Origin of the sequence: Paenibacillus sp. FSL H8-0122, from assembly GCF_038005345.1 — a bacterium.
Taxonomy (GTDB): domain Bacteria; phylum Bacillota; class Bacilli; order Paenibacillales; family Paenibacillaceae; genus Paenibacillus_AQ.
The window spans coordinates 173015-230685 of sequence record NZ_JBBOTB010000001.1 but is presented as its reverse complement, the minus strand read 5'-3'; the positions used below and the strand labels follow the sequence as shown (position 1 = coordinate 230685).

The window sequence follows — 57671 nt, the reverse complement described above, 5'->3', positions numbered from 1 at the left end:
TTAAATATCGAAAGGAGGATATAGAGTTGAATGAATCGTTCAAAGCGCTCGCAGACCCGACCCGAAGGCAAATTCTCCGGCTGCTGCGTGAAAAGGACCGGACGGCCGGGGAAATCGCCGATTTTTTCAATATGACGAAGCCCAGCATCTCTCACCACCTCAATGCACTGAAGCACGCGGGGCTGGTGCAGGACGAACGTAACGGGCAATTCATCGTCTATTCGCTGGACTCCACGGTACTTGAAGAGGTGCTTGGCTGGTTCCTGGAATTGACGGGTACGGGCAAGAGCAGTACGGACAGAAAACCGGAGGTTCAGGCGGATGCTAACCCAAAGGGCTTGCGGGCCAAGGGGAAAAGTGGTCCGGGCACTATTAAACATACGGAGGATGAATCTTGATGAAGAATTTCACATGGAAATGGCAGGATACGCTGGTTGTCATTCTTGGGTTTCTCTCACTGGGCTATGCGCTGGTGAATTACGGCAGGCTGCCGGATCAGCTGCCCGCTCAATTCAGTATAACCGGCAAGGTCAATACTTACTGGAGCAAGGGTTCTGTTATTGCTTTGTTCTCTTTTATGGGATTGATTTTTCCTTTGGCGATGCAGTTTATACGTAATATTGACCCCAAGGGAGAGAATTACAATAAGTTCCCGGGCGCTTACAAAATGGTCCGTCTCACCGTTGCCGTCATCTGTGATGCCGCCCTTGTCCTGTCGGTCAGTTATGGGCTGGATGTGCAATTTCCTGCCGGAAAATGGGCTACTGTAAGCATAGGGCTGCTGCTGGCTGTAATCGGAAATTTCCTGCCGCAGATCAGGGATAATTATTTCACGGGAGTCCGCACGCCTTGGACGCTGCATAACCCTGCCGTATGGCGGAGAACCCACCGTTTCTCCGGAAGAATGTGGGTGACCGGTGGTCTGCTAATTGCGCTTGCGGCCTTCATGCCCGCTACGCTGTCGATCAGCATGATCATCACCGCTCTGGTAATCATGACTATTGTCCCTATTGTGTACTCATGGCTGATCTCACGGAGTGTAAAAGTCTGAGATTAGTCCGGGGATGGCTAGAAACTGTGGCTTGGGTAATGGGCGGCGGCGGCAGTCCTAGTACAGCGTCAATTAAATTTATGGATTGGGTCAGTAAAGCGATAACACCTATTATTGTGTTCGGTTTTTCGCATACATTGGGCCCGAGGACTGCACTCTTTTAGTCCTTCAGGCCTCATCATGCCCACCCACTATTTTTAATCTGATGCGCTACTAGTACAGTGTCAGGTTTAAAAGGGTGGATAAGCTTGTTAAACTCCACCCCGAAATCTAACGGACCGGAGAGACCTTATCCCCACGAAAACGCCACTTTTTGCAGCGTAACGGACTCAGGCGGCCTTATTGTCTCCCTACGAGACGTTTTGGAGCCGAAGTGTAAAGGATAAGGCCCATGGAGTCCGTCACTCGCCCAGTTGGCGCCTTTCTTCCCAAATTAAGAGCACCTCAGTCCGTTACGCTAAGCCAAACGCCCCTGAAGAACAATCCCCGCTTGGAAAAGATGTAATTTGAAGGGTAATTGCTTCTTCTCCACTATTTTAAATCTGATGAGGTACTAGGATGAAGCTGCAGTCATTATGCTGATATGTTCACCACCTCAGATCAAGCTCCGGTTCCAATATGAGGTGCGTCTTATCTGTCGTTGGAGCTAAGCAGCGCCTGGGACTGTAAATGTGTTAACTGAAAGTAGATCCCTGCACTCTGCGGAAGCAGGGTGAAGTTGCGGTCATTGTGCTGCGGTCCTCTGTCCTGCTCCTTGGCGGTCAGCAGGCTGTACTGCCGCAGCAGCTCTAGTCCCGCCGCCGCGCTGTCCGCCGCTATACGTCTGTCTCCCTCTGCCAAGCTGCGTTCCCCCATCTCAAGCATTCCTTTTAAAGCAGCAAGCCTTCTGGCAGCATTAAAGTGATCTGTCTGTTGACTGCGGCGGACCCAGTATAGCGCTTCTCCAGGATCACTGCCCCGCAGAGAACTTGCCGCAAGCTCCCCGTGCAGGGCAACGTCCCCCGGAGAGAATAACAGGCTTCGCAGGAGCAGATCAACCCCCTGCTTCTGTGGAAGCAGCCGCGATAATGCAACCGCAGTCTGCGGCTCTCTCGGGTTCCAGCTCAGTGATTGCTGCAGCAGCGTAATTCTTACGGCAGGATCACTCTCCCTGACCGCCTGCTTGAATAGGGCGGCCCCCTTCATGGCCTGGAAGGAAAGACTGCTGCATAGAAGGGTCAGCCCGCAGAGAACGGTTATGCCTGCGTATCTCCATAATCGGCGAAGCCGGTTCTTTCGCTGGCCAGCCGGCTTGCTGCGCCGCCAACGGGAGTCATGCAGAACTGTAGGGACAGCCGTCCTAGCGGTCCGGCTGTTTGCTTCGGCAATTGCCCAAGCGGGCAGCAGGAGCAGCAGCAACCAGACCAGTCCATAGCTCCAGTCGAAATCGGCTGCGCTATGCAGAATAATCACCAGCAGAGGCGGAAGCAGCCTTGGTGATGCCTTGAATACCAGCCCTCCTGCGGCCAAGAGCAACAGGAGGACCGCAGCCAGACCCGCCATCCCGAGGTTCAGCAGGATGTCGAGGTAACCGCTGTGCACCTGGCTGCCCACGTAGGGGCGGGACTGAGCGGCCAGGTACGTATGCCGCCAGGTCTCGCCCCCGCTCCCCAGCCAGGGCGCTTCTGCCGCGAGCTTCCAGGCGTCGCGGTAGAACAGCCCGCGCGCGGCGGCCGTCGGTGACGGCCCGGTGATCCGCGCGCGTACCAGCAGCAGGATGGCGCTGGCCGCCGCCGTCCAGCCCGCCGCCGCCAGCGCCAGCACGGCGGCGCGGTGTCCGCCCGCCGCACGGCAGCTGCGGCGGTGCAGCCACAGGCCGGCTAGCCACGCGCCGGCCCAAAGCCCGGCCAGCAGCAGCAGGCCGGGCAGGGGCTCTGCCGCCAGCCCGGAGCGGGCCAGCTGGCGGTAGAGCAGCGCCGCCGCGGCAACGGGGGCGGCGCCGGTGATTAGAAGCGGCACGAACAGTTGCCGCTTCAGGAGAAGGGCTGCGGCACCGGCGGCAGCCGCAGCCAGCCATGCGCCGCGCGACTCGCTGAGCAGCAGCGCGGCGGCGTACGGGAAGAGCGGCAGCAGGCGCGCCGCTCTTAGCCAGTGCGAAGCGGACCAGGTTCCGGTCCGCTTCGCACTGATGGCTGCATCTCCTGTACCTACCTCACCCTCTCCACTGACACACATAGGCTCAGCATTATTGCCCGCACCCGTGCCTTCTGCATCTGCCTCACCCGCTCTGCTAACACACATACGCTCAGCATTATTGTCCACACCCACACCTTCTGCACCTGCCTCACCCGCTCCGCTGACACTCGCACGCACCGCACTGCTGCCTGCACTTCCCTTATCTACTCCGCCTACAGCCACGCCTCCAAACGCACCGTTCTTCTCCCCATCCGCTGCTTTCCCAGAATCTTCAGACCTGAAGCTGTAAGCGGCAGCAAAAATCCGTTCCAGCAAATACACGGCCATCACCGCACCAAAGGCATTCGGATACTGAAGCAATCCGGCCAGCCTGGCACCAGTGGCACTGACTCCGGGCGACTGGGTATACGCCACTGCATAAGGAACCGGCAGACCTCCGCAGACTGCCAAGAGGGCCGACAAACTAATAGTGATTCCCATCAGATGCCACACTGCTGCAAGAAGAGTTCTTCCCCGGCGGGTTCGTGCCGCCAGCAAAGCGAATGTCACAAAGCTAGTGTAGAAGCCTGAGCGCAGCATTTCATTCAGCGTTCCTTGCGCGGATACGGGACTGCCCAGTGCATGGATAGCATACAAGAGACAGAGTAGCACACAAGCGCTGAGTAACCCCCAGACAGCCAGCCCCCTCCCTCCACCTATACTGCCAGCCAACTCCCGAATATGCTTTCTACGTTCAGGCTGCTCCTCTACTTGCGCCCCTCTACCAGCCGCCATATAGATAACTACCAATCCCAGCAAGACTCCGCACAAGCCAAACCACACCGTCAGGAACAAATACATCTCCCCGGTGAAAAAGAACCCTCTCAGCAGACACGCCGCCGTCCCCGCTGCTATTAATCCCAACCCGCAAATCAAAGTAACCAACCAATCATTTTGCCGTTCATTCCCGTTCACCCGCATCCTAAATCTCCTATTGCTCATGATGCTTAACAGTCTGCCCATATTTACCGGAAAACAGAAGTAGCAGTTAATCCACCCAAGTTAGCTCACATGCACAAATGAAGGGCACTTATGCTCCTCATTCCGCCGAAAGATGCTCACCTGCTCAAATGAAGAGCACTTGTGCTCCTCATTCCAACCAAACCAGCTCTCACGCTCAAATGAAGAGCACTTGTGCACCTCATCCCAACCAAACCAGCTCTCACGCTCAAATGAAGAGCACTTGTGCACCTCATCCCACCAAAAGTGGCCCTCCATCAGTTCAGGAGCATTATTGTCTCTCAAAAGCTATCTATAGCCATCATCCTGCCTACTCACCTTCGCATCAGCAACAATTGTGTTCAGTTTTTCGCATACATTTGCTTCATCCGCCCAACTCATTAGGCTCGATCCCCTGATCGCCCAATCCATCCAGCACCAAACCGCACACAAAAACAGCCGCCCCCATCAGGAAGCGGCCGGTCTGTCATACCCTAAACTATTCAACACATGAATTAAACTTCCGTACTGCCGGCGGGCAGCAGGTCGGAGCAGACGCGCTCCAGGTACGGCTTGGCACCGAGGAAATCGCGGAATGCGGTGTATTCACGCCATTTGGCAGCCCGGTCACCGCTGTCGCTGCGGACGGCACGGATCAGGATGTTCTTCGGGGTGTGCTCCATATCGATGAATTCCAGCAGCTGGCTGCGGTATCCCATCAGGTCCAGCAGCTTCGCCCGGATCGCATCGGTGGCGAGCGCCGAGAACCGCTCCTTCAGGATGCCGTGTGACAGCAGCGGATTCAGCACCTCGCTCTCTACCTGCGCGAACAGCTCATGCTGGCAGCAGGGCACCGAGAGGATCACCGATGCGCCCCAGCGCACCGCCTTCTCCAGTGCAGCATCGGTGGCGGTATCACAAGCATGCAGCGTGACCACCATGTCCACCTGATCCAGCTCATTATAGTCGGCGATATCGCCCACCAGGAACTTCAGCCGGTCATAACCCAGCCTGGCAGCCAGTGCATCGCAGTGCGCAATGACATCCGCCTTAAGGTCAAGGCCGACAATATTCAGCCCCCGCTGCTCGCGGACCGCGAGATAATGGTACAGGGCGAAGGTCAAATAAGACTTGCCGCAGCCAAAATCCACAATCGTCAGCGGCCGGCCTGCCGGCAGATCGCCCAGCACATCCTGAACCATCTCCAGGAACCGGTTGATCTGGCGGAACTTATCATATTTCTTGGCCAGCACCTTGCCCTCGCTGTTCATAATGCCAAGCTCGACCAGGAACGGCACCGGCTCCCCCTCATCCAGCACATACTGCTTCCGGCGGTTATGGGCCAGATCCGGCGCTTCCTGCTTGCTGGCTGATTTCGTCAGAATCGATACCTTGTATTTCTTGCTGATCAGCACCTGATAGTCGGCACCGGCCGTACACAGCAGACCTTGGCGGAAGGTGTCCCTCAGCAAAGAGAGCATCTCTTCAGCGGCATCCTCTGCCGGAATGTTGCGGTGCTCCACCTTAGGGCCGATATAATAGGCAAACTGATAATGCAGCTTTCCTTTTAGCTCAACAGGCTTAACCTGTACTTTATTGTAGGCGGCATCGCCCTTGCTGCGCAGCTGGCTTAGTGTAGCCGTAATCAGAGTGCGGCCGGTTATCACTTGCTCGATCAATTCCTTCAACGCTTCCAAATGGGTACATCTCACTTTCGGGTTTATAAAATAGAGCACGTTGTCTCCTGAATATCGTTACATTATAGCATTAACCGTGAGCTTGCTCCATTCTTCCCTACCCTGCTGCACTTCCTCCAGAGGAAGACTGCCCTGGGCTAACTGCTCCGGACTCAAGAGCAGCAGCCGTCCGTACAACTCCCTGCCTTCCTCGGCTACATTCTCCCCCTGCTCCCAGAGCCGGTAGAGACTGTTCTCCGCCTTGGCGTAGTGCCCCTGAGATTCGTGGTACGCCATCAAGAGGCGTTCAGTCTTGGCGGGAAGGCGGTACGGCTCCACTTCTTCCAGCAGCTCATTTATCTCTTCTGTCATGTTCAGCAGCTCCCGGTCCGCACCATGAAGATCGGCATAAATGAATAAATGCAGGGAACGCATCGCCCTGAACAGGGCCGCATCCCGGTCTCCTTTGGCCGCGTAAATCCCGCCTTCCTCCTTCAGCAGCCGGGCTACTCCTTGCAGCTTGTCGGCCTCAAGCACCCCTCCGAGACGAAACATATCAATAATATCCTCTACGGACAACGAATTGAACAGACGCGAATTCAGGCGAAAATGCCGCATCAGCAGCTCATCCACTTCCCACAGGGCTTCCGTTGTTTTTTTATCCTGCTTCAGGGTCATTACTTTGGCGACCATAGCTGTCATATCCTCAATCATCCGTACAATATAATCCCTCCGGAACATACCCGTGCTCCTTTCGTTACGCAGTTGCTTCTCTTCTGTATCCTCTGCTTGCTGTTGGACTCATCGTGAACTACCATCCACCTAAGAGGTGGCGGCTTCTTGGTCAATGAAGCTACTGCTCCAAGTTTACCCAAGCTCAAAGGCTAGTCCCTAGCCCAATCATTTCCATATCACATGGCTAGTTTGAGTAGGTTTTGAGCAGCGTTTACATCGCGATCATGATGCACGTTACATTCTGGACAAGTCCACTCCCGCAAGGCGAGGTTCTTCACCTCTGCGTTCTTATAACCGCAACAGGAGCAAAGCTGACTGCTTGCATAGTGCTTAGGGGCAATAATAAGCTCTCTGCCATACCATTGAGCCTTATATTCAAGCATCGAACGGAACATACGCCAAGATACCTCGCTAATCGCTTTTGCAAGTTTGTGATTCTGCATCATATTCTTTACACGTAAGTCTTCCATCACGATAACTTGGTTTTCGTTTATCATTTTGGCAGACGTTTTATGCAAGAAGTCTTTACGCTGATTCGCTATTTTTTCATGTAACTTGGCAGCTTTCAGCCTAGCCTTATGACGGTTATGGCTTCCCTTCTTCTTCCGCGATACATCCTTTTGCAGCTTCGCTAATCGCTTTTCAGACGTACGCAAGTATTTAGGATTGGATATGATTTCGCCATTTGAAGTCACAGCAAAGTCTTTCAGCCCAAGATCAACGCCAATCTTCGTATGCATTTTGGGCAACTGGACGATATCCGTTTCAACCAATACGGAAGCATAATACTTTCCCGTTGATGTTTTTGAAATCGTGCATGATTTGATCAGTCCCACGAATGGGCGGTGCAGCTTGATTTTAATACCCGTTTTTAGCTTTGGAATCTTAAGATATCCATCCTCTATAGCCACGGTTCCATTTTGGTTATTCGTTGTGAAGCGATGATTACTCGTCTTCTTGCTCTTGAATTTAGGAAATCCCGTTTTCTGGTCCCGAAAAAAATTCTGATAAGCCTTGTCTAAATTCAGTTGTGCATTCGCTAAGGCAAGGCTATCGACTTCTTTCAGCCAGTCGAATTCCTTTTTGTATTGTGCGGGTGTATTCCTCAGCATCGTTTCCGTTTGCTTGTAATGTTCAATTTTATCTGCAAGCATTCTGTTGTAGATGAAGCGAACGCATCCGAACACTTTAGCGAAGTAGTGTTGTTGCCCATGGCTTGGATAGATACGGTATTTGTAGGCTTTCAGCAATGGCGATCACCCTTTCACCCCTTGGGTTTCGATGTATTTTTGAATGACGTCTATTGGCGCTTCACCCGTGGTAAGCAAGCAATAGGAGCGTGACCAAAAGGCCTCTTTCCAAAGTGATGTTCGGAGGGTAGGAAACTCCTTCTTGATCAACCTAGATGATGCACTTTTATAAGCGTTGAGAAATTTAGAAATGTCGGTATTAGGATGAGCTTTCATTAGGATATGAACGTGATCCCTGTCATGATTCCATTCCTGCAAAGTCACATTGTAAGTAGGCTGAATGGATGCAAATATCTCTTTCAGACGTTCGGATATGGGATCTGTAATGACTTTCCTACGATACTTGATGACTAGAATAAGGTGAAAGTGAAGGGAGAACACTGAATGGTTATTTGAATCTAATTTCATTAACTTCACTGACCTTTCCAAGATACGACTGAATACTTTAATTATAGCATCTTAGGCGGTTAGAATCCATGTAGATTAGACCGTTTCCATTCATCCCCCACTTAAAGAAAATGGGAGAATTCTGTCAACTGAGGGTTAAACCATTCGTCTCTCCGGCGCCACTGTGCGGAGTTAAGTCTTGACCACACTATAATGATCAACTATAATTCAGTTACCCAATCTGTATTGCAGATTGAACTATTTAGCAGATTGGAATTGGATACAGACTGTATACATGTTAAAACGGACCCTACATAGGAGGTTTATTAATGACCAAGCCAACCGGCAACACGCAAGACTCCATCACAGCAGCCGTTTCAGGTCAACCGGATCTGCAGACAAGCAACCGGCTTTTGAACGTTACGCCGGAACAGGATAAGCTGCTGGAGAGCGCCTTACGGATTAAGATTATGCACACGCTGTCGGCAGAGCCGCTTACATCCAAGCAGGTTGCGGAGAAGCTGAACAAGACTCCGGGTAATATTCACTACCATATCGTCAAGCTCTATGAAGGCGGTCTGCTGGAGCTTGTCCGTACAGAAGCCGCAGGAGGCATCATTCAGAAATTTTACCGTTCCAAAGGTACGATGTTCCACTCGGAGGCGCTTCGCAGCCTTCACTTCCGCAAAGAAGACCAGACCCGTCATTTCAATACCAGACTTACTCTCTCTCCTCAGGAGCTTGCGGAATTCCACCAGGAGCTGCTGGAGCTGATTACCGCCTGGGAGTCCAAGGTAACGGAAGGTGACGAATACGGTGTGGAAGTGATGCTGGGTCGTCTGCAGTCTGCCGATGCAGCTGCACAGCCGGAAGGGGAGGCACAGTAATAGATGAGCACCGCTGGCCCTTCCGGACAACCGAAGCATCATCCGCTTGAGGGCTTCGCTGCCCCTTTCCGGCAATCCCGCGCCTTTCCTTACCTGTGGCTGGGACATTTAGTTTCTTTTTTGGGCAGCTCGGTAACCATGGTTATCCTGCCTGTCCTGGTCTATTCCTTGACCGGCTCCACCACCATTATGGGGATGGTCATGGCCGCCTACATGCTGCCTAATGTAATCATGCTGCCGGTCTCTGGACATATTGTCGACCGCTACGACCGTGTACGGATTATGATGCTGGCCGATATTGCCCGGTTCATCGTTATGATTACGACTGCTGTGCTGTCCTTGACCGGAGTGCTGAGCATTCCGTTGCTCTATGGACTCGTTGCCTGCTACGGCCTGCTGGACGGCTTATTCCAGCCCGCCTACGCTGCCGTCCGCGCTACCGTATTCACTCCGGATATCCGCGTAGCAGCGAATTCTTTAACTCAGATCACAACCCAATCCGTGCGGCTGATCGGTCCCGCGTTAGGGGGACTGCTGATTACCCACCTGTCCGCGGGCTTCGGCTTCGGAATTGATGCCTTCACCTATCTTATCTCCCTCATCTGCCTGGTCTATCTGCGCAGAGTGATGATGACCCGGCTGCAGTCTGCTGCCGCTGAGACTGAAATCCTGGCTAAGCCTGCTGCCGGGACCTCTCCCGCTCCGCACTGGAGGAAGGATTTCGCCGAAGGAATACATGTTCTGCGCAGCCAGCCCTGGCTCTGGATTACCATTCTCGCCTTCTGCTTCGTCAATATATGTTATACGGGCGTAATCAGCGTCCTTCTTCCCTGGCTGTTCAAGGTCCATCACGGCTGGCCTCCTTACCTCTATGGCCTGGCCGTTACGTTCTCCGGTGTCGGGGCCATAGCGGCCGGCCTGCTGTACGGCCTGCGGGCGAAATGGTATCACCGCGGCATCCTGGCTTACGGCGGCGCCATGATCAGCGGGGCTGCTCTGCTGCTGCTCCCGTTCGCAGGCACTCCGGCAGCAGCCATCACCTTATTTGCCGTGGAAGGCTTCGGATTAATGATCTTCGGGCTGATCTGGGAGATCAGCCTGCAGGAGCTTGTTCCGAAGGAAGCCTTCGGACGGGTTGCCAGTCTGGATATGTTCGGGTCCTTCGCCCTGCTGCCGGTCGGATATATCTTAGTCGGCTGGCTGGCCGACCTGATCGGAGGAGTACCGACCATTATTATTTTTTCCAGCCTGGGTCTCTCCTGTGTTGCCCTGGTGCTGTGCGTTCCGGCGATCCGTAAGTTTCAATAAAATATATATATTTGCACAGCAAACAGAAGGCAGCACCCGCCGGAGAGCGGAAGTGCTGCCTTCTGTCCCTATTACCTGATGTAATTTACTTCTTCACAGGCGAATATACGAAATCCTTAATAATCTTCGCCAGCTGCTCCGGTGCTTCGAACATGCCCATGTGGCCTACACCCGGCAGCGTCACCTTGGTGATGTTCCGGTTATCTGAGGTGAAGGTACGCTCCGGTGTCACCTTAGAATCCTCTGCTCCCGCAACCAGCAGCACCGGCAGCGCCGTTGCCGAGATCACATCGCGGCGGTCCGGGCGCTCCCGCATAGCCAAGGATGCGCCAACCGCGCCTTGCGGCGGAGTCTTATAGCCAATCTCCTTGGCACGTTCCAGCAGCCGGGGGTCCGCTCCAGGGGCAAAGAGTCCAGGCACCAGCTGATCCACAAAAGCAAAGATGCCTTCGCTCTGGATCATGGTGACGCTCTTCAGCCGGTTCTCCTTGGCTTCTTCACTATCCGGATAACCGGAGGAATGAATCAGCCCGAAGCCCTTCAACCGGGAGGCATGGCGCTGGGCAAACGACAGGGTAATATAGCCTCCGAGCGAATGTCCCAGCAGATAACATTCCGGAATCTCCAAGGCATTCAGCAGCGACAGCACATCATCAGCCATCTGCTCGATGGTATAGGCTCCAAGCGGAGCATCCGAAGCCCCGTGCCCGCGCAGATCCGGGGCAATGACCCGGTAATGGGCAGCCAGGCTTGGAATCACCTTTTCCCAGTACTCGGCACTCCCGCAGAATCCATGCAACAGTACGATTACATCCCCTTTGCCTTGATCACTGTAGCAGATGTTGCTTCCCTCGCATCGAACATTTTCCATGGCTGCTTACCCTCTTTCTATGTAGTGGTCTATATTAATAAGCTAGAACAGCTGATTTGAAACGCTCTCAATCCGTAAGTCCGAATCCCTGTGCGGCTGCCTTGGCAATCTGCTCTGCCATAACCATTACCCGGTAGAGCGGGGTAGTCTGTATCGTCCGGTAAGGACGCGGACTATTCACATCAACGATCGCCGCCAGACTGTAATTCCCTACAGCAGGCAGGAGTCCTCCTACCGATTCTGCCGGACGCAGCGGCTGCGCTGCCGCAAAATAACAGCCCAGTGCGGCCGGCGGTCCCAGGCAGGCATCAACAGCGATAATAATCTGCCCTTCCGGAATCTCTGTTATCCGCTGAACCAGATTATCCGCATCACAGGGCGCCGGAAGCGTACCCGTTACATTCGGAAATCCGTACTCCAGCAGGCGGCTTCCCGTCAGCGGCCCCAGTGCATCTCCGGTGGAGCGGTCTGTTCCGATACAGAGGAAGGTCAGCTGCTCAGCGGAATACTCGTCTGCGATCCCGCGGAAGAAAACCGCCAGTCCCCCGGCATCCATTTTACGCCGTTTTCTGCTCTCTTCTTCTCTGATGGCCAAAGACTCTCCCCCCTTACTCAGCAACCCGTTATATATTTACCTTTAATTTAACATGTTTGCGTGATCTGGACAAAAAAATGGTCATCCCCTGCCCAAACATGATAAGATATTTGAACTATACCAGTTCACATTCTATATTACTCAGGGAGGATGGTTATACTCAATGGATTTGTCAAACCCAAGCCAGGAGAACGTTGAATATATGATTGAAGGCATCAAAAACAAGCTGAAAATGGCCAGTGCCGCTGCGATGCAGGCGTCAGCCTTCTCGGTGGAGCAGTATGAGGATATTCAGGATATATACGAGGTTGCGATGGGCAGTGACCGGCTCAGTATCTCCCAGGTGGAGGCGCTCGTCTCAGAGCTTGGCCGCCTGCGCAAGAAATAGCACCAGCAGTCCGTATACAATATAAAGCCCTTCAGCTTCATTGTCCGTAAGACGGGACGTTGAGCTGAAGGGCTTTTGTCTGCTGCAAGAATAATCTTACTGTCATGCTCCGGCGGCTACGGGAGATCAATCAGAATGAATTCTGCATCTCCTGAGCTGCTTATGCCTTTGAGCGTAAGCTCACAGCTCTTGCGGATACGCGCCGCATCTCCCTGCTGGAGCTGGAATACACCGTCCGCGCATGAGATCTCCAGATTCCCGGAAATGACATACAGATGGGTTCGCCGCTCCTCCTGCTGGGGATAGCGCAGCTCCCGGTTCGTATGCAGAACGGACAAGTAGATGTTAACATCATTGTCCAGCTGCAGCGAGCCCTGAGTCCCCTCCCCTGAAGCAACAGGCAGCAGGTGGTTAAGCTTAAGCTCGGCCGGAAAGAACCGGGCATCCCATTTCGGGGTCTTGCCGGGCCGGTCGGGCAAAAGCCAGATCTGCAGGAACCGGACATCCACATGATCTGACGGATTCGTCTCCGAATGGTTAATGCCTGTTCCTGCGCTCATCAGCTGCACACTGCCTGCCTGCAGATCTGCATGATTCCCCAGATCATCCTGATGCTTCAGCACACCGGATACCACATAGGTGATAATCTCCAGATTATGATGCGGGTGCTCATGCATGCCTTGCTCAGGCTTCAATTCATTGTCGTTATGCGCCAGCAGTGCGCCGAAATGGGCGTTGCTGGGATCATCATAATCGGCAAACGAGAAGCTGAATTCACTGTGTATCCATTCTCTATTCGAAGTATGACGCTCGGCTGCTGTGACTACTTTTATCATAATATTGCACCTCCATAGATGTTGGAATCTTATCAATATCCTAAACAGGGGAATGAATGCTCTTCAATATGGGATGTATAGATGCGCTATGATTAACTATTTCTTACCCCCTTCCCTTCGAGATCAATCAAACTTGTAAAGCCGCATATTCACCGAATTAGGTATGAAAAAACACGTTTTCGGCTGGGATGCTCCCTTATGCTCCGGCAATCTTTGCCAAGCTATTCCGCTGTTTCAGCACATAGCCCAAAGTGTATATACGAAGTAAGAACATTCAGGCTCACCTGAATTTGAATGACAATTCTGATAAGGAGTGATTGATAATGAATAAAGCAGAGAAGGAATTTCCGGTAGAAAGCGGCAGCACATTCTTTAAAGGGATCTTCATCGGCGGTCTGCTCGGAGCAGCAGCGGCACTGTTATTCGCACCGAAGCCGGGCCGTGAAATGCGCAGTGACCTGTCCGATAAGTTCACAGTAGCTACAGATAAGACAAAAGAGGTTGCAGGAGCCGTAACTGACAAGACCAAGACGATTGCTACGACCGTAGGTGAAAAAGCTACAGACCTGGCAGGCACCGTATCGGCCAAAGCCTCCGATATCTTCACCACAGTCAGTGACAGCAAGCAACAAATTGCAGCTACTCTGGCGGAAACCGGCAAAAAGATTGGCGAAACGGTAAGCGATGCCTCCAAGGACATTACAGGCAGCGTTAAGGATGCCTCCCAGGACATAGCGGTTGAAGCCAAGGATACCTCCAAAGAGGTTGCCGACAAGGCGAAGGACGCTTCCAAGGAAATCGCAGGCGCAGCGAAGGATGCCAAGGACGAAGTTAAATCCTCTTATTAATCCCGGATGTTCAGGCTGATTATACATTGAAGGGAGCGGCCAGATCTTCCGTAGCTGGCCGCTCCCTATTTATGCATGTCTTATATTTCAATAAAGCCTGATTCAGGCTACAGAAAGCAGGTACGCCTTATGGGAGAAGCGGACAACAGAACCAAAGCTTATGACGTAGATGAGCATCCCTTCGAGCTGCGGCATGAGGTCAAACGCTTGAATGCGAGGCTCGACAAGATCGCCGACTCACTGGAAAAATCGGAGTTCAAGGATATCCTGGAGAACTATACAGACCCCAAGAAGCGGATTATCACCAATCTGATGGCCGGGATCTCCAGAGGCCTGGGCCTCTCACTCGGTACCTTTGTCATTCTTGGTATCCTCGGCTATATCCTCAGTTTGTTTCTCAATGTACCGGTTATCGGGGAATATCTTGGAGAAATCAAAAAGTATATAGATGCTAACTAAACACATTTCCCGCGCATCCCTCCTGCAGCCTACTCTACCGCGAATAGACTCCAGGAGGGATGTTGCTCATGGCCGAATAACCCTGCCTTGCGGCGGGGAGCCCGAAAAAGGGCAGGTTCCATCCCAAAGGGATAGAGCCTGCCCTGAATTATAATGACATTGATATTTAATAGGATGAATTAGCCATGATCTGCTTCAGCTTCTCGGTGGCCCGCTTCTGGATACGGGAGACACTCATCTGCGAGACACCCAGCTTCTGGGCAATAGCCCGCTGGGATTGGCCATCCTGGAAGGCCAGCAGCAGCACCTGCTGCTCCTGCTCCTTCAGCTGTCCGAGCGCCTGCTGGAGATCCATACGCTTCTCCACCGTCTCGTAGTCATTCGCATCGGAGCTGATCAATTCACCGAGTGTGGCCCCGCTCTCTTCCTGGGAGAGCGGGGAATCCAGGGAGACATAATGATAACATTCTCTGCCGGCCAGTACTTCCACAGTTTCCTCTACGGTGAGATCCAGATAGTGGGCAATCTCTTCAACCGCCGGAGAACGTTCGAGCCGAATGGTCAACTCATCAATGGCCTGCTGAACAAGCGCGCCTTTTTCCTTAATCCGCCGTGGAACCTGTATGTACCAGGATTTATCACGCAGGTAGTTTTTCATATGTCCAATCATGCTCTTCATCGCATACGGCTCGAAGGGAATCCCCAAGCTGATGTCGTATTGCGCCAGCAGCCGGATCAGCGCCATTTGCCCTACCTGATACAGATCCTCATAGAGATCCGGACGGTTACGGGCAATTTTGCCGGCTGCCATCTTCACCATAGGTTCATATTTGCGGATGAGCACTGTTGCGATTTCATTGTCTTTCGTCTGCTGGTATTCCCAGATCAGGCTTACTGCTTCATTCATGGACTCTGGGGGAGTCACTTTGTCATTCATACTTTCTCCTCGCTGAAATTGAGCCGTTTAGTCAGGGTAACGACTGTCCCTTTCCCTGATTCGCTAACAACGCTAACGTCATCCATCAGCGCCTGCATTAAATAGAAGCCCAGTCCGCCCACTTGAACATCATTCAGCTCCTTGTCATGAAGCGTCAGACGTTCCCCGGACGCATCCAAACCGTCAAAGCTCTCCCCCTCATCTTTGACAGTAATGGATAAGACACTTGATCCTACCTCAAAGATTACATCAACCATACCGTCCGCTTGCCCATAGGCATAGAGCACGGAGTTATTACATGCTTCCGAGACGGCTACCTTCATATCTTCAATGTCTTCATAAGTAAAACCCATTTTGGAGGCAATGCCGTATAAATTAAGTCTGACAATATCGACATATTCTGCACTGGCGGGTAACTGAAGAACTACTCTTTGTATGTCATCACTCATTCTTAGTTCGATCCTTTCCTAGTGGGTATTCTCTTGGGAGGCAAAAAACTTGGAAATGCCGGTCATGTCAAAAAGCTTCTGTATTTGCGGGGGAACTTCAGCAACGGTGAACTTGACGTCCATTCCATGTCTTGCTTTGAGGATCGACAACAGAATTCCGATACCTGTGCTGTCAATATACTTCAGATCCTTCAGATTAATCACGAGATCAAGCCCCGTGTCTCCCACTAGCGGTTCCATCACCAGACGAAAGTCAGGCGCCACAGACAGATCGAGTTCACCTACCAGATAAACAGTGCATACCGAACCAACGGTTTCGGTCTTTGCGTGAAACTTTTCGCTTTTATGTGTATTCATAGACAACTCTCCTGGTTAAATGTTTTCTTTACCAATAACCCTAATAGCACAGGGTTGAAACAACAAAGAGACAATACGGCACTGGTAATTCATGGGTCATGCGTTGAAAAGCGAAGTGTTCCGTGCGGTTGCGGGGTTATCTCTGCCTGAATATCTGGAGATCATTTGTTTGATGCTGCTTAGCTTGAGCGGCTTGCTGATGTAGCCGTCCATTCCGGCAGCGGTGCAGCGGTCCTGAATCCCCTCCATCACATTCGCAGTCATCGCAATGATCACCGTCTTGTCAGGCGAACCGCTGCTCTCCTCACGAATCAGGGAAGTGGCTTCAAGACCATCCATCACCGGCATCTGCAGGTCCATGAAGATAAAATCGTACTCGGATTGCCGGGCCAGTTCTACAGCCTGGTTCCCGTCCTCAGCAACATCGGCACGATATCCGAGCTTATCCAGCATGCTAACCATAAGACGCTGATTAATCGGATGGTCATCCACGATCAGCACTTTGCTCCGGCTTGCTTCATCTACCTCGTCCGCTGTACCTTCCTCTTCCGGGCAGCCGCCTTCCAGCTCTTCCTCCGGCACGGCAACCTGGATAGTGAATACAAAGGTAGCCCCCTTCTCTTCCATCGACTCTACACGGATATCTCCGCCCATCATGCCCACGAGGGACTTGCAGATGGCGAGGCCGAGACCTGTGCCTCCGTATTTACGCGTCATGGAGGAATCAAGCTGGGAGAAGGGCTGGAACAGCCGGTCACATTTCTCCGGTGAAATTCCAATGCCTGTATCCTTAACGGTAAATTCTATTACCAGCTTATTATCCACTGCAGGCAGAATGGAAGCAACTAAATAAACGCCGCCCTGGTTGGTAAATTTCACCGCATTGGATACGAGGTTGATCAGCACCTGGCGCAGCCGGGCCATATCTCCATAAATCAGCCGCGGCAGCTTCTGGTCGATGAAATAGGCCAGCTCCAGATTTTTTTTGCCGGCTTCTGCCGAGAACAGACTAAATACCTCCTGAATGGTGGTATGCAGCTCGAATAATTGCTCTTCCATTTCCATTTTACCCGATTCCATCTTGGTGAAATCAAGGATATCGTTAATCACGGTTATTAGTGTGTCTGCACTTTTACGGATAATCTCGGTATATTCCTTCTGCTCAGGAGCAAGCTGGGTCTCCATCAAAAGATCAATCATGCCCACTACGCCATTCATCGGCGTGCGGATCTCATGACTCATCATCGCCAGAAATTCGGTCTTGGCCTTAGCCGCGATCTCCGCCTCTTCCTTGGCTTTGATCAGTTCACCGTTCATGCGCTCAAGCTCCAGCGTCTTTTGCTGCAGCTGCATCGCCTGAATCTGCTGCTTCTTGCTGGTCAGATGCATATTCACAAAGCCTTCAATCTTCGACTTCAGAATCTGCGGGATAAACGGTTTGACCATATAATCAATAGCACCGGCAGAGTACCCTGCGAAGAGATGCTCCGACTCCCTGCTGTTGGCAGAGATGAAGATGATCGGAATATCCTTGGTTTTCTCCCTGGCCTTGATTAGCTTGGCGGTTTCGATCCCGTCCATACCCGGCATCTGAACGTCCAGAACAATCACGGCGAATTCATATTTCAACAAGCACCGAAGTGCTTCTTCTCCAGAATTGGCTTTGACAAGCTTGTAATGCTGACTCTCAAGGACGGCTTCGAGTGCCAGCAAATTCTCGGGACGGTCATCAACCAGCAGTATATGAATCGGTTCCTGAACCCCCATAGGTCCCTCCTTACCCGCTATTTATTTTTGCGGTATATTTTCTCTACCCGGTCCAGAGGCTCATAGCTGTCACTGTAGCGTGTGAAATGAATAGATTCCTTGGAACCGAGGACCAGCACTCCGAACCGGCTGAGGCTCTCATGGAACAAGCCATGCACATGATCGCGGAGCTCGTCGTTGAAGTAGATCATTACGTTCCGGCACAGGATCACATTGAATTCGTTGAAGGAAGTGTCCGTTGCCAGATTATGCTCTGCAAAAATGATGTTCTTGCGTAAATACGGCTGCAGGATCACTGAGTTATATTTCGCTGTATAGTATTCCGAGAAGACACCCGTGCCTCCGGCCTCAAGGTAGTTCTTGGTGTATTGCTTCATCTTGCCGATCTCGTACACGCCTTCTTTGGCCTGCTGCAAGGAACGGGCGTTCATGTCAGTGGCATAAATTCTCGCCTTGTCATATAATCCTTCCTCATGCAGCATAATTGCCATCGAGTAGACCTCTTCGCCTGTCGAGCAGCCGGCATGCCAGATCCGGATATAAGGATAGGTCCGCAGGAGCGGAATGACCTTCTGGCGGAAGGTCAGGAAGAGTCCGGGATCACGGAACATCTCTGTCACAGGGATCGAGAGGCTATACACGAACCGCTCGAAGCATGCACGGTCATGCAGCACCTTTTCCTGCAGGGCAGAAATAGTGGGTAAGCTCTCCGCATGGACATGATGCCAGATGCGCCGCTTCAAGGAAGGCAGGGCATAATTCCTGAAATCATATCCATACAAACGGTGTACTCCGTTCAGAAGCAGCTCAATCTCAATCTGTTCAAGCTCCTGCTTGCTCTCCGGCGGATTCCCCTGACCCTCATATCCGTGCTCCATCGCTGCCATTGTCATCAATACTCCCTTGCCTGCGCCTTATTTCCGTACTTGGTTTGAACCTGCTGTATAGCTATTACCCCGAAATCACCCTTACGAATACAACCAGACGCGCATTAACGAAAGAAGCTGATCCGTGCTGATCGGTTTCTTCATATAATCGGAGGCTCCGGCTTCAATACACTTGGCCCGGTCCTCCTTCATAGCCTTGGCTGTGAGGGCGATAATCGGCAATTTCTGGTACTGCGGCATCTGCCGGATGCGGCGCATAGCTTCATATCCGTCCATCTCCGGCATCATCATATCCATCAGCACCAGATCATAATCACTCTGTTCGACAAGCATGTCGATGGCCTCGCGGCCGTTCTCGGCAAATTTCACTTCCATATGATAGCCTTCGAGCACGCTGGAGAGGGCAAAGACGTTGCGGATGTCGTCATCGACGAGCAGAATTTTTTTACCTTCAAACAGTTCCTCTTTATTGTGCAGCTTTTGCAGGATTTTACGCTTATCTTCCGGCAGATTTGCTTCTACCCGGTGCATGAACAGCGTTGTCTCATCCAAAAGCCGTTCCGGCGAGCGGACATCCTTGATGATAATGGATTCCGCATATTTGCGCAGCTTGGTCTCTTCCTTGCTGTCCAGATCCTTGCCGGTATAAATAATAATCGGCAGATCGTTCAGCTCCTCATCGTCGCGGATCTGATCCAGCAGCTCGAAGCCGGTCATATCATCCAGCATCAGATCAAGCACCATACAGTCATATCTCTGCTTGTGCAGCTCATTCAGCGCCTCTTGGCCTGAAGACACCGCCGTAATCACTACATCGTCATGTCCGATAAGCTCCTCGATGGAACGGCGCTGGATATCGTCATCCTCGACGATCAAGAGATGCTTCATCGTGCTGGCGGTGTAATTCTCAATCTGCGAGAAGGCCCGGTCCAGCGCTTCACGGGAGGACGGCTTTCTGAGGTAGGCCATCGCTCCCATCATGAGCCCCTGCTTCATCTCATCATTCACAGAGATCACGTGCACCGGAATATGGCGCGTCTGGGAGTCGCTCTTAAGCTCCCTCAGAATCGACCAGCCGTCCATAACCGGCAGCTGGATGTCGAGGATGATTGCGTCCGGCAGCAGGGTCTTGGCCATCTGCAGGCCGATATCACCCTGCAGGGCTACCAGCCCCTTGAAGCCGCGTCCACGGGCCATGCCCAGCAATATCTTGGCAAAGCTCTCATCATCCTCAATAATCAGCAGCACCTTGTCGCCGCTGGCAAGGGATTCCCGGTCATCTTCCACAACTACAGGCTTAGCAGGTGTAGGCGTGATATCCCCTGCCTGATCCCATGAAAGTTCCTCCCGGAACTCCTCAAGCTGCAAGGGCTCCCCGGCAGGAGCGGCTTCAACCGCTCCCGGCAGCAGGCTAAAGTTCCCCTGAACCGGCAAATACAGTGTAAATATGCTGCCTTGTCCTTCACGGGACTCCAGTCCGATGGCCCCGCCCATCAGGCGGGCTAATTCGCGGCTGATCGACAGGCCAAGCCCCGTGCCGCCATATTTGCGGCTCGTCGTACCGTCAACCTGCTGGAACGCCTCGAAGACGATATCCATCTTATCTGAAGGGATGCCGATCCCGCTGTCCTTGACGGATATGGCAATATAATCATAATCATGCGGCAGATAGGCAGGCAGCCGCTTGACGTCCGCACGGCTGACAGAGAACTCTACATACCCTTCGCTCGTGAATTTGAAGGCATTGGACAACAGGTTACGCAGGATCTGCTTCAGTCTGTGACTGTCGCTATATACGCTGTCCGGAAGCGGCTCGTCAAAGGACAGGCGCAGCGACAGCCCCTTCTGGGAAGCCAGCGGAGCAAAGTTCTGCTTCACGAAGGTCTTCAGCTCGACGAGCGGAATTTCTTCATGATTCAGCTCCATTTTGCCGGCATCGACCTTGGACAGATCGAGAATCTCATCAATCATCTTAAGCAGATCCGCACCTGACATATAGATGGTATGGGCGAATTCCACCTGCTTCTCGCTCAGATTGCCTTCCTTGTTCTCCGTAAGGAGCTGGGAGAGAATCAGCAGGCTGTTCAGCGGAGTGCGCAGCTCATGGGACATATTGGCGAGAAACTCGGATTTGTATTTACTGGTTACTGCAAGCTGCATAGCCTGCTTCTCCAGCTGCATACGGGCATGTTCAATTTCATCCTTCTTCTCTTCAACCTCTTGCACCTGATCCTGCAGGGCACGTGTCTTGGAGACCAGCTCTGTATTGTAATGCTCCAGCTCCTCCTGCTGGCGCTGCAGCAGCTCCTCTGAACGCTTCAGGGCATCCGTCTGCTCCTCCAGATTCTCGTTGGAACGGCGCAGCTCCTCCTGCTGGGTCTGCAGCTCCTCCGACTGGCATTGCAGCTCTTCCGTGAGCGCCTGCGATTCGCGCAGCAATTCCTCAACCACAAGCCTGCGGCTGATGTTGTTCAGAATAATCCCCAGATTATTGGAGAGCTGATGCAGCAGTTCATTCTGCAGCACCGAGAATGGTGTGAAGGAAGCGAATTCCACAACACCCAGAATCTCATCCTCGAATAAAAGCGGGTGGATCGATATATAGCTTGGATGCGACTCCCCGAATCCCGAAGACACCGAGATATAGTTGTCAGGCGCCTCCGTCAGCTTGATCGGCAGCTTATCCAACGCGCTCTGTCCGACCAGTCCCTGACCGATCTCGAAGCTCTCCTTGGGCGTAATTCCCTCCTCACCAGCATAAAAAGCGCTGCTGACCAGCAGGTTCGGATTATCCTGGCTCTTCAGATAGACGGCACCATACTGCGCTCCAAGCACAGGCGTGAACTCACTGATGAAGGTCTGGGCTACCTGATCCAGCGAGCTGACACCGCGCAGCAGCTCCGTAATCCGGGCAATATTGGCATTCAGCCAGGCCTGATCGCTCTGTGCCTGGGCATAGGATCTCTCGAGCTGCTGCTTCTGCTCAATATCCTCGGCCATCCGCTGGAATACCCGGGCCACATCGCCGATCTCATCCTTCGACTTCACCTTGATCCGGCGGATCGCCCGCATTTTACCGTTGCCGAAGCTCGTAATCATCATGGAGACGACACTTAGGCCGCGCGTGATGCTCGGTATCACCCACAGAATGACACCCAGCCCCAGCAGCAGCCCCAAGACCATAATCAGGGTGACCATCTGAATCGATCGGCTCGAAGCCTCCTGGGCGTTAGCAGTCTCCTCCGTCATCCGGAAGGCATTGTAATCAGACAACGCATTCAGGCTGTTCAGCACCTCGTTCTGAATATCCTGTCCTTCTGCATTGCGGTACGTATTGGCATTCTGAAAGTATCCGGCGCTCAGCATCTCCAGGACCTTGTCCTGATACTTCAGATAGCCGGAATAGGCATTCTCAATCCGGGATAACATCTGCAATTCCTCTGCCGTCTTCAGCGAGGCCTTAATATTCTCCAGATGTTCCGCAGACTTCAGCACCTTGCTGTCAATTTCCGCCTTCTGCGCTTCCAGGGTTACAGTATCGGCATTAAGCATGGAAGTGGTCAGTATCCGTGCCATGTCGTTCACTTCCCCGCGAAGTCCGGAAGAAGCACGGCCTTTGCTATATCTCTCCTGGTAGCTATCCAGCTGATTGCTCATATAATGGAGCCTGTCATACCCGATCAGGGTAAGCGCCAGCATAATCGCCAGCATGGCACTGAATCCGATCAGCAGCTTAGCCTTAATCTTCATTCCTTATCGGTTCCTTTCTTCAGCGAGATCCACACCAGGCATTTATCATCATCACGTTCCGAATTGACCGGCTCGCTCAGGAAGGCAGCGCGCACCAGATCTTCCTGCCAGTCATGAGTGGCATTCAAATGCCCGACCATGAATTTCAGCTGCTCCTCCTGCTCGCCCTCCACCATCTCCATGAGGCCGTCCGTGAACAGCACCAGATGACCCTCGTCTTCGTAGCTGAGGCTCTGCTGCTGGATATCGATCCGGTCAAACAGCCCGACAGGGTGGCCGTTGCTCTCAAGCAGGACAGGCGTCTTGGCCTCCCCTTCAAAAAACAGCGCCGGCGGATGTCCGGCATTCACATAATTAATCCGCTTCATGCGGGTATCAATGACAAGATAAATCGCCGTGAAATAATACTGGACCAGCTGCTTCTCAATGTGTAGCTGGTTAAAACGCCTGTTAAGCTCCTGAATGACCTTCTCCGGCTCCACATAGGTGGTTACGGTATCCTTCAGGACCGAGGCCAGGAACATGGTAAACAAGGAGGACGAGATACCGTGGCCCATCATATCCAGCAGGATGACCGCATAGCGCCCGTCTCCCAGCGGATACCAGGCATACAGATCCCCGGCCAGCTCGAAGGAAGGCTGGTAAATCGCATGTACCTCCAGGGTCTCCTCGGCAAGCGGCAGACTGAGTACCGCATTCTGCACCAGCGCAGCCAGCTTCAATTCATCCTGTATCCGCTGGTCCCGCTCCTTATGCCAGTCCTTCTCGCGCTTCAGCCGCAGCGCGAGGCGGATACGGGCCATCAGCTCCACCTTGTTAATCGGCTTCGTAACATAATCCACCGCTCCGGCATCCAGCGCCTCCGCAAGCTTCTTCGAGTCACCTACAGCCGTAACCATAATAATAGGAATATCCTTCAGATGCTCATATTGCTGGACCACACGGCAGGCTTCAATCCCGTCCATTTCCGGCATCATCATATCCAGCAGAATGAGATCCACATCGGACGGCCGGGGCTGCCCGCTCTCTTCCCCTGCACCGACGCCCAGCAGCTTCAGCATATCTTTGGCGGACGAAGCCGTTATAAAATTCCGGTAATCTTCCTTCTTGAGGATCTCACGGATAATAATTACATTAGTAGGATTGTCATCTACGATTAATATTCTCAAGCTCCCTCACCTCACGCGAATAATGTGTTAAGGCCATACACCCGCAGCACTCTCATTCTATCATACGATATTTATACGGCCTGTTACCAACCAGCTAGATATTGGCATAAAGCAGGTCCCGGCTTCAACAAAGTAACCTCCAGCTCCACTAACATCTAGTGGGACTGGAGGTTACGCTATTGTACTATTAAGGTCAGCGAAGACGACCCGCGATTATTGTGGGTTTCTTTTGGCAATGACCAGAACCTTGCCTGTATCAAGCTCTTTCTCGTAAAATGCCGCCTCCGCTGCGCTGAAGCCCAGTGAAGTAATCTTGAAGCGTAAAGCGTCGCCGCGCGAACGGAAAAGGTTGGCAATGGCACCGAACAGCCCTTCTTCACTCAGCCCCACTTCATTAGTATCTGCGGCGTCCACGATACGCCCTTCGCGGTCTTCATCGTGACTGATCACATAAAGATCCTCTCTGGTGTAGCCGCTGCTACGGAGCCGATTCACTTCTTCGATCGCCTGAACGCCGTTCTCCAGCAGCTTGGCATAAGCCTGTGTACCTGTTGAATCCATGAGATCACTCTCCTTCATAATGAATAAAGGCCCAGCCACCGGATGGATGACTGAGCATTCATTAACCCAAATCGCCGCGCTTGAAACAGCTTCAGAAGGAATAAGCGTCGAATAAATCCAGCCCGGCCCATTCGCCGCTCTCCGTATTGCGGTAGATCTTGAGCGCAGCCTCTCCTCTAATATAAACATCCCCATCCTCAGCTTCAAAATCAGGCGCTCCCAGCATATCCTGCACGTTCATGGCCTGCGGATCAAGCATCCGTCCATTGAGGCTCAGACCGTATTGTCCGGCCTGGGAAGGCGAAGCATGAACATACAGGACAACACCGCCGCATACCCCCGCCGAGCTATCGGCATACTGATATTCCAGGCAGCCCGCCCAAGGATCTTCAGTAATCTGCTGAGGAGTTCCCTTAGCCTGCCGCAGCTCCTCTTCCGTCATATATAAGCTAATACCGGACAAGGAGTCGAAGCTGCTTATGTAGAGATCGGCAGCTGCGCTATGCTCGAAGGCGAATATTACCGGCAGCTGTGCAGCGGTGCTAGGAGCGGGAGAAACAGTCTCATCCTGCGGCGGTGCAGAGATGAAGGGAGCAAGCAGACTAAGCAAGAGAATAACCAATTTCATAGGGTTCCCGCCTTTCATGAGCTGGTATTGCCCCGTCCTGAGCCCCGCCGTATTTCATTCCATTGTATTAATGGCGGAATTTCTGCCAGATTGCAGCGGCTGCATCCACGCCTTTGAGGGCTGAGGCTATCTTGCCCTTGGATTTGCTTGAACTCACTGCCTCATAGGATTGCACGGTTCTCTCCTCGGCCGGTGTTAACGGGGCTTCTGCGATGGATACCGATTTTGCCTTATCCTTCAGTTCACGTGATTTACGGAATTTCTCAATTACCGTTACAGATACCTGCTTCACGGTCAATGTCAGCTCGTTCATGACATCGCCCAGATTCTTCACGGAATCCACGATCGGGTCAATCTTCTGAATTTTACCCTGCACATCCGCTGTGATGTCATTGGCATGCCGGACGGTTGTTTTGACTTCATAGGTAAGCTCATCAATCGTCTTCTGAACCTCCTGCAGAGTCTGACTGACCTTGTCGAGCGAATCCTTCGCTGACTTCAAGGTTTTGATTAAGAAGAATACGAGTACTGCGAATGCGATAGCAGCCAGTGCTACGCTAAGTTCAATGATCATTGTGGATAACCCCTTCCAAGTGTCTAAATTATCGGTTTGCACTGTCTGATACTGCATAGTTACCCTTACAGAATTGGGCCGAAACAAAGGCCAAGCCCCTGGAATCCTCTTCCTTTCCTTCCTGTTTCAAATGGATAAGCCCCGTTTAAACAATGATTACATCAACGCACAGAAAGGATGACATCTCATGCTAAGATGGTCAATAATTCTGCTGGTAGTGGCCCTGATTGCCGGTATCTTCGGATTCTTCAATATTGTGGCGGCGGCTGTCGGCATCGCCAAAGTATTGTTCTACATCTTCCTGATCCTCTTCGTGGTCTCACTCTTTATGGGGCGCAGGGGACGATCTATGTAGGCAAGCCCACGTTAGCTGACTGCCAGGCAGGCAGTGCTGCAGGCCCGGAGGCCTCCGTCAGGAGATCTCCGGGCCTCTTGCTGTTCACGCCAGTCTTATGTAGTGTTGAAATGGACTTCATTCCCCTTCAAAAAGTATAGGCCTTTCCGCTCAGGTTGTCATCCGTGATTCAGTTCGTAATGAGGCGTTCCCCGCTAAGGCCGGACAAGAAAAATAAAATTTATTGATGCCGCTGGTTCATTCAATGCAATTTATGTTTACATCCTTATTAGCACAGCATGAACATAGAACATCTCACCATCATACCTAGGAGGAATCATCGATGAAAAAATTAGCCAGTTTAACAGTAGCAATGGGTCTTATGGCTTCCTTGGCAGCAACAGCTTCCGCAGCTGAGGTAGTAACAGGAACAACAGAAACTACCAAAACCACTTCTTCCGATGCAGTAACTACTGTAACCGGAGTGACTTACCTGAACCCGGCAGACCCGATAATTACACAAGCTGACATCAAGCCAGCAACACCTCAGGTCATTCTGACCAAACTCACAGCATTCCATCTTTCTGCGGGAAGCACAACTGCTATTGGCTGGTTGGGTGCACAGACTGTTGATACTACTGGTGTGATCACAAAAGACGCTATGGGCAACGAATGGAGAGAAATCTACACTTGGCTGGGTAAAGCCTGGATCAAGGTTCCTGCCTCTGCATACGTAATCAATCCATAAGCGATTGGACATATAGGAGTCATAGCTGCTCCACTCATATGTTGCAGCTATGACTCAACGGATGTACCTAACAAGGCACGTGGACGCCAATCCAAACGGCCTTTTTTTGCGTCTAATGGATGCTAAATCCCCCACAAAAGCATATAAAAAGGGTTATCCCTTCAGTAGAAGATTCTACTGAAGGGATAACCCCGCCATACATCCGCTTGTAGTTCACCCGTCACAAACTTGTATTGCCTGTCGCTTCTTGCTGTCCTAGCTGTATATATTAGCGGATGACCGAGCCTCCGTACAGGAAACGGTTCATCCAAGAAGCGCTAAGATTATCCACTCTTACACCGCCGGAGCTTACTGAATAGGTATGCAGCAGCTTCCCGTCACCCAAATACATGGCGACATGCGTAATTCTTGCCGTAGATTTGTTGATTCCGGTATAAGCAGAGGGAGAAGTTCCTTTATAATCCATGAAGAACATCAGATCTCCCCGCTTCAAGCCGGATACATCCGTAACTGCACCACTGTTCTGCTTCACCCAGTCCCCTTGCTGCCGGGAATCGGCAGGCAGCTTCAAGTCCGCTGCATCCATGAAGATCTGGCGGATGAAATCCGAGCAGTCGAAGGTACGCGTATCATTACGGCTGGAACCGAATTCATACGGTGTTCCCAGATAACCCATCCCCGCTGCGATCACACGTTCAATCACAGCAGTCTGCCCGGCTGCAGGTACAGGTGCCGGAGCTGGTGTTGGAACCGGTGCCGGCACCGGTGTCTGAACAGGTACAGGTGTTGGAGCTGGAGTGGCTGGAGCAGGCGGCGATGAAGCACCCGCTGTAATATATTGATCGGATGAGCTTGTATAACCCACCGTCCCATTTGCCGTTCTTATTTTGTACCAATAGCTGTTAGTCTCTTCGAGAATGGTTACCTGATCATTCTTATAGAGATATCCAACCACTTGACCGCTGGTTGCAGGGGTCTCCCTTACACGGACCGTGGCCTGAATCACCGCTGTCCGGGACGCAGGTGCGGAAGCTGTAACTACCCGGATATAGGAATCCCCCGAGCTCATATACCCCACAATTCCCTCTGCCGTTCTTACTTTGTACCAGTAGCTGTTCGCAGCTTCCAGAATAACGACCCGGTCGCCTTTATTCAGATATTTCAGTACCGTGCTGCTGGTAGACGGATCTGTACGCAGCCGTACCGAAGCTTCAATAATACCTGTCTGTCCAGCGGACGCCGCCAATGTTGTAATCGAAGAATCCGTTGCAGCGAAAGCCTGTCCTGGACTGAACACTCCCAAGGATAATGCCAGTGATGCGGAAACCCATAACGATGCTGTAATTTTCTTGCGTGATACGATCATAGCGTTCCCCCGCTTAGCGTATTAAGAAATACAACAACGGCGCGCGCTACGTTTGTTGCTTTCTGCCCTCATTATAGGCTGGCCCGGGATTTGGAACATGCTCCAAATTTCACAAAAAACCTTTCCATCTTATGGTAACATGCAGGTCTATAGTCGCGATTTCTCCTTGGATTTGGTGGAAATTACAGCTAACTAGGAGAAATCATGGAATGTTAGTCCTTGGGCTCCACGTGAACTTGCACATGCATGATGTTGTGCAGCTTGGTCATCCGTTCTTCAATAGAGTCGCTGATCTCATGCCCTTCCATGACCGTCATGCGGGCATTCACCTCTACGACAACATCCACCAGCACATGATTGCCGTGTACACGGGCCTTCAGATCCTTGATGCCCTCTACGCCCGGTGTACGGGCAATGGTGCTGCGCAGGTCCAGCAGCTTGTCTTCGTCAAATCCGTCAGTCAGCCGGTACGTCGAATCGCGGAAAATATCCCAGGCGGTCTTGATAATCAGCAAGCCGACTCCGATGGCAGCCGCGGAATCGATCCACGGCAGTCCGAACTGTGCCCCTACAATCCCTACAGCTGCACCTACGCTTACGATAGCATCCGAGAAATTATCCTTAGCAGCAGCCATCAGCGCATGATTATTGATCCGCTTCGCCAGACGCTTGTTATATATATATACCCCCATCATCGCTACGGCACACACCAGCGCCACTCCGGCCGACCAGAGATGCGGTACAGCCTTGCTTCCCTCAAACAAAGAGCGTACCGCTTCCACTATAACCTGGATGCCCACCAGCGCCATAATGAAAGAAGCCATCAGCGCGGCAACCGTCTCGGCCCGGAAATGTCCATAGGTATGATCGGAATCCGGCGGCTTCCGCGAGATGCGCAGCCCGATCAGCACCGCCAGCGAGGCTACAATATCGGTTAAGTTATTGAAGCCGTCTGCCAGGAGCGCACTGGAAGCGAACAAGTAGCCGCAGATCAGCTTGAAGGCAGACAGAACCAGATAAGCAGCAATGCTGACCATCGCACCCTTTTCACCCTTGCGTATATCCTCATAAATATCGGTCATTTCTGCCGCCCCTCCTATCCTTTGCCGCATAATTACAGGAAAACTTTCTTTGAGTTATTCTTGCCCTTGTAGCAGCATTTAAAAACAATTAGAATAAGGAATAAGGACTTGCTGCCTAAGGGGGTAACATAATGAGCGAGAACACTGAGAAACCAAAAATTAATTTGGCTGATGCCATCCGCCAAAAGCTGGAGCAGAAGAAACAGCATGCTTCAGGAAAACCGGGTTCAACCTTCCAGGCCGGCTCCGCGAAGCCGCTGAAAAGCCAGAATAACAAGAAGCCTAACAACCAGCGCCGCCGGACTGGCGGTTCCTAGACTTCCAGGTTGTTGCCTATGGTGAACATAAACGGCTGCGTAATCCCTCCGGGGACGACGCAGCCGTTTTCATATGAACTCATAACTGTTCATTCTGCCTATATCTAGTTCTTAAGCCTCTACAGGGTACATCCGGGCACGCATTTCCTTGATCTCCGGGTTCTCCAGATACTCGTCATAGCTCATCGTACGGTCAATGATTCCAGCCGGAGTAATCTCGATAATGCGGTTGGCAATCGTCTGGATGAACTGATGGTCATGGGAGGTGAACAGGATCGTGCCGTCAAAGTCGATCAGGCCGTTATTGAGCGCGGTGATCGATTCCAGGTCCAAGTGGTTGGTAGGCTCATCGAATACCAGCACGTTGGCTCCGTTCAGCATCATCTTGGCCAGCATACAGCGGACTTTCTCGCCCCCGGACAATACGCTTGCCTTCTTCAGTGCTTCTTCGCCGGCGAACAGCATCCGGCCCAGGAAGCCGCGCAGGAAGGTCTCATCCTGATCCTTGGAGTATTGGCGCAGCCATTCGACCAGGTTCATGTTCACCCCGTCGAAGTAGCTGGAGTTATCCTTAGGGAAATACGCCTGGGTTGTGGTCACTCCCCAAGTATACTCACCCGCATCCGCTTCCTTCTCGCCCATAATCACATCGAACAGCAGCGATTTAGGCTGGGAATGCGGTCCTACAAAAGCGATCTTATCCCCTTTGTTGACTACAAAGCTGACTTCATCCAGCACCTTCTCGCCGTCCACTGCCTTGGTCAGGCCGCTGATCGTAAGCAATTGCTTGCCGGCTTCACGCTCCGGCTTGAAGTTCAGGAACGGATATTTACGGTTGGACGGACGGATGTCATCCAGGGTAATCTTCTCGAGCTGCTTCTTACGGGAAGTCGCCTGCTTCGATTTCGAGGCGTTCGCCGAGAAGCGCTGAATGAAGGCTTGCAGCTCCTTCATCTTGTCTTCCTTCTTCTTGTTGGCATCGCGCTGCAGCGCCTGGGCCAATTGGCTGGACTCATACCAGAAGTCGTAGTTGCCGACATACATCTGGATTTTGCCGAAATCGATATCCGCAATATGCGTACAGACCTTGTTCAGGAAGTGACGGTCATGGGATACCACGATAACGGTGCCTTCGTAGTCCATAAGGAAATTCTCCAGCCAGCCGATCGATTCGAGATCCAAATGGTTGGTAGGCTCATCGAGCAGCAGGTTGTTCGGACGTCCGAACAGGGCCTGGGCCAGCAGGACCCGCACCTTCTCGTTGCCGCTGAGTTCGGCCATTTTCTTGTCATGCATCTCACGCATGATGCCAAGACCGATCAGCATGGCGGCTGCGTCAGGCTCGGCGTCCCAGCCGTTCAGCTCCGCGAATTCGCCTTCCAGCTCACCGGCACGAAGTCCGTCCGCTTCGGTGAAGTCGCTCTTGGCGTACAGGGCGTCCTTTTCCTTCATAATTTCATACAGGCGGGTATGACCCATGATTACGGTCTCCAGCACCTGGAACTCGTCATACTCGAAATGGTTCTGTTTCAGTACGGCCAGACGTTCACCGGGTGTGATGTGCACATCGCCGATGTTCGCTTCGATCTCTCCGGACAGAATCTTTAGGAAGGTCGATTTGCCGGCGCCGTTCGCGCCAATCAGACCGTAGCAGTTGCCGGGTGTGAATTTTATGTTTACATCCTCAAATAGTGCGCGTTTTCCGTAGCGGAGTGTTATACCGCTTGTGCTAATCATTAAGCATTACCATCCTTTTCACATAGGTTCCGGCTCATTATAGCATAAAATCAAGCAAAATGGCCCTTATTACGGCTCTTATTTAAGTAGAAGTGTTCAATACAAGCCTTCTCCGGGTTATTGCCCCGCCGGGCGTTCCTCGGGCTGGACGACCAGCGTCTCCCCATAGCCCAAAGTACGGATACGCTCCTCGCCAAGCCCCTGCGCCACCCTCGCCTGCTCCATCCGGTCCAGCGCTTCGCGGGCGGTATCATCGGCCAGCCTGAAGGTTCCGAAGTGCATCGGAATCATCAGCTCTGCCCCTACATCAAGGAAGGCCTGCACAGCCTCCTCTGGATTCACATGTTGGGAGTTCATGAACCATTCAGGCTCATAAGCGCCAATCGGCATCAGCGCAACATGCAGCTTGAAGCGTCTGCCGATCTCCTTGAAGCCCGGGAAGAAGCCGCTGTCTCCGGCAAAATAGAGATTCGGCGGAAGCAGCTTATGCTGCGCCTTGCCCTCCTCCCCCTCCGGGTGCTTCTGCGGGTCTGCCGGCTGAAGCACATAACCGCCCCAGTGCGAGGAATTCGTATCGAACGGCGTTCTCCGCGTCCAGTGCTGGGTCGGGACAAACGTCAGCTTGACGGCGCCCAGCGTAATCTCCTGCCACCACTGCATTTCCCGGCAGTTCGGGAAGCCTTTGCGGAGCATTTTGCGCTTAAGTCCGGCAGGCACGACAATGGTTGTTCCTTCCCGGTACAGCTTGCGGATGGACGCAATATGCAGGTGATCGTAGTGGGAATGGGAGATCAGGATCAGATCGATAGGCGGAATATCCGCGAGCGGAATGCCCGGCTGCCCGATCCGCTTCTCGAAGCCCAGCCGCCGCGCCCAGATCGGATCGGTGATGATATTAAGCCCTTCGTATTGCAGAAAAAAAGTCGAGTGCCCGATCCACGTGATCGTCGTCTCCAGCCGGTTCCCGGCCAGATAGTCGAGCCGCGGCGGATGATTCGGCACCTTATAGGTGTAATCCTTCTTCTTCCGGCGGCGTTCCTCGCGCCATTGGCGGAATTCCTTAAGCGTTTTATCGGTGCTTACATTGTCGATATTGTTATAACGTATTCTGGCCATAGCAAGAAACACTCCTTATAGCAGATTTGCCATTTCTGTTGCCGGGCGGCAAACCACATATCTTAACTATAGGGTTCCGCAGAATCATTTGCAAAATTGCAGGGCCCTGCAAAACCTGCAAACCCCATAGAAACTACAGGGCACTCATTACAAATTGTACCCAAATGGCTGAGCGGGAAACGTACGGGCTTCTTTTGGCAGGCAGGATGGTAAATGATGCGGATTTAGCGGGCGGTAGCGGAGAGATATGGGAGTAAGTAGTGACTTTGGCAGCTGCTTCGACTGATGGATTCGATAAAATCCTGCACGAATTGCCCCCCCTCCCAATCTCAGCCTCATATCCAGGATTGTTGCATAAATGTCAGCAATTCTCCTCCACCATGAGGCCTAAGCGGAACAATTCCTGCATTTCATGCAACATTCCCCTAATACCCCGGTTATTTAAGAAGTCAAAATTGCAAAATGTGCAACATTTCTGTTTGCGTTGCTGTATCAACTAATTCAACTATTTAAAATTTTAGCGGGTTCAGTCCTCCGCCCTTTGTATTCACCTGCTCAAATGAGGTAAAATGCGGGTAAAGCAAACGGTGCTTACTACTTCAAACGAGGAGCTGACGTATGAAGATTACATTTATCGAACCGACACCCAGTCCAAATACGATGAAGCTTCACCTGGACGAAAGTCTTGAACCCGGCATTCGCCGGACGTATACCCCGGAGACCCGGCGCTCCGCCCCTTCCTGGGCGCAGGAGATGCTGGAGATTCCGGGCGTGACCAGTATTTATCATGCCGCTGACTTCGCCGCGCTGGAGCGCAAAGGCAGTGCGGACTGGGCTGCAATTCTGCGCGAGGTCCAGAACCGCTTCGGAGCGGACGGCCTCAGCGCGGAATACAGTCTCGGCGATGAGAATGACGGCGCCCACTTCGGGGAGTCCCAGGTGTTCGTGCAGATGTTCCGCGGCATCCCGATCCAGATCCGCGTCAAGACCGGCGCGAAGGAGGAGCGCATCGCCCTCTCCAGCCGCTTCACCCAGGCGGTGACCGATGTGGCCAGCGCCGTGATGATCAAGGAGCGCAAGCTCAGCGATTACGGCGTACGCTACGGCGAGCCGCCGGAGATTGCCCGCGAGGTCGAGCAGGAGCTGGAGGCGGCGTATCCGCAGGAACGCCTCGACTCCCTCGTGCAGCAGGCCATCGCGCACGGGGCTGCCGGCGAGTTCGTCGAGCAGCGGCATAAGAAAGAGCAGGCCGAGCTGCTGCGGGACCTGCAAGCTGAGGATTGGCGCGTGCGCTACGCCGCGCTGGAGGATCTGGCGCCGGGCGAGCAGCTCCTGCCGGAGCTGCGGGCGGCGCTGCACGACCCCAAGCTGCAGATTCGCAGACTTGCGGTCGTGTACCTGGGCGACATCCGCACGCCAGGTGCGATGGAGCTGCTCTATGAGGCGATGCAGGATCGCGCCCCGGCCGTGCGGCGCACAGCCGGGGACACGCTCTCCGACATCGGCGACCCGGCGGCGACGCCGGTGATGACGGCGTCGCTCAGTGATGCCAGCAAGCTGGTGCGCTGGCGGGCGGCACGCTTCCTGTATGAAGTCGGGACAGCCGAGGCCCAGGACGCGCTGAGCGTTGCTGCCGAAGACCCCGAATTCGAGGTGGGGCTACAGGCCAAGATGGCGCTAGAGCGGATTCTGTCCGGCGAGGAAGCGGCGGGAACTGTCTGGCAACAGATGTCAGAGCGCCGGCGGAGCTGACGCCAGCCTGCCGTATTTTGTCATTGCCTGAGAAGCCGGTATGCATTATACTGATTCCTGTTGTTCATATCGTTCAAAGATAGCCTCATCATACCTAGGATGAGGTAGAGGTCGCGGATAAGAAGAGTAAGCGCGTGGAGATGCCTAAGAGCCATCGGTGATACGCGCCCAAAGGAATATCCGCCGAAATCGCAGCTGCTGCTCTTAGTCCGCAGCTGCGATTGGGGCCGTTTGCCGAAAGGCGCGGAACTGTCACTGTGTATTGCCGCCTGCCAGGAGACTGCGGGAGCTGCACTGTGTTGCGCTATCTTAACAGGGAGTATGATGCGGAGCCTATAATCAGGAAACCGCAGCGTCCGTCTGCGGTTTTTTTGCGTGCAGCATGCCGGGAAGAAGACACCGGCACATGCAGGCAGCGGCACTCCCCCTGTGAACAGAACCATCAATCTAAAGGGAGTGTCTTATTCATGCAAGCACAGCAGCCTAAACGGCCGGCAGTACAGGCGGGCAACGCCAATACGCCGGGCCTGCGCAAATCCTTCAAAGCAAGACATCTGACCATGATCGCCCTCGGCGGCTCGATCGGAACCGGATTGTTCCTCGCCAGCGGCGGGGCCATCGCCTCCTCCGGTCCGGGCGGAGCACTGCTCGCCTACACGGCCGTCGGCATTATGGTCTATTTTCTGATGACCAGCCTTGGGGAGCTGGCAACCTATCTGCCCGATTCCGGTTCCTTCAGCACCTACGGTACAAGGTTCGTCAGCCCCGCCTTCGGCTTCGCTATCGGCTGGAACTTCTGGTACAACTGGGCGGTGACTATTGCAGCCGAACTGTCAGCAGCCACCGTTATCATTAAGTACTGGTTCCCGGACAGCCCTTCGTTCCTGTGGAGTCTGCTCTTCCTGGCGCTCATGTTCGGCCTGAACTTCCTGTCTGCGCGGGGGTACGGCGAGTCGGAATACTGGTTCGCCATTATCAAGATTATTACGGTGGTCGTCTTCCTCACGGTCGGCGTCCTGATGATCTTCGGGATTCTGGGCGGCAAGGCCGTGGGCTTCAGCAACTTTCAACTCGGAGGCAGCTCGTTCCATGGCGGCTTCTTCGCCTTCGTCGGGGTCTTCATGGCCGCCGGGTTCTCCTTCCAGGGAACAGAGCTGGTCGGTGTCGCCGCCGGGGAGAGCGAGAATCCGCGCCGCAACGTGCCGATCGCGATCCGCCAGGTGTTCTGGCGCATCCTGATCTTCTATATTTTCGCGATTGCTGTCATCGGCCTGCTGATTCCTTATACGAATCCCGACCTGCTCCGCGGCGGTATTGATGATATTGGCGTCAGCCCGTTCACCATCGTCTTCAACAAAGCAGGGCTGGCGATTGCCGCCTCGGTCATGAATGCCGTGATCCTCAGCTCCGTGCTGTCTGCCGGGAACTCCGGGATGTACGCCTCCACCCGTGTCCTGTACGCCATGGCCAAGGATGGAATGGCACCGCGCGCGCTCGGCAAGCTGAACCGCAGAGGTGTTCCTGTAGGCGCACTGCTCGTGACAACCGCTGTCGGCATGCTCGCCTTCCTCGCCTCCTTCTTCGGAGACGGCGCGGTGTACAATTGGCTGCTTAACGCTTCCGGGATGTGCGGCTTCATCAACTGGCTCGGAATTGCCGTCTGCCATTACCGTTTCCGCCGGGCCTTCGTGAGGCAGGGCCATTCGCTGGAGGAGCTGCCTTACCGGGCTAGATGGTTCCCGTTCGGTCCGCTGTTTGCCTTCGCTCTGTGTATGGTCGCCGTATTCGGCCAGAACATGGGCGCCTTCACCGGTGCGAAGATCGACTGGTACGGCATTCTGGTCTCCTATGTCAGCGTGCCGCTGTTCCTGCTGATCTGGCTGGGCTATGGCTGGTTCCGCAAGAGCAGCCTTATCCCGCTGGAGAAGTGTGATCTGAGCACCCACGCAGACTGATTCATTGCAGCAGAAGTGGAAACGGCATTGCCGTCCTTCTAAGGACGGTACCGTTTCAGCAAAAGACCGGTTTTGATCCCGCAGCAACGGGCCAAAACCGGTCTTTTGAGTATCGGTAGCTTAAGTTAGCTTCTATTCCTGAGGACCCCCTGCTACTGCTGTTTATGCCCAGGTTGTAATCGTCTCGACTGGCAGACGGTAGGATGGATACCCCTCTTTGGCCGCTTTGCCGATCGAGATCAGCATGACCGGCTGGAACCGTTCTTTGTTTAGGCCAAAAGCTTCTGCAATATGCTCCTTGTCATACCCGGCCATCGGATTGGTATCGTATCCGTGTGCACGGGCTACAAGCATCAGTTGCATGGAGATAAGTCCCGAGTCGATCAGACTCACATCCCGCAATTCAGACGCGGCAGCGTGGGCATAATAAGGCTTAATCTGTTGCAGCTGCATATCCATTACGTCGCGGGGCATGTATCCAAGCTCCACGGCTTTGCTGAAAATTTCATCCATATATTCACTGTTGTCCGCATCATAAAATACCGCAATCACAGCCGAGGAGGTTAACGCTTGTGTCTGGTTGAAGGCGGCCAGCGGCGCCAGCTTCGCTTTGCCTTCAGCGCTGTCAATGACCAGGAACCGCCATGGCTGCATGTTAATGGCTGAGGGGGCCCGGGAGGCTTCTGCCAATATCTCGGTCATTTCTTCCCTGCTGATTTTCACCTCAGGATCATAGATCTTCACGGAACGGCGCTCCAGGACGATCTCATTGAAATCATTGGTTGTATGGTAATTCTTCGTCATTGTATTCATGTGCATTTCTCTCCCTTTATATATGTGTAATGGTGTTGTAGAACGTTGAACATATTCACCACTAGGAGAATTGTAAACTATAAAGTATACTTCATAGCAAGAACAATAAATGGGGGATTGCCATGAAAACCAGCGAAGTCGCCATAAGGGCTGACCTTCCGATATCAACCCTGCGCTACTATGAGAAAATAGGCCTTATTACGGAGGAGTACATCCTCAGAGAAGAGAATAATTACCGGAATTATGCCCCGGAGATTATTCCTTACCTTGAAGTCATAAAGAATAGCTTAGCTGTTGGATTCTCAATCCAGGATATTAAATCGATGATCTCCAAGCAGGGAATATCGAAAGATGAACAAAAAAGGATCATCACCGACAAAATTACGGAAATTGAAGCTGCGCAAAAAAACCTGGAGGCTTCCAAGCAGTCTCTTTACCAGCTTCTCGAAATGAATATTACCTGTGAGAACGGGTACGGAAAATACTAAAACCCGGAGCTGTGCTCTAGGGAGTCGTATAAAGACACGGGTGCCGGGGGACGCTAACCTGTAATTCCAGCTCAAGGAGGCCTTTATGAAAAAAATATGGACAGTAGCCTTGTTGACGTTAGCCCTGGTCCTGAGCAGCCCGTTAAGCCGGAGCTCCGCTGCACCTGACTATGCCCGGTGGGGCACCATCGCCGTGAAGGAGACGCAGCAGAAATACAACGCCGAGATCATCGATTACAAGCACATCGGCCGGACCCAGATCAAGCCGAAGCTTGCAGAAGAGAAGTTCAAGCTGCTGGTCCGCAGCAAGGCGGGCCGGGAATTCGGCGTAGTCGTGATGGTCCGCTTCAATCCTTCAACAAACAAGCTTCAGACCATCCAATTCCTGGAGACCAAAGCCTGAAGTGCACCCTGGCTGGTTCGCAGGGGTAGCTGACACTATTTTATTTCCAGGTCACATATACCTTAAGATCTCCTGTATTCTCGAACGGCGAACTGTTGAAGGCCAGGTTATTCAGTCCCAGCCCGTATAGCACCTGCAGATCCTGCCTCAGCAGTTTGTCGCTTCCGCGATAGCGGAAGAGCAGCGACTGCTGTCCGGCCTCTGCCGCCTGCTTCGCAAGCACCTTAAGCTGTTCCGCCGACGAAACCACCTGATTCTCCTCGTACAGCCAGTAGTTCAGGTCCTTCTGTAACGTCTTGTATGCCTCCACCCCTTGCCCCCCTTGATTGACCAACTTAGTTAAGGTCTGGGCATAACTGGTGGAGGCCGCCGGATAGGACTTCGTCCAAGTGTGGTCAAGCCGCATCTGGGCATCCGTCCTCATATAATAGAGCGTGCTGATTCCGCCCTCCGGACTAGGGTCCGGGTCATCCCAGGTGGTGTCGAGATGATACCATGCCCCGTTCAAGAGCACCAGATTCCAGGCATGCGACTGGGTCACACCGTCTGCCGCCCTGGCCGTCCCTTCCACAATTCTGTTCGGAATCCCCGCCCCGAGCAGCAGCTTATAGGTCAGCAGGGTATAGCCCTGGCAGACCGCACTCCCGGTCTGAAGTCCCTCATAAGCGGTGTATTTGCGGTGCGAGTGATCATATTCCAGATTCAGCACGACCCAGTCGTGGATCGCTTTTACCTTCTGGTGATTGTTCATCCCCGGTGTTATGATCTGCTGCAGAATAGCCTTCACCTGCTTGTTCACATAGGCCGTCTCCTGCAGCGTCTCCCGGTATTCCACCTGAACCGTCACATGAACAGCCCGCGTGCTTCCGCGGTATGAGAAGGCATAGCTGTCAATAATATAATACAGGTACGGGTCGCTCCCCATTGCCTGATTGATCGCTGTCTGGATCTCACTCTTCAGCTTGGCGGTCTTGCCCTGATAAGTGAAGGTAATTGTCTCTCTGCGGTTACTCATCGCTCCGGCCAGCTTCTGCGTCATCCCTTGCGTGGTCTGCACCACCGCCGAATCCGATGCAGCATACGCATGCTCGTATCCCCAGTACGTCGCAGGCGGTAAAGCAGCAAATACAAGCATAAGTCCAACCGCCGTCTTCATCAGCGATCCCTGTCTTTTCCCCATATGATCCGCGCGCCTCCTGCAATCTATATCATCGGCCACAGCCGTATACTCTATAGTAAATGCCAATCATGCCATGTTTACAACTTCAACCTGAAGAACGGGAATCCGTGCCAGCCTGACCTATTCATTATATCATCTCTGACCGTCCAACTAGTACAGCATCAGATTTAAAATGGTGAAGTCAGGGCCCCCTCTGCTGGAGGACTCAGTGTAACAGATGGTAAAGAATGCACCCGGGTTGTAGCGAACCATCAGAGATTAGTGTATTCTGTGCAACTAAAAACAATGAAACGGATGGCTTTCCTTTTCTAACTGTATTTTGTACAATTAAATCTGCCACGTTGGGCGAAAATCCAGATATAGACACATTTTAATTGCACGAAATACAGCTAAACTGAGATTCGGCGGCACACCAGGCGATTTAGTTGTATGGATTGCAATTAAGCCGATCCCTTACACCCTAATCGGGGCGCGGCAAACCCTCAGCAAGCGATTCGTTAAAGTAATTTTCACAATTTAAAATCTGATGCTCTACTGGGCGTGGATAGCACAAACAGGTCAATCATGGTGGTATCTGACCATAATCAACCTGTTCAATGTAACGTAATAACATTATTTGGGTTATAAATTCAAGCATTAATGTGCCTACATAAGAAATAACAAAATCTCTATACAGGTATTACATGGGTTAAATGTGTTATTGGTTGAATGATGGGTTCATTCGGCACTGGGTAGCTCCACGTAAGGACAATAACTTTGATTAAATTACCCTAACTTAAGAAGCGTATGACGTTGTATCAGGAAAAACTCCATCTCCTTGTTTAAGTATTCTAATTAGTTTTGAAGCCGCAGAAAAATAATAAAAATTAGTAGTCGTATCTGGAACCTTCTCAAGCTCTTCAGGTTCTCCACTAACTTTGTCCAACCTTAACTTTCCTAATCTATCTTTATCAGGACCAAATTTATACACTACAAAATCTTCTGTTTCTTCTTCCTTTACCATTAAAACGTATGTAGCCATGCTTATCTCCTCCTCATTCTTCGAATACGCTGTCAGACCAATTATAATACTTTTGAGCTTCTGCATGTCCTTGTTCGTAAGTAGCTCCATGCTTTTTCATGTACTTAGATTCAAACAATTCATGGTTAAGCAATGAGATGTCATTCTTATTATAGTTCCCTTTCATTAATCGTTCCCACGCCAAAGCTTGTTGATAATTTGGATCAAATAGCCTTACTTCACCATTATCAAATTTATGCTTTTCAATGAATAGATGATTCTTAATCTGCTGAATATCAGCTTCCTTCCAACCTGTGTTCTTAGCTATGTCACTCGTATCATTTTTCATAATTTTAAAATCTTTATACATATTTATTGCCGCATCTTCTTGTCTCATATACTCAGTTACGGAAGTGAATTTCGCTTTAGGAACATCTACATTATCAATTCGTTCGCCCTTAGCATTGTGCGTTGGGTTAGGCGTCCCATTAGGATGAATTTTACCCGTCCCCTCAACCCTACCACCCCCACCATCCACCGCATCCATATACTTCTGCTGCACCGGTGTCTTCGGCAAGGCCGGTGTATCGGGGATCTCTCCTATCTTAAACACAAACCCCTCCGGCGTCTGCACCACCGGACCCAGATTCGGAAGCTTCTGTTTGATCCCTTGCAGGGCATCCTTCGCCGCTTGGCTGACGACGTCTTCTACCTCGCCTAGCACTTTTCCCACTTTACCAGCCTTCGTGACTTGTAGTCCAGGAACGAGGATGGAAGCGACCGAGCCCAGCATTCTCGCCTTCTCTTCCGGGGTGCCCTCATCAAATTGATGATACGCCATCTTCGCCGCTTCCACCAGCACTTCAGGATGGTCAATGAGGTATTGCGCTTGCTGCTTCATTTCTGTGGTGGTTTTGACCGGGTCTACAACTAATTTGAAAGCAAAGGTTGCCGTGCCCGCTACACCCATGACGACCTCTTTCACCAAGCCTTCGGTAAAAGCCAGCACCACCGTATCCGCCTGACGAACCCGACTCTCCCACTTCGTCAGCCCGTAGGTATCCTCCAGCCACCCCAGATAACTGGTGTACATCGGGGTGAGAGATTCATTTGGCACATAGACTTTAGCCTGATAAAAGTCCCACGTAGTCTCATTTTCCTTGTTATCTGCGGTAATTGGCATGCCGTCCGGCAGCGTGAGCGGTGGGCCGTTCAACCGCCGCTGCGCTTCCATCTGCTCTTGAACCTGCTTAAGAGCCGCTGCGATCTGAATTTCCTGCCGCTTCGCCACAAGCTGACTCCGCGCATAGGCTCCGGCGGCGGTCTTCTCCATGGCCAGCCGCAAAAGCAGTAAATATTCTTCGTTATGTAGTAAAGGAACCTTCTCCGCCGTAATTGACGGATCATACTCACAGGCGGTAACCGCTGGTTGCTTATAATGGGCGCTTAGATCCTTGCCCGGTTCATAGTAGATCTTGGCTACGCCTAGAGAAGCCAGCTTCTGCCGGGCCTCTTCGGCCTTTGCATGAACAGCCTCCATCTGCGCCTGATTGCCGAACGCCTGATACACCTTGAAGGCCATCTGGGCCTTAGCGATCTCATTCCGCGCTGCGAAGATATCGTTCAGCTTGCTTTGCGCAGCGATACTCTCTACGGTCAGCAGGCCGGAGGTCTGAATGACCTTCCTGAGCTGCTGCACCACCGGGTCCCTGCTAAGCTCATCTTTTCTGGATAGAGCAGCAATCGAAGTGATGAGGTTCGTCGCACTTCGCTGCACAAATTCGGGGATAGAGAACCGCCCGGCGGCTGGTTGCAGCCCCAAGCTGCCGAAGGCCGCGAGCAAAAGATTAAATTGCCCCGTCAGCTTGTCCGCCTCCCGCTTATTCTCTTCCTGCAATTCCGAGACGCCTCTCAGGGCGACCCGGATGATATCCTCTAATTTCTCCGCTTCTACGGTTAATTCATTGATCAGAACCTGGGCCTTGACCAGATGATCGCCCATCGGAATGCCGCCCCAGCCGCTGGACTGGCCCTTCAATTGAAGGTACAGCCTGTTGGTGTCCTGGCTCACCTGGCCGATCTTCGTCTGCAGGCGCCGGACTTCATCTTCGTTAAATACTAGCTTCGTTGACGCCATAGCCACCCTCCCCGCCGGACACTAGTAGAGCATCAGATTTAATTCTGTGCATAGGTTTAAATCCCGGAAGTTCCGAAAAACGGAACTACACCGGCTGGACGAGTGTGCTCCTAACGGACCTGAGGGACTCTATTCCCAGGAAAACGTCACTTCTTGCGGTTTAACGGACGGAGTGGACCTTATCGTCTCTCTACGAGAGGTTTAAGAGTAGAATTCCAAGAATAAGCGCTCTGGGGTCCGTTATGTTGCCCAAGTGGTGACTTTCATCCGGAATAAGCGCGCCTCAGTCCGTTACGCCGGGACAAATGCCCTAATGAACAACTCCCATCTTGATCCGGGAATGGCATCTGAAGGGGGGAACTCCACTCCTATACTCCTTCAGGCATTATAGAGCCCCATCCACTTGTTTAAATCTGACTTTGTACTAGAACTCTGGCTTCCACTTCATCTATAAATATCCCTCAGTTATACAGGTTACCTCCTTTTATTATCGGGTTTATTTCCCACTAGATTTATAGTTTTCCATTTTTCCTTCAATTCCCCTAATCATTACAGCCCCACCGAGTACACCCCGCCAGCCGTAACCTCAAGCGCACCGTTCAGCGGCTGGACACTCCCATCTCCAAGCTTCAGCTTCAGCTCTTGCGAATAGCCGAGGCGCAGTGTTCCATCGAACCGGGCTGTAATCCGCGCGGATACCAGAACCCCAGCCTGCCATTCGATGTCCACCTCATACCCTCCGCGCGCCTTCAGGCCGCTGATACGGCCGTTCTTCCAGACTCCCGGAAGTGCCGGAAGCAGCGTAAGCTCCCCCAGATGGCTCTGCAGCAGCATCTCTGCAATGCCGGCGGCCGCGCCGAAATTACCGTCAATCTGAAACGGCGGATGCGCATCGAACAGGTTGGGATAAACGGAGCGGGTTAGCAGCGTGCGTACATAACCGTAAGCTGCATCGCCGTCTGCGAGCCGGGCGTAGAGGTTAATCAGCCAAGCACAGCTCCAGCCCGTATGCCCTCCACCGGAGGCAACCCGCTGCTCCAGCGTTAAACGGCTAGCCTCCAGCAGCTCCGGCGTGTCCCGCCGGTTAATCCGGTTGCCCGGATACAGGCTGTACAGGTGGGAGACATGGCGGTGCCCCGGCTCGGCTTCAGCGAAGTCATAGAGCCATTCCTGCACCCGTCCATCCTTGCTTATCTTCAGCGGAGACAGCCGGGCGAGCGTCTGCTCTAGCTCCTCCTGAAGCTCAGCGTCCACGCCGAGAATGCGCGCAGCCTCCAGGCAGTGCTGCATCAACTCAGCGATCAGGCTCATATCCATGGCTGAACCCATAGATATACTGCAAGCTCTGCCATCCTCCGTGATGAACCGGTTCTCCGGCGAAGTAGACGGACTGGTAACCAGCCGGCCCTCCGGTCCTTCCACCATCCAATCCAGGCAGAATAGAGCGGCTCCCTTCATTAGCGGATACGCGGTGTCCTCCAGATAAGCAGCGTCGAGAGTGAATTCATAATGCTCCCACAGGTGGCGGCATAGCCACACCCCGCCCATTGGCCAGAAGGCCCAGCTGGCATCTCCGCCGGACGGTGTGGAAGTCCTCCACAGATCCACATTATGATGGGCTACCCAGCCGCGCGCCCCGTAATGAATAGCTGCGGTTCTGGCACCGTTCTCACTAAGCTCCTTAATCAGCTCAAAGAGCGGCTCATGGCATTCGCTGAGATTGCAGACCTCCGCCAGCCAGTAGTTCATCTGTGTATTGATATTGGTCGTGTAATTGCTGTTCCATGGCGGCTGAACATGTGGGTTCCAGATCCCCTGCAGATTCGCTGCCTGGGTTCCGGTCCGTGAGCTGCCCATCAGCAGATAGCGGCCATATTGGAACAGCAGCGCTTCGAGCGCCGGATCTTCCGCTCCGTCCTGATATGCGGCCAGACGTTCATCAGTGGGCCGCTCATCTGCCTCGTGACCGCCGAGATCCAGATCCATCCGGCGGAAGATCGCCTGGTGATCCTCAGTATGCCTTCTCCGCAGCTCCTCATAAGTCTTACCAGCCGCAGCACTTAATCTGCCGGCGCATAGCTCCGCCGGGCTTACCACTGCTTCCAAATGTTGAGCAGCCGAAGCAGTCCTATGGCTTGCTCTGGAGCGCACCTCCTCATAGTCCGTTCCGGCAGCCAGCAGCAGCAGCACATGGTCCGCGCCACTGATTACCAGCTTGCCTGCGGAATACCGGATACTTCCCCCGGTTACCTGTACACGCAGGTGCAGCTCGAATGCTACTCCAAGCCCCGCTTCATAGAGCACCGCGAGCGGATGATCCTGGTGGTAATTATCGGCAATATGCGAGGGGCAGCGGCCCTGCATTACAAGCCCGTTCCCCTCCCCCGGACTGACGCTATGCTGTAATTGGCTGTCCAATTCCAGCTCTACCTGAATTCCCCCCGGTTGACCGCTTGTCAGATGCACGACACCGACCTGGTCTGGTGTGCTGATGAACACCTCACGGGTGAAGTTGCCCTGCTCCGTCTGATAGGTCACTCTGGCAACTCCGCTATCCAGATCAAGCTCTCGTTCATAGGCCGTGCAATGCTCTGTGCCCGGCTGCGTAAGAATCAGGTCCCCGAGCGGCATGTAGGCCTGGGCGTTGACCCCCAGCATATGGGCATTCACCATATCCTCAGCCTCACCATACTGAGCTGCAGCGATTAACTCCCGGGTTCTCTTCAGATACCTAAGTGCTTCATAGTTATTGGTATCCCGGGGAAACCCCGACCATAAAGTATCCTCATTCAGCCGGATCAGCTCTCTACCCGTTCCGCCGAATACCATCGCTCCCATATGCCCGTTCCCAAGCGGCAGCGCCTCTTCCCAGACGGCTGCGGGCTGGCGGTATCTAAGCTTCCATGCGGAGTTCCTTTGTTCAGTTTCCATATTCTACTCACCCTTCGTACTAAGTTCTGAATATAGCAAAAGGCCCTGACCTAAGTCGGGCCCTTCTGCCTTCTGCTGTACATTTGATCATGCTACATCCTATTAGGATTTACAGATTTTTGCCTGTCCACAGGGATACTCTCTTCTTCACAAGCTCAGTGAATTCTTTTTCCATATCCTGAGCGCCGGCTTTATCGAGCTCAGCGAGGAAGGCGTCATAGACTTTATCGAAGTCAGCCGGTTTGGACAGAATCGCTTCCGGGATACGTTTACGTACGATATCCTGGGTCTTTTTGAAGATGACCTGATATTTACCGTCTGTCGGAACCGGCAGGTTGTACAGGGCGCCTGTTTCTTTTACAGGGAATTCATCCTCTTTCGGGAACAGGTCCTTCCAGGTAGTCGCCTTATATCCGGCAAGGGATTCCTTCTCGGCTTCTGAGTACGAAGCAACAATCTGCTCAGGGAAGCTTGTGGTGTAGTAGTTGTCTGTTGAATCCTTCACCCCGTCGCCATACCGTGCACCGAAGATCAGGTACTGGCCGATCCCGGTTGTTTTTTGAGTGTTCGCGGTATCATTGGCTAAGCCGTCACGGATCTCAGGCAGAACCTCGCGCTTGCCATTCGCATCCACAGTATAGTGCTTGTCTTTAATCCCCCAGGTTCTGAGGATCTGGCCTTCATCGGAGGACATCCAGTCCAGCCATTTGATGATCCGCTCAGGATCTTTGGCAGCCGTAGTGATTGCAATCCCGTAGCCGTCGATACCGGTCTGCATGAAGGAATGATCCTTATACTCTTCGGTCAGGGTTACAGGGAAGTGTCCATAGGTGTACTCGTCTTTGCCGGCAGCCTTCAGGGCATTCTCACCGTCGGAGTATTCCCATTCCTGGGAGATCAGACCGAGCACACGGCCGCTGGCCACTTTCGCTTTGTATTGGTCATCCTTTTGTACGAAGGTATCCTTGTCGAGCAGGCCTTGATTGTACATACCGTTCAGCCAGCGGAAATATTCCTTTTCTTCGGCGCGTTTGTAGTGAAGCTTCGCTTCGAAGGTCTCAGGGTCCACATAATATTCACCATCATCCGGTGCACCGGTTGTAGTGAAGGCCGGGTTCGTCACGGTGATCATAATCTTCCAGTCATCGGCATTCAGCGTCAGCGGAATGGTAGGCTGTCCATCGGTTTCCGGATGCAGAGCGACATAATCCTTAAGCACCTTTTCAAAATCAGCTACAGTCCGCACTTTCGGATAGCCAAGCTCTTTGAGTACACGATGCTGGATTTCAAATCCGCCTGTGGCATCGAAGGATTTCTGGCCGACACCCATATTCGTAGGAATCTGATAGATACTCTGGTCGTCCAGGCTGTACTTCAGACGGTTCATATTCTCGCCGTAGACTTTCTTGAGGTTGGGGCCATATTTGTCAATCAGGTCCGTCATATCAAGGATCAGACCGGCATCCACCAGGGTACTTAGACTTCCTTTAGCGAAAATAATATCAGGAACGTCGCCGCTCGCCGCCATCATCGCAATCTTCTGGTCGCCGCCGCCGCTGCCTACATCGAATTCAGCTTCAAGGGTGACGCCTGTCTTTTCCGTAATAGCTTTGCCGACATCATCCTGCATCTTGTTCCAGTTAGGGCTGGCATCCGCTCCGAAGAAGGTGAAGGTAGCCGGTGAGGTATCTAGAGCCGTATCATCTGCTGCAGCAGTAGCATCTGGTGTAGTTCCTGAGTTGTTAGGCGTCGTATTGTTGGCTGCATTATTGCCATTCGCTCCACAACCGGCGATCAGCATCGAGCTCATCAGCAGGAGTGTGAAGATCGTCTTGGTACTCTTGCGGTTCATTGTGTATCCCCCTTGTATCTTAATATGTTGCCTTTATGCATATCAGGTGAGACCTGAATATACCATTGTGAACGCTTGCAAAACTACCACAAATATAAATTTCCATAAATTAACACTTGGCTTAAGCGGGTTGGCTGCCAGGTTCTGCACTGAACCCGGCAGCTTCTCCTGCCCTGAGGAATGAAGGCTTAAGCCTTGACTGCACCCAGCGTCATACCTCCGACAAAATACTTTTGCAGGAACGGATAGACCACGAGAATCGGCACGGTTACGACAATCGTAATCGCCATCTTGATCGACTCCGGTGAAATCTGCGCCATCTGTCTGGCCATATCATTCGCATTTGCCATGCCGCTGCCCTGATTGGTCGAAGACAGGACCTTCATCAGCTCGAACTGCAGCGTAGTCAGATGCGGCTTGTTGCCGTTGTAGAGATAGGTGGTGAACCACTCATTCCATTGCCCCACGGCCAGGAACAAGGCGATGGTAGCCAGCACCGGCTTACAGAGCGGAAGAATGATTTTGTAGAAAATCATAAAGTCATTCGCGCCGTCCAGCTTGGCGGATTCCTGCAGAGCAAACGGCAGCCCGTCCATGAAGGAGCGGATAATGAAGACGTTGAACGCGGATACCATACCCGGCAGGATGTAGATCCAGAACGTTCCGATCAGATTCAGGTCCTTCATGAGAATGTACATCGGCACCATACCGCCGGAGAAGTACATGGTCAGGGCCAGGAATACCGAGACGAATCTTCTGGCTCTAAACTCCGGACGGCTGAGCGTAAAGGCCAGCATGGAAGCACTGATCAGCCCCAGAAGAGTACCGGAAAGGGTACGCAGAATCGATATTTTGAAGCCTTGAATCAGGCCCGTATAGCTGAATATCCGCTGGTAATTCTCCAGAGTCCAGACCCGCGGGAAGATATAGATGCCGCCCCGGACTGTATCTGTAGATTCATTGAAGGAAATCGCCAGCACGTTCAGAAAGGGATATAACGTCACAATCATAATCAGAATTAGAGCGATATAGAGAAAAATATCGAAAATACGTTCACCTTTTGACATTTGAAAAGCTTTGCTGCTCATGGATGATCCCCTCCTTACATAATGCTTTCTTTGGCAAATTTCTTCATCAGACCGTTGGCGGTAAACAGCAGGATGACACTCACTACCGAGGTGAACATGCTTATCGCCGTACCGTAGGAGAACCGTCCAATCTGTATCCCGTATTTAAGCGCATACAAATCCAGCACTTCCGAATAATCGGTAACCATGTTGTTCTGCAGCTGGAATTGCTTCTCGAAGCCGATGCCGACAAGATGGCCGATATTCATAATCAGCAGCACCATCACCGTTGTGCGGATACCCGGCAGCGTAATATTGAACATCTGCTTGACCCGTCCTGCACCGTCCACTTTGGCCGCTTCATACAGCTCTTTATCAATGCCTGTAATCGCTGCCAGATAGATGATCGCGTTCCAGCCCGTTTCCTTCCAGATGTCAGCAGCCGTTAAGACTCCCCAGAAGTATTTCCCTTTGGCCATGAACTGAATCGGCTCATCAATCACATTCATCCAGAGCAGCAGATCATTCACGATCCCCCCGTCAATCGCAAGCGTCTTGTAGACAATCCCGCCTACAACGACCCAGGATACAAAGTGGGGCAGGTAAGATATCGTCTGGACCGATCTCTTGAAGACGTTGCCGCGCAGCTCATTGAGCATCACGGCGAACAGGATAGGAACCACGAAGCCGAAGATCAGTCCCAGCATGCTCATCGCCAGTGTATTTCTTAATACGAGGTAGAAGCGTTCATCCTGGAACAGCTCCCTGAAGTTGTCCAGTCCGACCCATTTCTGCTCGCTGAACGACCTGACTGGCTTATAATTCTGGAAGGCCATTAGCCATCCCCATATGGGCACATAGCTGAATATAAATACCCAGATTACGAATGGAAGGGACATCAGGTATAAGTACTTTTGCTGGAGTACGCTTTTCCAAAATCCACTATTCCGTTTCGCAGGTGGGCGGGGGGTTACGCTTTCATTTGCTGTAACACCGCTTTCAGTGAGCGCTTTCACGATCATTATTCCCCCTTCGCTTTGATAGCTTTATCTTATCCCAGCGCCGGGGGCGAGAATACCCAACAGATTTCACGTAAAAACCTATAGAAATTAGACATTCTCCCCGCCTGTATCCCCTTAAGCCTTCAAATCACTGCCCTTAGGGATTGAAAATGTAATCCGGGTCCCCTCTCCCTCCCGGCTGGAGATGTTCAGCCCATGCTCTGCTCCGTAATACAGGGTCAGTCTCTGCTGCACATTGCGCAGCCCGATCCGGCCCTGCTCTTCTTCCTCTGCCTTGGTGATGACCTCCATAATCTCGGACAGCCGTCCTTCCTTCATGCCGATCCCGTCATCCATTACAATCACCTGAATCTCCTGATTCTCCCTGAGGGTAATGGCGATGCTGACATGCACCGTGCCTTCCTTGTTCTCCAGACCGTGAACGACAGAATTCTCCACCAGCGGCTGGATAATCAGCGGCGGGATCATCACCTCAGCGGCGGCGGGATCGAAGGTAATCTCATACTCCAGCCTGTCCTCGTACCGGAACTTCTGAATCTCCAGATAGGAGCGGATCATCTCAATCTCTTCCTTGATCGGCGCTCTCTCCCGGCCTACTTCCAGATTCTTGCGCATCAGCTTGCCCAGTAGCCTGACTATATTAGCGATCTCCTTCTCTCCCCGCAGATGGGCGTTCATCCGGATCGACTCCAGTGCGTTGAACAGAAAATGCGGATGAATCTGGCTGGCCATCATCTTCAGCTTAATCTCCCGCTGCGCGATCTCCAGCGTGCTGTTCTTCTCATTGCTCTCTATCACCTGGGTAATCAGCTGGTTGATGCTGGCTACCATGTAGTTGAACTGGCGCGACAGCTGGCCGATCTCGTCTGTTCCGTCAATGTGGGAGACGACGTTCAGGTTCCCGAGAGCCACTTGATTGAGCTGGCGGCTCAGCCGCAGCAGCCGGTTGCTCGTCAGCAGCGAGATAGTATAGACCAGTACAAGCGCAACCAGCAGCACCCCGATTACGATAAACAGACCCAGCTGACTCACCTTATTGGCATCGCTCAGAATGCTTTTGGTCTCAAATACGGAAATGATCTTCAGCTTGCTGACACTCAGCTCAGGGATCATCTCATCAATCATGACGTAGGAATCCTTATCCTTCACCTGGGTCATGAACACACCTTTGGATTGCGACTGCACATTTATCCCTATGTCAAAAGTATCCACCGTGCTGCCTACCAGCTGCGGGTTTTTGGCGGACACAATATAGCCCTGCTCATCGACAATGATGGTCTCGAACGGCTCCTGGTGCAGCATCTGGTTCAGCTCATCCTGATTCACCTGCACCATCAGCACTCCCGACTTGCTGTATTCAGGGTAGGGCACCTGGCGGACCAGACTCAGCTTGTTGATGGTCCCTTTGGGGCTGTTGATATAAGGGTCCTTGTCGTGGATATACATCCAGTAGATCTGATTGTTCTGCATAGCTTGTATATACCAGTTTCTCATACGGATCTCCGGCGTTACCGGCGCGATGGACATATCATCCACCAGTGTGGGATTATCGATGAAAAAGCGGATATTGGAGATTTCCCGGTACCGCAGCACATATTCCTTGAGGTCGGTATAATTCAGATAAGCCTTGGTCAGCTCCAGGATACTCGGATAATGCGTATTGACCAGCCGCTCCAGATCCTCATCGAAATAGAGCAGATTCGAAATATCTGTAGGGACACGCAGCTTGCTGTACAACTGGCTTTTGATCTTTTCCACGTTGTTGGTGGCCTGATCTATCGCTCTGTTCAAGGCGCCTTCCCGAAAATAATTCGTCAGAATTACCCCTGCAATCAGCACGGGAATCATCACCACTATGATATAAAAGAAGATCAGCTTGTATTTCAGCTTCATGTTATTGACCATCCGCACCAGCTTCTTGATATCAATCTCCCCTCTCTATACAAACAGGCTGCTCCCGGTCTTCTGCAAGAAGGGGAACAGCCTGTATATCATAAGCCTCATACCTGATTTTCTGCAAGCCTTCCGCGACCTACAGTTCCAAATTTCCCCTCCGCTTCTTTTTGCTTTTCGTTAAGTGCTTTAGCGCTTCTTAGATAAGACTAGTTCTCCTTGCGGTATGCGCTTGGGGAGACGCCGACATATTTGCGGAATTTGGCATTGAAATAATCGGAATTCATGTATCCCACCTGCTCCGCCACCTCATAGACCTTCATGCCCTGGGTCAGCAGCTGCTTGGCCTTCTCGATCCGCACCTTATCCAGATAGGTGTTAAAGTGCTCACCTACCTGGTTCTTGAACATTTTACCCAAGTAGGCGCTATTGTAGTTAAAAATCTCCGCAAGTGTGCCCAGCTTCAAATTCTCCTTATACCGCCGCTGGATCAAATCCGTAATCCGCTTAATCTCATCGCCGCGTACGCTTCCGCTGCCCGTCAGCCTGGAGAGCTGCTCCATATAGCCCGACACCAGCCGCTCTGCATCATGCAGATACCTGCTGCTGTAGACCTCGCCCATCGGCGAGGCTTGTCCGGCAATCAGCGGGCGCAGCTCGGGACTCGCCGCCTCCAGCCGGGCAATCGTGCTGCTGACAATCCGCAGCAGCTGGTCCTTGATATAAGTCTCGTCCCGCTGGGTATGCACCAGTTGGCGGATAATCTGCAGCGTAAGCTCCCTGGCCACCTCGCTACTGCCAGCCTCTACTGCCAGCAGCAGCTGCACCTCGATATCACGCTCGGGGTCCAGCTCCTCCTCCGGTTCAACCGCGCCTTGTGCAGACTCCTCCCACAGGTCCGGCATTCCACAGAGCAGTGTGTTCTTCTGCCCGAAGAAGGCATCCTCCAGCCGGGCGCGCGCAGCCCCGAAGGACTCTCCGGCCTCCTCCGGCCGGACAGCCGCTCCGCCCGTTGCGGCCACGAACTCCAGCCCCTCCTTCGAGATCAGGTAGTGCAGCTCCTGCCAGAGCGCCGCCCGGGCGCGTTCATCCCGGAGCGGCTCCTTCAGCAGAATTCCCATATACGGGGGGAGGGTGAAGAAGAAACCGCGCTCCTCCTGCTCCTGCCAATGCCGCTCCATCAGCCCCTTCACCGACTCTTCGCGGGCATCCTCCCCCTTGTTAAGCCCTTTCAATTCCAGCAGCACTACTTCGCAGCTGCTGTCCCCCAGGCCCAACTCGGCAGCCGCCTCTCCGGCTTCCTTCGACTGCAGCAGCTCCCGCACCAGCACCTCGGTGGTTCTTGCCGGCTCCAGAGCCTGCCATTCGTTGATCCGTTCTTCCAGGCTGATCTTCTCCCGCAGCTCCTGCAGATAGCTGATCAGCTCCTCCTCATCCACCGGCTTGAGTAAATATCCGTCAATATGATAGGAAATAGCTTGCTTCGCATATTCAAAATCGGCATAGCCGCTCAGAATCAGCACATGGCAGCCCGGATTCTCCTTGCGCAGCTCAGCAATCAATTCCAGCCCGCTCATCCCCGGCATACGAATATCTGCAATTACAAGTCCAGGGTCCAGCTCACGGAATTTGTCCAGCGCTTCATAACCGTTAGCCGCTGTCGCCACCACGGTATACCCCTCTTCCTCCCAGGGAATCAAGGTGCGCATCCCTTCCCTCAGCTTGGGCTCATCATCCACAATCAGTACTTTGATCAATAGGGTGCCTCCCTTCACAGAGCTTATAACAGATTCTACAGCAAAGCTTATACCATAACGCGTATAAAGAAAACAAGCTGCCACCCTATACAGGATGGCAGTCATTCCATGCAGATATTCTATTTGCGGTAAGAGGCCAGCTTCTCATTCAGCCCGCGGGTCTGTCCGTATACATCCTGGTACAAAGCGAAGATCCCGTCATATAGTGCCGCCTGCTCTGCGTTAGGAGTATAGGTCTCTGCCGGACGGATGAAGGCTTCCGCACATTCACCCAGGGACTCGAACCAGCCTGCGCCATAGGCTGCCAGCATAGCTGCGCCCATAGCCGGACCCTGCTCGCTCTCCAGCTTGATGATCGTAGCGCCGAAGATATCAGCCTGCATCTGCAGCCAGGCTTCATTCTTCGCACCGCCGCCGATCGCCACGACCTCGGTAATCTCTTTGCCGGATTCACGCACAATCTCAATCGATTCACGCAGCGAGAACGTGATGCCTTCCAGCACAGCCCGGGTAAAGTGGGACAGGGTATGTCCGGAATCCATACCGATGAAGCTGCCGCGGATGCTCGCATCCGGGTGCGGTGTACGTTCCCCGCTGATGTACGGGGTGAACAAGAGACCGCTGCTGCCAGCCGGGATTTCGTTCACTCCCCGCAGTAATTCGTCGAAGCTCTTGTCTGCTGCAAAGGTCTCCTTGAACCAGGTCAGGCTGTGTCCTGCTGCCAAGGTAACACCCATAATATAGAAGGCATCCTTCTCACTGTGGTTGAAGAAATGCACTTTGCCTTCGAGGTTAAGATCCTTGTTACTCTCGTAGGACAATACCACACCGGAAGTGCCGATACTGCACATCGTCCGGCCTTCACCCAGAATGCCGGCACCCAGTGCGCCGCAAGCATTGTCTGCCCCGCCGGCGAACACCTTGGTGGTAGGAAGCAGACCGGAGGCTTCGGCCACCGCCGGAAGCAGGGTTCCGGTCTGCTCGAAGGATTCCACGAGTCTCGGGCAGAGAGAGACCGGCAGATCGAACGCTCCGGCAATCTCCGCACTCCACTGCTTCGCTCCTACGTCGAGCAGCAGGGTTCCGGCTGCATCGGAGTAGTCCATGGCGTAGTCACCTGTCAGGTGGTAGCGCACATAATCCTTCGGCAGCAGGAACAATGCAGCCTTCGCGAGCACCTCAGGCTCATGCTCCTGGACCCACAGAATCTTCGGAAGCGTGAAGCCTTCGAGCGCGCGGTTGCGGGCGATATCGATCAGCTTGCTGCCGAGCTTCTTCTCAATCTTACGGCATTCCGCAGTCGTACGCGTATCATTCCATAGAATGGCGGGACGCAGCGCCTTGCCTTCACTGTCAACAAGCACAAGCCCGTGCATCTGGCCGGAGAAGCTGATGCCGTCGATCTGTGCAGGCTCTGCACCCGATACTTCCATCAGACGCTTCAGGCTGGCGATGGTTCCCTTCACCCAATCCTCCGGGTTCTGTTCACTCCAGTTCGGCTGGGGTCTGCTGAGCGGATACGCTTCAGAGTGCTCGAAAGCAACCTTGCCCTGGGGATCTACCAGTACAGTCTTTACCGCGCTGGTTCCAAGATCGACACCGATTACATATTTCATAGTTAGCCTCCTAAAAGTTTTGCGAGCTTCTGCTTCCTGTAGTCACATCAAGCAAAACTCGCTTCGTAAGCATCTGCTTAGTTATATGAAGCATTACTTCTCTTGGAACATCTCCGCAATATAACTCGCTTCGTAAGCATAATCTTAAGTTTTGCGAGCTTCCGCTTCCTGAGTCACTTCAAAGCAAAACTCGCTTCGTAAGCATCTGCTTAGTTATATGAAGCATTACTTCTCTTGGAACATCTCCGCAATATAACTGGTACAACCTCAGAACTATAGAAGTGAATTCAGTTCAGCCGTACAGCTATTTATGGATTGTGGTTCCAAGTGAACATGCAACGAGATGCTTCACCTTATAACAAGCGCCTCCACATCAAGGTCCGGCTAAGGCGATTGTATTTCCTGCAATAGATTCCACTTAAATCAGCCGAAAATCGTGAGCTATTGCATTTTGTACACTAGAATTCCTTGAAAAGGCTGTTCTGAACGTCATCCTCAAACATCTATTGTACGAAATACAGCAGAATGCTATTTTCCAGCGAAAGCAGGGCATTCTATTGCACAAAATACACTCACACATCCCTACTCCTCAAGTAACCCCGCTATTCCGTATTAAAAAGGGGCTGCCGAAGAATGCTCTCTTCAGCAACCCCCGTTGCGTGTATGCTCTAATGAATCTGCGGGCAATCCGCAAATCCGGCAGCGTCTTACTCAGCAGTCAGGATGTACTGGTTAAGTGTAGCTCTCAGCAGTTCCTGACGTCCGGATTTGTTCGGACGCGGGCTCTCGTTGTTCAGCGCGTAGTCAGCCAGCGAAGCAAGTGTCGCTTTGCCGGATACGATGTCAGCGCCAACGCCTTCGTTGAAGCTGCTGTAACGCTCAGCGATGAAGTTCTCGAATACGCCGTCTTCAAGCAGCTTAGCAGCTACCTTCAGGCCCTTAGCGTATACGTCCATACCGGAGATGTGTGCCAGGAACAGATCCTCAGGCTCGAAGGAAGGACGGCGTACTTTGGAGTCAAAGTTGATTCCGCCTTTGCCCAGACCATCGTTCTTCAGTACTTCATAGAGAGTCAGTGTAGCATCATAGATGCTTGCAGGGAATTCATCTGTATCCCAGCCGAGCAATGGATCGCCCTGGTTCGCATCCAGTGATCCCAGCATGCCGTTGATACGGGCTACATGCAGCTCGTGCTCAAATGTGTGTCCAGCCAGAGTAGCATGGTTCGCTTCAAGATTCAGCTTGAAGTGCTTATCCAGGTTGTACTTCTGCAGGAAGGCGATGCAAGTTGCTGCATCGAAGTCATACTGGTGCTTGGTAGGCTCTTTCGGCTTAGGCTCGATCAGGAACTGGCCGTCGAAGCCGATTTCCTTCGCATAATCAACAGCCATGGTGAACAGGCGGGCAATGTTGTCCTGCTCCAGCTGCATATTGGTGTTCAGCAGTGTCTCATAACCTTCACGGCCGCCCCAGAATACATAGTTGTCAGCGCCCAGACGTTTACCCACTTCCAGACCCTTCTTCACTTGTGCAGCAGCGTGTGCGAATACGTCAGCGTTGCAGGTGGAGCCTGCACCGTGCATGTAGCGCGGGTTGGTGAACATGTTGGCAGTGTTCCACAGCAGTTTTTTGCCGGAAGCCTTCATGCCTTGTTCAAGGATGTCTACGATGGTATCGATGTTGCTGTAGAATTCACGCAGGGACGCGCCTTCAGGAGCGATGTCCACATCATGGAAGCAGTAGTACTGCAGGTCCATCTTCTCCATGAATTCGAATGCTGCTTCTGCACGGGCCTTAGCCTTGTCCAGTGTGCTCAGTTTGTCCCAAGCGCGGACTGCAGTTTCAGCGCCGAACGGGTCGGAACCGCCAGCTGTTAATGTATGCCAGTAAGCCATTGCAAATTTCAGGTGTTCTTCCATTGTTTTGCCGGCTACGATTTCTTTCGGATTGTAGAATTTGAATGCATAAGGGTTGGTGGAACGGCTTCCCTCGTAAGAGACCTTGCTCACTGTTTCAAAATAAGCCATTTGTAAAATCCTCCTCGATATTTTGCTTCGCCCGCAAGCGTTTACAGCATCATCTTAACACATCTCTTTGACTTTGTATATTGGTTAAACAAAGTTTTTTTATTTTTATATTTCCCGCCGCGGGATCGTCCTGATCCAACGGATATAGTTGCATTTTTACGCTCTTCATTCTAGACTAGGGGGCATACCCGCGCAGCGGAGAGCGGCTTCACAGCTACCCTCTTCCCGTCTGTGCAAGGGCCCCGTAATCTGTCGGTTCTATTCTGATAAATTCTTATATTGTAAAAGGAAGTGTGCTGCTTGAAAGTTACCGGTGATCAGGCGCTGGTCAAAAAAATAAACAAATCGATTATTTTACATACCATCCGTATGCATTCCCCCATCTCGCGGGCCAAGGTATCCGAGGTGACAGGCCTGAATAAAGCTACCGTCTCCAATCTGGTAGCCGAGCTATGCGGGCAGTCGCTGGTTACTGAGGCCGGACCCGGAGAATCCAGCGGCGGGCGTAAGCCGCTGATGCTGCATTTTAACGAAATGGCGGGAAGTGTGATCGGGATCGAGCTGCGCGTGAAACAGCTGAAGGCCGTACTCTGCAACCTGGGGGGCGGCATTCTTCATGAACGGGACAGTGTGCTGGAGAACCACGACTTTCCTTATGTGCTCGGGCAGATGCAGCAGATGATCTCGGAGCTGATCGCTACGGCTCCGCCTTCTCCTTACGGACTCGTCGGCATTGGTGTCGGCGTCCCGGGAATGGTCGATGAGCAAGGCGTTGTCCTGTTCGCGCCCAACCTGGGCTGGGAGATGGTAGACCTGCGTTCGATTCTGGAAAGCGCCTTCGCGGTGCCGGTCACCATTGATAATGAGGCCAATGCAGGCGCCCAGGGTGAGCTGAACTTCGGGGCGGCGCGTGATGTGCGCCATCTGCTGTATATCAGCGCCGGCTCGGGGATCGGGTCGGGGATTATTATCGGCGGAGAATTGTATAAGGGCGCGCGCGGTTATGCGGGTGAGACTGGACATATGACGATTGAAGCGGAAGGCAAGCCGTGCAGCTGCGGCAGCCGGGGCTGCTGGGAGCTGTACGCCTCCGAGAAAACCTATGATAACCCCGGCCTCGCCCTCCCGGCCCGCACAACGACCGGACTGGTCAAGTATGCGCTTGAGGGGCAGCCCGATACGCTAAGCCATTTCAACTCCATCGGCGAGTATCTGGGGATCGGAGTGACCAATCTGATCAACAGCTTCAACCCTGAGCTGATCGTTATCGGCGGCGCTCTATCGGAGGCGGAGCCATGGCTCGGCGAGCCGCTGCGCCGGGTCGTAGCTGAGCGTACCCTCCCTTACCACAAGCAACAGCTTGAAATCACCTTCTCCAGGCTGGGAAGCCGGGGAACCATGATTGGAGCGGGTTTTTCAGCGGTGATGCATTTTCTGGGCAACATCCGCGTCACTCTATAGACTCTTAAACTCTTATATTTCTTAAAATCGCCGCATTTTTTTCTGCATTTCCTGCTCTAAAAGGAGTAGCTATCCTATATAATAAGGATACTTG

At 52.7% G+C, this 57671-nt stretch carries 48 protein-coding genes, 1 pseudogene and 1 riboswitch; of the genes and pseudogenes, 15 read left to right on the top strand and 34 right to left on the bottom strand.

Going from position 1 to position 57671, the window contains the following annotated elements; translation table 11 throughout:
* Positions 1–26: 26 nt before the first annotated feature.
* Positions 27–287: pseudogene (locus NSS64_RS01040) on the top strand (autorepressor SdpR family transcription factor); the annotation flags it as partial.
* 110 nt (positions 288–397) lie between these two features.
* Positions 398–1051, top strand: a complete 654-nt coding sequence (locus NSS64_RS01035) for an SdpI family protein (RefSeq protein ID WP_341138932.1) — start codon at positions 398–400, stop codon at positions 1049–1051.
* Between the two features lie 630 nt (positions 1052–1681).
* Here NSS64_RS01035 and NSS64_RS01030 read toward each other — a convergent pair.
* The 5 genes from NSS64_RS01030 to tnpA form a co-directional block, all read right to left on the bottom strand.
* Positions 1682–4186 (bottom strand): O-antigen ligase family protein, encoded by a 2505-nt coding sequence (locus tag NSS64_RS01030; RefSeq protein WP_341138931.1) that lies wholly within the window; start codon positions 4184–4186, stop codon positions 1682–1684.
* 533 nt (positions 4187–4719) lie between these two features.
* The gene (locus NSS64_RS01025; protein ID WP_341138930.1) at positions 4720–5901 is read right to left on the bottom strand and encodes a class I SAM-dependent methyltransferase; all 1182 of its coding nucleotides are present in this window, start codon (positions 5899–5901) and stop codon (positions 4720–4722) included.
* 57 nt (positions 5902–5958) lie between these two features.
* Positions 5959–6621 (bottom strand): DUF6483 family protein, encoded by a 663-nt coding sequence (locus NSS64_RS01020; protein WP_341138929.1) that lies wholly within the window; start codon positions 6619–6621, stop codon positions 5959–5961.
* A 170-nt stretch (positions 6622–6791) separates the two neighbouring features.
* Positions 6792–7865: an IS200/IS605 family element RNA-guided endonuclease TnpB gene (gene tnpB, locus NSS64_RS01015; RefSeq protein ID WP_341138928.1), complete on the bottom strand. Its 1074-nt coding sequence runs from the start codon at positions 7863–7865 to the stop codon at positions 6792–6794.
* A gap of 6 nt (positions 7866–7871) precedes the next feature.
* Positions 7872–8273, bottom strand: a complete 402-nt coding sequence (gene tnpA, locus NSS64_RS01010) for an IS200/IS605 family transposase (protein ID WP_339314980.1) — start codon at positions 8271–8273, stop codon at positions 7872–7874.
* Between the two features lie 308 nt (positions 8274–8581).
* On the opposite strand from tnpA, the gene NSS64_RS01005 reads away from it, so the two are divergent.
* On the top strand, positions 8582–9139 hold the full coding sequence (locus NSS64_RS01005) for an ArsR/SmtB family transcription factor (protein WP_341138927.1): 558 nt from the start codon (positions 8582–8584) through the stop codon (positions 9137–9139).
* Positions 9140–9142: 3 nt separating this feature from the next.
* A complete protein-coding gene (locus NSS64_RS01000) occupies positions 9143–10447 on the top strand; it encodes an MFS transporter (RefSeq protein WP_340938008.1) in 1305 nt (434 codons plus the stop codon).
* 85 nt (positions 10448–10532) lie between these two features.
* Here NSS64_RS01000 and NSS64_RS00995 read toward each other — a convergent pair whose 3' ends face one another.
* Both NSS64_RS00995 and yyaC read right to left on the bottom strand, forming a co-directional pair.
* Complete coding sequence (locus NSS64_RS00995) at positions 10533–11318, bottom strand: alpha/beta fold hydrolase (protein WP_340994480.1); 786 nt, start codon at positions 11316–11318, stop codon at positions 10533–10535.
* A 67-nt stretch (positions 11319–11385) separates the two neighbouring features.
* Complete coding sequence (gene yyaC / locus NSS64_RS00990; protein WP_340938002.1) at positions 11386–11913, bottom strand: spore protease YyaC; 528 nt, start codon at positions 11911–11913, stop codon at positions 11386–11388.
* 163 nt (positions 11914–12076) lie between these two features.
* Here yyaC and NSS64_RS00985 point away from each other — a divergent pair, with 163 nt between their 5' ends.
* A complete protein-coding gene (locus NSS64_RS00985; RefSeq protein ID WP_340751658.1) occupies positions 12077–12301 on the top strand; it encodes a DUF1128 domain-containing protein in 225 nt (74 codons plus the stop codon).
* Between the two features lie 116 nt (positions 12302–12417).
* On the opposite strand, the gene NSS64_RS00980 is transcribed toward NSS64_RS00985, so the two are convergent.
* Positions 12418–13137, bottom strand: coding sequence for a pirin family protein (locus tag NSS64_RS00980; RefSeq protein ID WP_341138926.1), 720 nt, complete (start codon positions 13135–13137; stop codon positions 12418–12420).
* Between the two features lie 323 nt (positions 13138–13460).
* Here NSS64_RS00980 and NSS64_RS00975 point away from each other — a divergent pair, with 323 nt between their 5' ends.
* Both NSS64_RS00975 and NSS64_RS00970 read left to right on the top strand, forming a co-directional pair.
* Positions 13461–13985, top strand: coding sequence for a YtxH domain-containing protein (locus tag NSS64_RS00975; RefSeq protein ID WP_340937999.1), 525 nt, complete (start codon positions 13461–13463; stop codon positions 13983–13985).
* Positions 13986–14114: 129 nt separating this feature from the next.
* On the top strand, positions 14115–14444 hold the full coding sequence (locus NSS64_RS00970; protein ID WP_036694977.1) for a DUF5665 domain-containing protein: 330 nt from the start codon (positions 14115–14117) through the stop codon (positions 14442–14444).
* 166 nt (positions 14445–14610) lie between these two features.
* On the opposite strand, the gene NSS64_RS00965 is transcribed toward NSS64_RS00970, so the two are convergent.
* From NSS64_RS00965 to NSS64_RS00920, 10 genes are all read right to left on the bottom strand, one after another.
* Complete coding sequence (locus NSS64_RS00965) at positions 14611–15381, bottom strand: sigma-70 family RNA polymerase sigma factor (RefSeq protein WP_036730293.1); 771 nt, start codon at positions 15379–15381, stop codon at positions 14611–14613.
* Complete coding sequence (gene rsbW / locus NSS64_RS00960; RefSeq protein ID WP_036730295.1) at positions 15378–15830, bottom strand: anti-sigma B factor RsbW; 453 nt, start codon at positions 15828–15830, stop codon at positions 15378–15380. The genes NSS64_RS00965 and rsbW overlap by 4 nt, the downstream gene beginning before the upstream one ends.
* Before the next feature lie 18 nt (positions 15831–15848).
* Positions 15849–16187 carry an STAS domain-containing protein gene (locus NSS64_RS00955; protein ID WP_340937997.1) on the bottom strand — a complete coding sequence of 113 codons (339 nt, stop codon included), beginning with the start codon at positions 16185–16187 and terminating at the stop codon, positions 15849–15851.
* A gap of 96 nt (positions 16188–16283) precedes the next feature.
* On the bottom strand, positions 16284–17954 hold the full coding sequence (locus NSS64_RS00950) for a response regulator (protein ID WP_340937995.1): 1671 nt from the start codon (positions 17952–17954) through the stop codon (positions 16284–16286).
* 17 nt (positions 17955–17971) lie between these two features.
* Complete coding sequence (locus NSS64_RS00945; RefSeq protein WP_036730299.1) at positions 17972–18841, bottom strand: CheR family methyltransferase; 870 nt, start codon at positions 18839–18841, stop codon at positions 17972–17974.
* Positions 18842–18922: 81 nt separating this feature from the next.
* Positions 18923–22591, bottom strand: a complete 3669-nt coding sequence (locus NSS64_RS00940; RefSeq protein WP_341138925.1) for a response regulator — start codon at positions 22589–22591, stop codon at positions 18923–18925.
* On the bottom strand, positions 22588–23760 hold the full coding sequence (locus NSS64_RS00935; protein WP_340937990.1) for a fused response regulator/phosphatase: 1173 nt from the start codon (positions 23758–23760) through the stop codon (positions 22588–22590). The genes NSS64_RS00940 and NSS64_RS00935 overlap by 4 nt, the downstream gene beginning before the upstream one ends.
* A 213-nt stretch (positions 23761–23973) precedes the next feature.
* The gene (locus tag NSS64_RS00930) at positions 23974–24321 is read right to left on the bottom strand and encodes a general stress protein (RefSeq protein ID WP_076080447.1); all 348 of its coding nucleotides are present in this window, start codon (positions 24319–24321) and stop codon (positions 23974–23976) included.
* A 91-nt stretch (positions 24322–24412) separates the two neighbouring features.
* Positions 24413–24949 carry a hypothetical protein gene (locus NSS64_RS00925; protein WP_341138924.1) on the bottom strand — a complete coding sequence of 179 codons (537 nt, stop codon included), beginning with the start codon at positions 24947–24949 and terminating at the stop codon, positions 24413–24415.
* Between the two features lie 67 nt (positions 24950–25016).
* On the bottom strand, positions 25017–25523 hold the full coding sequence (locus NSS64_RS00920) for a DUF948 domain-containing protein (RefSeq protein ID WP_341138923.1): 507 nt from the start codon (positions 25521–25523) through the stop codon (positions 25017–25019).
* A 187-nt stretch (positions 25524–25710) separates the two neighbouring features.
* Between NSS64_RS00920 and NSS64_RS00915 the strand changes: the two genes are divergently transcribed.
* Positions 25711–25878 (top strand): DUF1328 domain-containing protein, encoded by a 168-nt coding sequence (locus tag NSS64_RS00915; protein ID WP_036694965.1) that lies wholly within the window; start codon positions 25711–25713, stop codon positions 25876–25878.
* A gap of 322 nt (positions 25879–26200) precedes the next feature.
* A complete protein-coding gene (locus tag NSS64_RS00910; RefSeq protein WP_340937986.1) occupies positions 26201–26605 on the top strand; it encodes a hypothetical protein in 405 nt (134 codons plus the stop codon).
* A gap of 268 nt (positions 26606–26873) precedes the next feature.
* On the opposite strand, the gene NSS64_RS00905 is transcribed toward NSS64_RS00910, so the two are convergent.
* A complete protein-coding gene (locus NSS64_RS00905; protein WP_341138922.1) occupies positions 26874–27971 on the bottom strand; it encodes a C40 family peptidase in 1098 nt (365 codons plus the stop codon).
* Between the two features lie 212 nt (positions 27972–28183).
* Entirely contained in the window at positions 28184–29053 is an 870-nt protein-coding gene (locus tag NSS64_RS00900) for a cation diffusion facilitator family transporter (protein WP_341138921.1), read from the bottom strand.
* 131 nt (positions 29054–29184) lie between these two features.
* On the opposite strand from NSS64_RS00900, the gene NSS64_RS00895 reads away from it, so the two are divergent.
* On the top strand, positions 29185–29370 hold the full coding sequence (locus tag NSS64_RS00895) for a hypothetical protein (RefSeq protein WP_340937983.1): 186 nt from the start codon (positions 29185–29187) through the stop codon (positions 29368–29370).
* Positions 29371–29481: 111 nt separating this feature from the next.
* On the opposite strand, the gene NSS64_RS00890 is transcribed toward NSS64_RS00895, so the two are convergent.
* Positions 29482–31107, bottom strand: coding sequence for an ABC-F family ATP-binding cassette domain-containing protein (locus tag NSS64_RS00890; protein WP_036730319.1), 1626 nt, complete (start codon positions 31105–31107; stop codon positions 29482–29484).
* A 117-nt stretch (positions 31108–31224) separates the two neighbouring features.
* Positions 31225–32223, bottom strand: coding sequence for an MBL fold metallo-hydrolase (locus tag NSS64_RS00885; RefSeq protein ID WP_341138920.1), 999 nt, complete (start codon positions 32221–32223; stop codon positions 31225–31227).
* Positions 32224–32841: 618 nt separating this feature from the next.
* Between NSS64_RS00885 and NSS64_RS00880 the strand changes: the two genes are divergently transcribed.
* Positions 32842–33975 (top strand): virulence factor, encoded by a 1134-nt coding sequence (locus tag NSS64_RS00880; RefSeq protein WP_340937981.1) that lies wholly within the window; start codon positions 32842–32844, stop codon positions 33973–33975.
* Positions 33976–34072: 97 nt separating this feature from the next.
* A riboswitch (Lysine riboswitch) is annotated at positions 34073–34290 on the top strand.
* A gap of 152 nt (positions 34291–34442) precedes the next feature.
* Entirely contained in the window at positions 34443–35930 is a 1488-nt protein-coding gene (locus tag NSS64_RS00875; protein ID WP_340994491.1) for an amino acid permease, read from the top strand.
* Positions 35931–36092: 162 nt separating this feature from the next.
* Here NSS64_RS00875 and NSS64_RS00870 read toward each other — a convergent pair whose 3' ends face one another.
* Positions 36093–36743 carry a nitroreductase family protein gene (locus NSS64_RS00870; RefSeq protein WP_341138919.1) on the bottom strand — a complete coding sequence of 217 codons (651 nt, stop codon included), beginning with the start codon at positions 36741–36743 and terminating at the stop codon, positions 36093–36095.
* Between the two features lie 122 nt (positions 36744–36865).
* Here NSS64_RS00870 and NSS64_RS00865 point away from each other — a divergent pair, with 122 nt between their 5' ends.
* Both NSS64_RS00865 and NSS64_RS00860 read left to right on the top strand, forming a co-directional pair.
* The gene (locus NSS64_RS00865) at positions 36866–37231 is read left to right on the top strand and encodes a MerR family transcriptional regulator (protein WP_341138918.1); all 366 of its coding nucleotides are present in this window, start codon (positions 36866–36868) and stop codon (positions 37229–37231) included.
* 85 nt (positions 37232–37316) lie between these two features.
* Positions 37317–37634 (top strand): DUF3889 domain-containing protein, encoded by a 318-nt coding sequence (locus NSS64_RS00860; RefSeq protein ID WP_076080423.1) that lies wholly within the window; start codon positions 37317–37319, stop codon positions 37632–37634.
* A 40-nt stretch (positions 37635–37674) separates the two neighbouring features.
* Here the strand turns inward: NSS64_RS00860 and NSS64_RS00855 are convergent, their stop codons facing one another.
* The 11 genes from NSS64_RS00855 to xylA form a co-directional block, all read right to left on the bottom strand.
* Positions 37675–38814 carry a transglutaminase domain-containing protein gene (locus NSS64_RS00855; RefSeq protein ID WP_341138917.1) on the bottom strand — a complete coding sequence of 380 codons (1140 nt, stop codon included), beginning with the start codon at positions 38812–38814 and terminating at the stop codon, positions 37675–37677.
* A gap of 775 nt (positions 38815–39589) precedes the next feature.
* Positions 39590–39835 carry a hypothetical protein gene (locus NSS64_RS00850; RefSeq protein ID WP_341138916.1) on the bottom strand — a complete coding sequence of 82 codons (246 nt, stop codon included), beginning with the start codon at positions 39833–39835 and terminating at the stop codon, positions 39590–39592.
* Between the two features lie 13 nt (positions 39836–39848).
* Positions 39849–41951: a hypothetical protein gene (locus NSS64_RS00845; RefSeq protein ID WP_341138915.1), complete on the bottom strand. Its 2103-nt coding sequence runs from the start codon at positions 41949–41951 to the stop codon at positions 39849–39851.
* A gap of 549 nt (positions 41952–42500) precedes the next feature.
* The gene (locus NSS64_RS00840; protein ID WP_341138914.1) at positions 42501–44882 is read right to left on the bottom strand and encodes a glycoside hydrolase family 95 protein; all 2382 of its coding nucleotides are present in this window, start codon (positions 44880–44882) and stop codon (positions 42501–42503) included.
* Positions 44883–44991: 109 nt separating this feature from the next.
* The gene (locus NSS64_RS00835; RefSeq protein ID WP_340994499.1) at positions 44992–46734 is read right to left on the bottom strand and encodes an ABC transporter substrate-binding protein; all 1743 of its coding nucleotides are present in this window, start codon (positions 46732–46734) and stop codon (positions 44992–44994) included.
* 188 nt (positions 46735–46922) lie between these two features.
* On the bottom strand, positions 46923–47822 hold the full coding sequence (locus NSS64_RS00830; RefSeq protein WP_340937964.1) for a carbohydrate ABC transporter permease: 900 nt from the start codon (positions 47820–47822) through the stop codon (positions 46923–46925).
* 14 nt (positions 47823–47836) lie between these two features.
* Entirely contained in the window at positions 47837–48823 is a 987-nt protein-coding gene (locus NSS64_RS00825; RefSeq protein ID WP_081751337.1) for an ABC transporter permease, read from the bottom strand.
* Positions 48824–48937: 114 nt separating this feature from the next.
* A complete protein-coding gene (locus NSS64_RS00820; RefSeq protein WP_341138913.1) occupies positions 48938–50728 on the bottom strand; it encodes a cache domain-containing sensor histidine kinase in 1791 nt (596 codons plus the stop codon).
* Between the two features lie 197 nt (positions 50729–50925).
* The gene (locus NSS64_RS00815) at positions 50926–52473 is read right to left on the bottom strand and encodes a response regulator transcription factor (RefSeq protein WP_341138912.1); all 1548 of its coding nucleotides are present in this window, start codon (positions 52471–52473) and stop codon (positions 50926–50928) included.
* Positions 52474–52592: 119 nt separating this feature from the next.
* Entirely contained in the window at positions 52593–54089 is a 1497-nt protein-coding gene (xylB, locus tag NSS64_RS00810; protein WP_341138911.1) for a xylulokinase, read from the bottom strand.
* A gap of 707 nt (positions 54090–54796) precedes the next feature.
* On the bottom strand, positions 54797–56116 hold the full coding sequence (xylA, locus tag NSS64_RS00805) for a xylose isomerase (protein WP_341138910.1): 1320 nt from the start codon (positions 56114–56116) through the stop codon (positions 54797–54799).
* A 300-nt stretch (positions 56117–56416) separates the two neighbouring features.
* On the opposite strand from xylA, the gene NSS64_RS00800 reads away from it, so the two are divergent.
* Positions 56417–57577: an ROK family transcriptional regulator gene (locus NSS64_RS00800; RefSeq protein WP_341138909.1), complete on the top strand. Its 1161-nt coding sequence runs from the start codon at positions 56417–56419 to the stop codon at positions 57575–57577.
* The last annotated feature ends 94 nt before the right edge of the window (positions 57578–57671 follow it).

Bases quoted from the DNA above. Each gene is read 5' to 3' on its own strand.
- NSS64_RS01035 (WP_341138932.1), top strand. From the start codon at position 398: ATGAAGAATTTCACATGGAAATGGCAGGATACGCTGGTTGTCATTCTT.
- NSS64_RS01030 (WP_341138931.1), bottom strand. From the start codon at position 4,186: ATGCGGGTGAACGGGAATGAACGGCAAAATGATTGGTTGGTTACTTTG.
- NSS64_RS01020 (WP_341138929.1), bottom strand. From the start codon at position 6,621: ATGTTCCGGAGGGATTATATTGTACGGATGATTGAGGATATGACAGCT.
- tnpA (WP_339314980.1), bottom strand. From the start codon at position 8,273: ATGAAATTAGATTCAAATAACCATTCAGTGTTCTCCCTTCACTTTCAC.
- NSS64_RS01005 (WP_341138927.1), top strand. From the start codon at position 8,582: ATGACCAAGCCAACCGGCAACACGCAAGACTCCATCACAGCAGCCGTT.
- NSS64_RS01000 (WP_340938008.1), top strand. From the start codon at position 9,143: ATGAGCACCGCTGGCCCTTCCGGACAACCGAAGCATCATCCGCTTGAG.
- NSS64_RS00995 (WP_340994480.1), bottom strand. From the start codon at position 11,318: ATGGAAAATGTTCGATGCGAGGGAAGCAACATCTGCTACAGTGATCAA.
- NSS64_RS00985 (WP_340751658.1), top strand. From the start codon at position 12,077: ATGGATTTGTCAAACCCAAGCCAGGAGAACGTTGAATATATGATTGAA.
- NSS64_RS00980 (WP_341138926.1), bottom strand. From the start codon at position 13,137: ATGATAAAAGTAGTCACAGCAGCCGAGCGTCATACTTCGAATAGAGAA.
- NSS64_RS00975 (WP_340937999.1), top strand. From the start codon at position 13,461: ATGAATAAAGCAGAGAAGGAATTTCCGGTAGAAAGCGGCAGCACATTC.
- NSS64_RS00970 (WP_036694977.1), top strand. From the start codon at position 14,115: ATGGGAGAAGCGGACAACAGAACCAAAGCTTATGACGTAGATGAGCAT.
- NSS64_RS00965 (WP_036730293.1), bottom strand. From the start codon at position 15,381: ATGAATGACAAAGTGACTCCCCCAGAGTCCATGAATGAAGCAGTAAGC.
- rsbW (WP_036730295.1), bottom strand. From the start codon at position 15,830: ATGAGTGATGACATACAAAGAGTAGTTCTTCAGTTACCCGCCAGTGCA.
- NSS64_RS00955 (WP_340937997.1), bottom strand. From the start codon at position 16,187: ATGAATACACATAAAAGCGAAAAGTTTCACGCAAAGACCGAAACCGTT.
- NSS64_RS00950 (WP_340937995.1), bottom strand. From the start codon at position 17,954: ATGGGGGTTCAGGAACCGATTCATATACTGCTGGTTGATGACCGTCCC.
- NSS64_RS00945 (WP_036730299.1), bottom strand. From the start codon at position 18,841: ATGGCAGCGATGGAGCACGGATATGAGGGTCAGGGGAATCCGCCGGAG.
- NSS64_RS00940 (WP_341138925.1), bottom strand. From the start codon at position 22,591: ATGAAGATTAAGGCTAAGCTGCTGATCGGATTCAGTGCCATGCTGGCG.
- NSS64_RS00930 (WP_076080447.1), bottom strand. From the start codon at position 24,321: ATGGATTCAACAGGTACACAGGCTTATGCCAAGCTGCTGGAGAACGGC.
- NSS64_RS00925 (WP_341138924.1), bottom strand. From the start codon at position 24,949: ATGAAATTGGTTATTCTCTTGCTTAGTCTGCTTGCTCCCTTCATCTCT.
- NSS64_RS00920 (WP_341138923.1), bottom strand. From the start codon at position 25,523: ATGATCATTGAACTTAGCGTAGCACTGGCTGCTATCGCATTCGCAGTA.
- NSS64_RS00915 (WP_036694965.1), top strand. From the start codon at position 25,711: ATGCTAAGATGGTCAATAATTCTGCTGGTAGTGGCCCTGATTGCCGGT.
- NSS64_RS00910 (WP_340937986.1), top strand. From the start codon at position 26,201: ATGAAAAAATTAGCCAGTTTAACAGTAGCAATGGGTCTTATGGCTTCC.
- NSS64_RS00905 (WP_341138922.1), bottom strand. From the start codon at position 27,971: ATGATCGTATCACGCAAGAAAATTACAGCATCGTTATGGGTTTCCGCA.
- NSS64_RS00900 (WP_341138921.1), bottom strand. From the start codon at position 29,053: ATGACCGATATTTATGAGGATATACGCAAGGGTGAAAAGGGTGCGATG.
- NSS64_RS00895 (WP_340937983.1), top strand. From the start codon at position 29,185: ATGAGCGAGAACACTGAGAAACCAAAAATTAATTTGGCTGATGCCATC.
- NSS64_RS00890 (WP_036730319.1), bottom strand. From the start codon at position 31,107: ATGATTAGCACAAGCGGTATAACACTCCGCTACGGAAAACGCGCACTA.
- NSS64_RS00885 (WP_341138920.1), bottom strand. From the start codon at position 32,223: ATGGCCAGAATACGTTATAACAATATCGACAATGTAAGCACCGATAAA.
- NSS64_RS00880 (WP_340937981.1), top strand. From the start codon at position 32,842: ATGAAGATTACATTTATCGAACCGACACCCAGTCCAAATACGATGAAG.
- NSS64_RS00875 (WP_340994491.1), top strand. From the start codon at position 34,443: ATGCAAGCACAGCAGCCTAAACGGCCGGCAGTACAGGCGGGCAACGCC.
- NSS64_RS00870 (WP_341138919.1), bottom strand. From the start codon at position 36,743: ATGAATACAATGACGAAGAATTACCATACAACCAATGATTTCAATGAG.
- NSS64_RS00865 (WP_341138918.1), top strand. From the start codon at position 36,866: ATGAAAACCAGCGAAGTCGCCATAAGGGCTGACCTTCCGATATCAACC.
- NSS64_RS00860 (WP_076080423.1), top strand. From the start codon at position 37,317: ATGAAAAAAATATGGACAGTAGCCTTGTTGACGTTAGCCCTGGTCCTG.
- NSS64_RS00855 (WP_341138917.1), bottom strand. From the start codon at position 38,814: ATGGGGAAAAGACAGGGATCGCTGATGAAGACGGCGGTTGGACTTATG.
- NSS64_RS00850 (WP_341138916.1), bottom strand. From the start codon at position 39,835: ATGGCTACATACGTTTTAATGGTAAAGGAAGAAGAAACAGAAGATTTT.
- NSS64_RS00845 (WP_341138915.1), bottom strand. From the start codon at position 41,951: ATGGCGTCAACGAAGCTAGTATTTAACGAAGATGAAGTCCGGCGCCTG.
- NSS64_RS00840 (WP_341138914.1), bottom strand. From the start codon at position 44,882: ATGGAAACTGAACAAAGGAACTCCGCATGGAAGCTTAGATACCGCCAG.
- NSS64_RS00835 (WP_340994499.1), bottom strand. From the start codon at position 46,734: ATGAACCGCAAGAGTACCAAGACGATCTTCACACTCCTGCTGATGAGC.
- NSS64_RS00830 (WP_340937964.1), bottom strand. From the start codon at position 47,822: ATGAGCAGCAAAGCTTTTCAAATGTCAAAAGGTGAACGTATTTTCGAT.
- NSS64_RS00825 (WP_081751337.1), bottom strand. From the start codon at position 48,823: ATGATCGTGAAAGCGCTCACTGAAAGCGGTGTTACAGCAAATGAAAGC.
- NSS64_RS00820 (WP_341138913.1), bottom strand. From the start codon at position 50,728: ATGGTCAATAACATGAAGCTGAAATACAAGCTGATCTTCTTTTATATC.
- xylB (WP_341138911.1), bottom strand. From the start codon at position 54,089: ATGAAATATGTAATCGGTGTCGATCTTGGAACCAGCGCGGTAAAGACT.
- xylA (WP_341138910.1), bottom strand. From the start codon at position 56,116: ATGGCTTATTTTGAAACAGTGAGCAAGGTCTCTTACGAGGGAAGCCGT.